At 33.9% G+C, this 57,671-nt stretch carries 50 protein-coding genes and 2 tRNA genes (2 of these 52 only partly in view); 25 read left to right on the plus strand and 27 right to left on the minus strand.

Translation table 11 applies throughout. The annotated features are described in order from the left end of the window. Positions 1-59, plus strand: the end of a protein-coding gene (locus QYS47_RS04190) for a DUF6503 family protein (RefSeq protein WP_322347828.1). 742 nt of this gene lie to the left of the window's left edge; only the last 59 of its 801 coding nucleotides appear in the window; the start codon falls outside the window, past its left edge; it ends in the stop codon at positions 57-59. On the opposite strand, the gene QYS47_RS04195 is transcribed toward QYS47_RS04190, so the two are convergent. After that, on the minus strand, positions 60-1,109 hold the full coding sequence (locus tag QYS47_RS04195; RefSeq protein ID WP_322347829.1) for a DUF4407 domain-containing protein: 1,050 nt from the start codon (positions 1,107-1,109) through the stop codon (positions 60-62). A gap of 346 nt (positions 1,110-1,455) precedes the next feature. On the opposite strand from QYS47_RS04195, the gene QYS47_RS04200 reads away from it, so the two are divergent. Both QYS47_RS04200 and QYS47_RS04205 read left to right on the plus strand, forming a co-directional pair. Continuing rightward, complete coding sequence (locus tag QYS47_RS04200) at positions 1,456-2,622, plus strand: MFS transporter (RefSeq protein WP_407660372.1); 1,167 nt, start codon at positions 1,456-1,458, stop codon at positions 2,620-2,622. A 75-nt stretch (positions 2,623-2,697) separates the two neighbouring features. Next, positions 2,698-3,486, plus strand: coding sequence for an Fpg/Nei family DNA glycosylase (locus QYS47_RS04205; RefSeq protein WP_322347830.1), 789 nt, complete (start codon positions 2,698-2,700; stop codon positions 3,484-3,486). Positions 3,487-3,725: 239 nt separating this feature from the next. Here QYS47_RS04205 and QYS47_RS04210 read toward each other — a convergent pair whose 3' ends face one another. The 3 genes from QYS47_RS04210 to QYS47_RS04220 form a co-directional block, all read right to left on the minus strand. Next, positions 3,726-4,028, minus strand: a complete 303-nt coding sequence (locus QYS47_RS04210) for a GIY-YIG nuclease family protein (RefSeq protein ID WP_302127697.1) — start codon at positions 4,026-4,028, stop codon at positions 3,726-3,728. A 400-nt stretch (positions 4,029-4,428) separates the two neighbouring features. Further along, the gene (locus QYS47_RS04215; RefSeq protein ID WP_322347831.1) at positions 4,429-5,112 is read right to left on the minus strand and encodes a response regulator transcription factor; all 684 of its coding nucleotides are present in this window, start codon (positions 5,110-5,112) and stop codon (positions 4,429-4,431) included. Next, positions 5,109-6,617, minus strand: a complete 1,509-nt coding sequence (locus tag QYS47_RS04220) for a sensor histidine kinase (protein ID WP_322347832.1) — start codon at positions 6,615-6,617, stop codon at positions 5,109-5,111. The genes QYS47_RS04215 and QYS47_RS04220 overlap by 4 nt, the downstream gene beginning before the upstream one ends. Before the next feature lie 116 nt (positions 6,618-6,733). On the opposite strand from QYS47_RS04220, the gene QYS47_RS04225 reads away from it, so the two are divergent. Both QYS47_RS04225 and QYS47_RS04230 read left to right on the plus strand, forming a co-directional pair. Beyond that, complete coding sequence (locus tag QYS47_RS04225) at positions 6,734-7,555, plus strand: GLPGLI family protein (protein ID WP_322347833.1); 822 nt, start codon at positions 6,734-6,736, stop codon at positions 7,553-7,555. 8 nt (positions 7,556-7,563) lie between these two features. Next, complete coding sequence (locus QYS47_RS04230) at positions 7,564-10,236, plus strand: TonB-dependent receptor (RefSeq protein ID WP_322347834.1); 2,673 nt, start codon at positions 7,564-7,566, stop codon at positions 10,234-10,236. Between the two features lie 78 nt (positions 10,237-10,314). Here the strand turns inward: QYS47_RS04230 and QYS47_RS04235 are convergent, their stop codons facing one another. The 4 genes from QYS47_RS04235 to QYS47_RS04250 all read right to left on the minus strand — a co-directional run bounded on the left by QYS47_RS04235 (position 10,315) and on the right by QYS47_RS04250 (position 15,034). Then, positions 10,315-11,157, minus strand: a complete 843-nt coding sequence (locus QYS47_RS04235) for a DUF4197 domain-containing protein (protein ID WP_322347835.1) — start codon at positions 11,155-11,157, stop codon at positions 10,315-10,317. A gap of 105 nt (positions 11,158-11,262) precedes the next feature. Next, the gene (locus tag QYS47_RS04240; protein WP_308357614.1) at positions 11,263-12,330 is read right to left on the minus strand and encodes an ABC transporter ATP-binding protein; all 1,068 of its coding nucleotides are present in this window, start codon (positions 12,328-12,330) and stop codon (positions 11,263-11,265) included. Beyond that, a complete protein-coding gene (locus tag QYS47_RS04245; RefSeq protein WP_322347836.1) occupies positions 12,311-13,978 on the minus strand; it encodes an ABC transporter permease in 1,668 nt (555 codons plus the stop codon). Before QYS47_RS04245 ends, QYS47_RS04240 begins: the two co-directional genes overlap by 20 nt. A gap of 3 nt (positions 13,979-13,981) precedes the next feature. Beyond that, positions 13,982-15,034, minus strand: a complete 1,053-nt coding sequence (locus QYS47_RS04250) for a Fe(3+) ABC transporter substrate-binding protein (RefSeq protein WP_308357612.1) — start codon at positions 15,032-15,034, stop codon at positions 13,982-13,984. Positions 15,035-15,169: 135 nt separating this feature from the next. Between QYS47_RS04250 and QYS47_RS04255 the strand changes: the two genes are divergently transcribed. Continuing rightward, positions 15,170-16,111: a hydrogen peroxide-inducible genes activator gene (locus tag QYS47_RS04255; protein ID WP_308357611.1), complete on the plus strand. Its 942-nt coding sequence runs from the start codon at positions 15,170-15,172 to the stop codon at positions 16,109-16,111. A gap of 57 nt (positions 16,112-16,168) precedes the next feature. Here QYS47_RS04255 and QYS47_RS04260 read toward each other — a convergent pair whose 3' ends face one another. Beyond that, positions 16,169-16,804: a hypothetical protein gene (locus QYS47_RS04260; RefSeq protein WP_322347837.1), complete on the minus strand. Its 636-nt coding sequence runs from the start codon at positions 16,802-16,804 to the stop codon at positions 16,169-16,171. 224 nt (positions 16,805-17,028) lie between these two features. Between QYS47_RS04260 and QYS47_RS04265 the strand changes: the two genes are divergently transcribed. From QYS47_RS04265 to QYS47_RS04305, 9 genes are all read left to right on the plus strand, one after another. Beyond that, positions 17,029-17,319, plus strand: a complete 291-nt coding sequence (locus tag QYS47_RS04265; RefSeq protein WP_302127679.1) for an SEC-C metal-binding domain-containing protein — start codon at positions 17,029-17,031, stop codon at positions 17,317-17,319. A gap of 65 nt (positions 17,320-17,384) precedes the next feature. After that, positions 17,385-18,194 carry a Cof-type HAD-IIB family hydrolase gene (locus QYS47_RS04270; protein WP_322347838.1) on the plus strand — a complete coding sequence of 270 codons (810 nt, stop codon included), beginning with the start codon at positions 17,385-17,387 and terminating at the stop codon, positions 18,192-18,194. 43 nt (positions 18,195-18,237) lie between these two features. Then, positions 18,238-19,764 (plus strand): GH3 family domain-containing protein, encoded by a 1,527-nt coding sequence (locus QYS47_RS04275; RefSeq protein WP_322347839.1) that lies wholly within the window; start codon positions 18,238-18,240, stop codon positions 19,762-19,764. Between the two features lie 54 nt (positions 19,765-19,818). After that, positions 19,819-20,781 (plus strand): SDR family oxidoreductase, encoded by a 963-nt coding sequence (locus tag QYS47_RS04280; protein ID WP_302127677.1) that lies wholly within the window; start codon positions 19,819-19,821, stop codon positions 20,779-20,781. 154 nt (positions 20,782-20,935) lie between these two features. After that, positions 20,936-21,175, plus strand: coding sequence for a hypothetical protein (locus QYS47_RS04285; RefSeq protein WP_322347840.1), 240 nt, complete (start codon positions 20,936-20,938; stop codon positions 21,173-21,175). Between the two features lie 171 nt (positions 21,176-21,346). Beyond that, positions 21,347-22,858, plus strand: coding sequence for an NADP-dependent isocitrate dehydrogenase (locus QYS47_RS04290; RefSeq protein WP_322347841.1), 1,512 nt, complete (start codon positions 21,347-21,349; stop codon positions 22,856-22,858). A 197-nt stretch (positions 22,859-23,055) separates the two neighbouring features. Continuing rightward, entirely contained in the window at positions 23,056-23,892 is an 837-nt protein-coding gene (locus QYS47_RS04295) for a hypothetical protein (protein ID WP_322347842.1), read from the plus strand. 64 nt (positions 23,893-23,956) lie between these two features. Continuing rightward, entirely contained in the window at positions 23,957-24,340 is a 384-nt protein-coding gene (locus QYS47_RS04300) for a DUF983 domain-containing protein (RefSeq protein ID WP_308357606.1), read from the plus strand. 104 nt (positions 24,341-24,444) lie between these two features. Further along, positions 24,445-24,969 (plus strand): fasciclin domain-containing protein, encoded by a 525-nt coding sequence (locus tag QYS47_RS04305; protein ID WP_322347843.1) that lies wholly within the window; start codon positions 24,445-24,447, stop codon positions 24,967-24,969. Between the two features lie 287 nt (positions 24,970-25,256). On the opposite strand, the gene QYS47_RS04310 is transcribed toward QYS47_RS04305, so the two are convergent. The 3 genes from QYS47_RS04310 to QYS47_RS04320 all read right to left on the minus strand — a co-directional run bounded on the left by QYS47_RS04310 (position 25,257) and on the right by QYS47_RS04320 (position 28,548). Next, a complete protein-coding gene (locus QYS47_RS04310) occupies positions 25,257-26,087 on the minus strand; it encodes a hypothetical protein (protein ID WP_322347844.1) in 831 nt (276 codons plus the stop codon). A 196-nt stretch (positions 26,088-26,283) separates the two neighbouring features. Next, positions 26,284-27,486 (minus strand): redoxin domain-containing protein, encoded by a 1,203-nt coding sequence (locus tag QYS47_RS04315; RefSeq protein ID WP_322347845.1) that lies wholly within the window; start codon positions 27,484-27,486, stop codon positions 26,284-26,286. A 345-nt stretch (positions 27,487-27,831) separates the two neighbouring features. Beyond that, the gene (locus tag QYS47_RS04320) at positions 27,832-28,548 is read right to left on the minus strand and encodes a YebC/PmpR family DNA-binding transcriptional regulator (RefSeq protein WP_302103560.1); all 717 of its coding nucleotides are present in this window, start codon (positions 28,546-28,548) and stop codon (positions 27,832-27,834) included. Positions 28,549-28,727: 179 nt separating this feature from the next. Between QYS47_RS04320 and hemN the strand changes: the two genes are divergently transcribed. Together hemN and QYS47_RS04330 are read left to right on the plus strand one after the other, a co-directional pair. Further along, positions 28,728-30,080, plus strand: a complete 1,353-nt coding sequence (hemN, locus tag QYS47_RS04325; protein WP_322347846.1) for an oxygen-independent coproporphyrinogen III oxidase — start codon at positions 28,728-28,730, stop codon at positions 30,078-30,080. A gap of 281 nt (positions 30,081-30,361) precedes the next feature. After that, positions 30,362-30,745, plus strand: a complete 384-nt coding sequence (locus QYS47_RS04330) for a group III truncated hemoglobin (protein ID WP_322347847.1) — start codon at positions 30,362-30,364, stop codon at positions 30,743-30,745. A 265-nt stretch (positions 30,746-31,010) separates the two neighbouring features. Here QYS47_RS04330 and QYS47_RS04335 read toward each other — a convergent pair whose 3' ends face one another. Continuing rightward, positions 31,011-31,763, minus strand: a complete 753-nt coding sequence (locus QYS47_RS04335; RefSeq protein ID WP_302127667.1) for a hypothetical protein — start codon at positions 31,761-31,763, stop codon at positions 31,011-31,013. Positions 31,764-32,037: 274 nt separating this feature from the next. On the opposite strand from QYS47_RS04335, the gene QYS47_RS04340 reads away from it, so the two are divergent. Next, complete coding sequence (locus QYS47_RS04340) at positions 32,038-32,922, plus strand: ABC transporter ATP-binding protein (RefSeq protein ID WP_322347848.1); 885 nt, start codon at positions 32,038-32,040, stop codon at positions 32,920-32,922. 11 nt (positions 32,923-32,933) lie between these two features. Beyond that, on the plus strand, positions 32,934-36,521 hold the full coding sequence (locus QYS47_RS04345) for an ABC transporter permease/M1 family aminopeptidase (protein WP_322347849.1): 3,588 nt from the start codon (positions 32,934-32,936) through the stop codon (positions 36,519-36,521). A 76-nt stretch (positions 36,522-36,597) separates the two neighbouring features. Here QYS47_RS04345 and QYS47_RS04350 read toward each other — a convergent pair whose 3' ends face one another. The 8 genes from QYS47_RS04350 to QYS47_RS04385 all read right to left on the minus strand — a co-directional run bounded on the left by QYS47_RS04350 (position 36,598) and on the right by QYS47_RS04385 (position 42,890). Beyond that, complete coding sequence (locus QYS47_RS04350; RefSeq protein WP_322347850.1) at positions 36,598-39,723, minus strand: WD40/YVTN/BNR-like repeat-containing protein; 3,126 nt, start codon at positions 39,721-39,723, stop codon at positions 36,598-36,600. 300 nt (positions 39,724-40,023) lie between these two features. Continuing rightward, positions 40,024-40,563, minus strand: coding sequence for a hypothetical protein (locus QYS47_RS04355; RefSeq protein ID WP_322347851.1), 540 nt, complete (start codon positions 40,561-40,563; stop codon positions 40,024-40,026). Between the two features lie 47 nt (positions 40,564-40,610). Beyond that, positions 40,611-40,886 (minus strand): hypothetical protein, encoded by a 276-nt coding sequence (locus tag QYS47_RS04360; RefSeq protein ID WP_302127658.1) that lies wholly within the window; start codon positions 40,884-40,886, stop codon positions 40,611-40,613. Positions 40,887-41,021: 135 nt separating this feature from the next. Beyond that, entirely contained in the window at positions 41,022-41,573 is a 552-nt protein-coding gene (locus QYS47_RS04365; RefSeq protein ID WP_322347852.1) for a hypothetical protein, read from the minus strand. 88 nt (positions 41,574-41,661) lie between these two features. Beyond that, positions 41,662-42,219, minus strand: a complete 558-nt coding sequence (locus QYS47_RS04370; protein ID WP_322347853.1) for a hypothetical protein — start codon at positions 42,217-42,219, stop codon at positions 41,662-41,664. A 68-nt stretch (positions 42,220-42,287) separates the two neighbouring features. Continuing rightward, complete coding sequence (locus QYS47_RS04375) at positions 42,288-42,536, minus strand: GIY-YIG nuclease family protein (protein WP_322347854.1); 249 nt, start codon at positions 42,534-42,536, stop codon at positions 42,288-42,290. 184 nt (positions 42,537-42,720) lie between these two features. Continuing rightward, positions 42,721-42,795, minus strand: a tRNA-Val gene (locus QYS47_RS04380). 20 nt (positions 42,796-42,815) lie between these two features. Beyond that, a tRNA-Trp gene (locus QYS47_RS04385) sits at positions 42,816-42,890 on the minus strand. Between the two features lie 215 nt (positions 42,891-43,105). Here QYS47_RS04385 and QYS47_RS04390 point away from each other — a divergent pair. Both QYS47_RS04390 and QYS47_RS04395 read left to right on the plus strand, forming a co-directional pair. Then, entirely contained in the window at positions 43,106-45,598 is a 2,493-nt protein-coding gene (locus QYS47_RS04390) for an AsmA-like C-terminal region-containing protein (protein WP_322347855.1), read from the plus strand. Next, positions 45,573-46,634 carry a WD40/YVTN/BNR-like repeat-containing protein gene (locus tag QYS47_RS04395; protein ID WP_322347856.1) on the plus strand — a complete coding sequence of 354 codons (1,062 nt, stop codon included), beginning with the start codon at positions 45,573-45,575 and terminating at the stop codon, positions 46,632-46,634. Before QYS47_RS04390 ends, QYS47_RS04395 begins: the two co-directional genes overlap by 26 nt. On the opposite strand, the gene QYS47_RS04400 is transcribed toward QYS47_RS04395, so the two are convergent. Further along, the gene (locus QYS47_RS04400) at positions 46,635-47,945 is read right to left on the minus strand and encodes a UDP-N-acetylmuramoyl-tripeptide--D-alanyl-D-alanine ligase (protein ID WP_322347857.1); all 1,311 of its coding nucleotides are present in this window, start codon (positions 47,943-47,945) and stop codon (positions 46,635-46,637) included. A gap of 89 nt (positions 47,946-48,034) precedes the next feature. Between QYS47_RS04400 and QYS47_RS04405 the strand changes: the two genes are divergently transcribed. Beyond that, a complete protein-coding gene (locus tag QYS47_RS04405; protein ID WP_322347858.1) occupies positions 48,035-50,212 on the plus strand; it encodes a T9SS type A sorting domain-containing protein in 2,178 nt (725 codons plus the stop codon). Positions 50,213-50,322: 110 nt separating this feature from the next. Here the strand turns inward: QYS47_RS04405 and QYS47_RS04410 are convergent, their stop codons facing one another. The 5 genes from QYS47_RS04410 to QYS47_RS04430 all read right to left on the minus strand — a co-directional run bounded on the left by QYS47_RS04410 (position 50,323) and on the right by QYS47_RS04430 (position 54,649). Next, complete coding sequence (locus QYS47_RS04410) at positions 50,323-50,886, minus strand: OmpW family outer membrane protein (protein WP_302127643.1); 564 nt, start codon at positions 50,884-50,886, stop codon at positions 50,323-50,325. Positions 50,887-51,058: 172 nt separating this feature from the next. Beyond that, entirely contained in the window at positions 51,059-51,850 is a 792-nt protein-coding gene (locus QYS47_RS04415) for an amidohydrolase (RefSeq protein ID WP_308357592.1), read from the minus strand. Next, positions 51,838-52,986, minus strand: coding sequence for a methionine aminotransferase (locus tag QYS47_RS04420; protein ID WP_302127642.1), 1,149 nt, complete (start codon positions 52,984-52,986; stop codon positions 51,838-51,840). Before QYS47_RS04420 ends, QYS47_RS04415 begins: the two co-directional genes overlap by 13 nt. Positions 52,987-53,119: 133 nt before the next feature. Next, positions 53,120-53,296, minus strand: a complete 177-nt coding sequence (locus tag QYS47_RS04425; RefSeq protein WP_302103588.1) for a histone H1 — start codon at positions 53,294-53,296, stop codon at positions 53,120-53,122. A gap of 102 nt (positions 53,297-53,398) precedes the next feature. Then, a complete protein-coding gene (locus tag QYS47_RS04430; protein WP_302127641.1) occupies positions 53,399-54,649 on the minus strand; it encodes an aminotransferase class I/II-fold pyridoxal phosphate-dependent enzyme in 1,251 nt (416 codons plus the stop codon). 173 nt (positions 54,650-54,822) lie between these two features. On the opposite strand from QYS47_RS04430, the gene accC reads away from it, so the two are divergent. The 3 genes in view from accC to QYS47_RS04445 are tightly spaced (at most 2 nt apart) and all read left to right on the plus strand, a layout consistent with a single transcriptional unit that may run on beyond the window. Further along, a complete protein-coding gene (accC, locus tag QYS47_RS04435) occupies positions 54,823-56,316 on the plus strand; it encodes an acetyl-CoA carboxylase biotin carboxylase subunit (RefSeq protein WP_322347859.1) in 1,494 nt (497 codons plus the stop codon). A 2-nt stretch (positions 56,317-56,318) separates the two neighbouring features. Beyond that, positions 56,319-57,623: a DUF1015 domain-containing protein gene (locus tag QYS47_RS04440; protein WP_322347860.1), complete on the plus strand. Its 1,305-nt coding sequence runs from the start codon at positions 56,319-56,321 to the stop codon at positions 57,621-57,623. After that, positions 57,589-57,671 carry the 5' end (the start) of a Maf family protein gene (locus tag QYS47_RS04445; protein ID WP_322347861.1) on the plus strand. 508 nt of this gene lie beyond the right edge of the window, so only the first 83 of its 591 coding nucleotides appear in the window; it begins with the start codon at positions 57,589-57,591; the stop codon falls past the right edge of the window. Before QYS47_RS04440 ends, QYS47_RS04445 begins: the two co-directional genes overlap by 35 nt.

The following is a 57,671-nucleotide window of genomic DNA, read 5'->3' on the forward strand; positions in this document are numbered from 1 at the left end:
TCACGGATGATCATTCAGTTTTTAATAAATCAAAAGAAGCAGCTCCAGTCCCGAAATAATTAGGAATCTTCTAAATCAATATCTAAACGGCTTTTAAGGTATTTCTTTTCTTTATCAGCTAAGTTACTAGCAGCCTTCTTGATTGAATCATGAGTGGAGGCTCTATATTGATAGGCTTCTGTTTTGAACTTATACTCCTCATTAAATAGCAGGTAGTCGTAGGGCCCTTTTTTGCTGATAAGCTTTACAAAAATGGGACTCGTTTCTATGGCTATAAATAGGAATACGATAAAGGCATTAGCCCACCAAATAGCAGTGCTTTTGTCTGCCAGTCGGTCAAGCGCCTCCAGGCGAGCAGCAGGCCCGCCAATATCTTTAATGTTTAAAGCCGAAATTTCTGCAGCCTGTAAAGAATCTAATTGATTTAGTTGGGAGATTTTATTTTGAATGATCGGGTTATTTTGAGCTAACAACTGCTGAAGCTCTTTTTCGGATTGATCAGCATTCGCTTTTTTTATTTGATAGATAGGCCCGGGGTTCCTTTTCATAGTGCCTCCTGTACCATCAGCCTCTCTTCGGGCGAGTTCTCTTAATTCATTGCGTTCTTTTTCTTTTAGAGCGATTTCATTTTTGATCGAGTTTAACTCCTTACTGACTGATTCTTTCTGTTGATTAATTTGAGTAATGATTTTTTCTTTTTCAGCTGCTACCATTTCGGCTTGCATTACGCCAAGTTCAGCGTTGATTTCTTTTTCAAATATTTTAAGTTCCAGCGGTTTTGCGATAACGATTGAAATGAGAAGGGCTAATACTAATCTGGGAATAGCCATTAAAAACTCTTCTTTTAGCTTGCTTTTACGCATGCTGGAGACAATGAATCTGTCCAAATTAAAGATCATCAAGCCCCAGAGGAGACCAAGGCCAATTGCAATGAAATAGTGGTCAAATACAGTAAAGAATGCATAAGCTGCTGACAATGCAGCAAATAATCCAGTAAAAATGATAGTCACTCCTATGCCTACGTATTTACTTGAATCGGTAGGACATTGAGTTAACAGATTGATATCGGCACCGGAGCAATACCAGAAGAAATTCCTTATTTTATTCATTTGCAATTTTTTGTCTATTCAAAATTGCAAGTCTATCAATAGTAATGCCATCAGCTTATGCAGACATTAGGTGCGCTTTAGACTTTTTTAATTGTCCAAAATTGAACAATTAGCTTGTCCGAAATTAGTACGGATTGTTACGATAGTTGAGCTTCTACGTAGAAAATATAAAGGAATACTAGGACTATTCATCTTAGTAAAGTTATTTTAGGATAATACACTCATTTTTTGCAAAGACTCCTTACAAATGAGGACTAGCGGATATTATGCTTTAGGCTACAGCAATATTGATTTTCTTTTCATCTTTTTTCGTGCTTCATAAGTTGATTTTGCCTTATTTCGCATGATGAAGCAAGAGCGATTGATAAACCGTCCTTTTATAGCACTTGGGTTTAGTGCTTTTTTATTTTTCGCCAGCTTTAATATGATCATTCCTATGCTGCCCGACTTTCTTACTTCATTGGGTGGTGGAGAATATAAAGGTCTTATTATTTCATTGTTTACGATTACAGCAGGTCTTTCAAGACCTTTTAGTGGAAAGCTAGCCGATAAGATAGGTCGTTTGCCTGTAATGATTTTTGGGGCTACAGTATGCTTTGTAGCAGGCCTTGCTTATCCATTTGTAACAGGAATCATCGCATTTTTTGCCTTACGTTTACTTCATGGTTTTTCTACAGGGTTTACCCCTACAGGTAATGCAGCTTATGTAGCGGACATTGTTCCCATCCATAGAAGAGGGGAGGCAATGGGAATCATTGGTGTTGCTATTAGTATTGGGACTGCATCAGGTAATGCAATTGGGGGCTATATTGGAAGTGCTTTCCCAATAGATTATGTTTTCTACGCTTCTGCTATCACAGCGATTTTAAGTGTGATCATCTTATCGGGTATGAATGAAACTTTAGCAGATAAGGTCCAATTTAATTTTGGCCTGCTTAAATTAAAGCGACACGAGATTATTGAAAAAAGAGTCTTAGTTCCTGCTATTTATATGGCGTTGTCTGTTTTCTCTTTTGGTTTAGTATTAACGATTATGCCTGATTATAGTGCTCATTTAGGTATTAGCAATAAAGGCTTGTTTTTTGCCGTATTTGTATTGGCTTCTTTGGGGGTAAGAATATTTGCAGGTAAAATTTCCGATAAAGTGGGGCGTGTAAAGGTGCTGAAAGTTTCTTCCTTTTTACTAGCAGTAGCTATGGTGTTAATTGCTTTTTCATATTCATTATTAACATTAATTGGAGCTGGAATTATTTTCGGTTTAGCGGTAGGAATGAATTCGCCTACAGTTTTTGCCTGGGCTATTGATTTAGCAGAAGATCATAAAAGAGGAAAAGCTCTAGCAACTCTGTATATATTCTTAGAAATCGGAATCGGAATGGGAGCCTTTATATCGGGTTGGGTATACAGTAATGATGTGGAATTCTTTCCTCGTACTTTTTATACAGGAGCTGGAGTTGCGCTAGCAGGCTTTATTTATTTGAATATTGCTACTCGAATTAAGAAGATGAAGTAAGGATTATTTCCTATTAGTAAAAACAAATTATTTTATTTTCTACCAAACATATTTCCTTTCAGAGGTTATTAAAATATGCCCGAGTTACCAGAAGTAGAAAATTATAAGCGATATTTTGATGGCACTTCTATAGACCAAAAGATAGTGGGTTTTAGTTGTGCTGATGATCGTTTGTTGAAACAAGCTAAGGATGATTTTATCAGCCAATTAGTTGATAAGAAATTCACATCTTCAAAACGAATAGGGAAGTATTTTTTTGTTCAAACTGATGGGAAATCCACCCTAGTCATGCACTTTGGGATGACTGGTAAATTAACTTATTTTAAAGACATAGAAGATAGACCTAAATTTGCTCATATCATTTTTGAATTTGAGAATGGTTTTCATTTGGGCTTTGAAAATAAGCGAAAGTTTGGCTGGATGGATTTAGCTGATTCGGTTGAATCTTATCAAAAGGAAAAAAAGTTAAGTGAAGATGCAAGAGATTTATCTTGGGATGATTTTTATGCAGCTTTAAAGAATAGAAAAACCTTCATAAAACCTGTTTTATTAGATCAAAGCGTAGCCGCAGGTATTGGCAATTGGATGGCTGATGAAATTCTGTATCAAGCTAAGATTCACCCTGAGAGTAAGCTTGAAGCACTAAAAGAAGATCATCTGAAAACGGTTTTTGAATCGATGAAAAAAGTCATCGAAACAGCTATTGAAAAAGAAGCAGTTTATACTGACTTTCCTGAGGATTTCTTAATGCATAATCGGAATGAAGGGGGTAAATGTTATCATACTGGTGATGAAATAATAAAAACTAAAGTGGGAGGACGCGCCACCTACATTAGCCCTACATGGCAGGAAAAGATTCAATAGTAGATTTGAATTGTTTCAAGTAAGATTCCTGCATTGGCAGGAATGACGCTAGGAAAAACTTTCAAGAAAATTCTGTTAGAGTAAACTTAACCTTAATAATTTATTATTGTATTGAAACTAGTTTTAAATAGAAGCAATCACGGGAAAATGATTTAAAAGGTAATAAATGAAGTCAGCAAAGAACGTCATCCCTGCGGAGGCAGGGATCTATTGACCATGTTTATGTGATATAATCTGTGCTATTTAAAATCAGCTACTTCATCATACAAATCTTTAAAAGAAGGATTTTGTTCTTTAATAAGTTTTATTTTCCAATCTCTTTTCCATTTTTTAATTTGTTTTTCCCTGATAATAGCTTCTTCTATGGATTCGAAAAACTGAAAAAATATCAGGTCGGTGCATTTGTATTTCTTTGTGAACTCTGAACCTTCTCCAAATTTATGTTGATAACTCCTTCTAGCTAAATTTGCTGTAACTCCTGTGTAGAGTACAGTTCTGTTGTAATTGCTCACTATATATACGTAGCCACCTTTAGCGGTCATAGGTTGAAATTTTATGAACTAAGATAGAAAGTTTTATCAAAAAGATTCCTGCCTTCACAGGAATGACGCACGGTAAATGCATTGAATAGTAATCAAACTTTTAAGTCGATGTAATTACTATAAGCAATGGATTTAGGTGGTAAACAAAAGATAATGAGGTTCTTGTCTTTACAATAGATCTGGACATCTCACGTAGGAAAGGCACCATGAAATAGCTTTTCCAAAACCTTCACAAAAGTTCTTCTAAAATAAACTTAACTTCAATAGTTTATTCTGAGATCAATTCTATCCTATGTCTTAAAAAAAGTAGACATAGAAAATTATTCGGAGGTCTACAGACAGTGATCGCAAAGAACGTCATCCCTGCGGAGGCAGGGATCTAATTCGCTCGGTTATACTGTTACCCGCACACCAATTTATATCCGTAACCTCTGATATTCAATATCTGTAAATCAGGGTCTTTTTCAAGTTTTTTACGCAGCTTGCTGATGTATACATCCATGCTTCTCGCATTGAAAAAGTCTGCTGATCCCCATAATTTTTCAAGTATAAGCGAGCGATCTGTTAATTCATTTTGATGAAGAATTAACTCTTTTAAAACTTCCGATTCTTTACTGGTTAAATAAAGTTCTTCATGTTCAAATTTTAAAAGCTGCTTACCCGGATGGAAATTATACTTTCCTACTGGAGTCCATTCTTGATGAATAGGATTACTTTTACGTTCTAATAGTGCCTTAACTCTCACTATTAGTTCTTCCATGCTGAAAGGTTTTTTAACGTAATCATTGCCTCCTTTTTCGAAGCCTTCAATTACATCTTCTGTTGTTGATTTTGCTGTTAGGAATATGATAGGGATATAGGTATCTGAATTACGGACCTTTTTTGCCAAACTGAAACCATCCAATTTTGGCATCATTATGTCTAAAATGAGTAAATCATAATCATTTTGCTGATAGCTAAGCCAGGCTTTTTCACCATCTTCACAATGATCTACTTGAAAACCTCTGCTCTCAATGCTTTCTTTTAAAATTAAACCTAATGAAGGCTCATCCTCTGCTAATAAAAGTCTATAGTTTTTCTTCATGGTAAGCAAGCTTCAAAATGCGTAAGATTTTTGGAGATGTGTAACTCTAATTTTCCATCATGTTTTTCAATAACCTTTTTACTATAATAAAGTCCGATACCAAAACCTTTTACATTATGGATATTGCCATGAGGAATTCTATAAAATTTGTCGAATACCTTTTTAGATTGTGATTTGGATAGATTACCACCATTATCCATCACACTGAAACAATGATGATTTTCTTTAAATTGGTAAGTAAATTGAATTTCATTTCCTCCATATTTTAATGCATTATCAATAAGGTTAGAAAGGGCATTTTCTAAGTGAAACTTATCGGCTTCTAAAATATGCCTACTGTCGGCAAAATCACATATTATTTTTTTATCAGTATTATGATTTTGATATCGCTCGATTAATTCTTGGCAGAAAGTTGAAACTTGAATTGCTTCTTTTTTAATCATTAGCTTTTCGCTATCAAGAGTAGCGGTTTCTAATAATTTTTCTACCATAGCATTCATTTTATTGACTTGCTGCTGACCAATGTGAAGATACTTTTTAGTCTTCTCAGGATCATTCTCAGGATTGAAGTTTTGTAATGCCTCCACCGAGGTAGAAATGGTGGCTAAAGGTGTTTTGAATTCGTGGGTTATGTTGTTGATTAAATCATTCTTAATCTCGGCTAGATCTTTCTGATTTTTAATCGTTTTGTACAGAAAGCCTAAAACAAAAATTATCAATAGAAAGAAGGCTAAGGAGAAGCTACTATTGATAAATCCCTCTTGTAAAATTGCTAATGAAGCATTTTCATATGCAAGATTTACTTTTTCACTTGGAGGTAATAAGTCTTCATCAGCTGTGTAAAGTAGTGGCATGGCTTTAACAAGATCTTCATTATAGCTGCCGATAACAGAATCTTTTTTCAGATGCTGTATACCATAAGTAATATCTAAATTATTTTCTCTTAGTTCATCATTAAAGTAATTACTCAGTAATTCGAAATCTAGGGTATCTCTGCTAACAGAAATCACAAGTTTATTAGAAATGCTTTTCAATGAGAAAACGCTATCTGCGGCTTTTCTACCCGCCATCATCACGATATCATTCTTTTTATCAAGAAATACCTCTTCTTCCTTAAAGTCCCCTTCAATTACAATTTGGGTAATGTTTAATCCATCTAATTCTTTTACCTTTTTCTCCAGTATTTGACTTCCTTTTTCGGAGAATGGACTTTCGCTAAACCTTTGAAAGAAATCTCGAGTGATGGCATGACTTAATTCTGAGCTGTCAGTTTTAACTTTCTTTTTATTTCCTTCTTGGATATCAGTAATGACAATCACATCGGATTTTGATAATTCATCAAAATAATTTTTAAGAGCAGTATCAAATGCCAAGGTCACATCCTGAGTGAAATTATAATAGGCCTCCTTATAATTTTTGATAAAATAAAAACCATGAAATAATATAGCAGCAGTAAAAACTGTGATTATTAATATTCCGATCGCTTTGAATTTTCTTGAATTCATACTGCAAGATAAAGAAAAGCAATTAGCCAAATTCTGATTTAACACTCTTTAACATTCATTAACATTGTTTGAAAGCCAGCTTTAGTTGATTTGTATCAAACAAAAACACAATGATCATGAAATATCTAATTCTTACCCTATGTGGCCTATTCTTTTATAATGTATCAAATGCACAGCAATTTAGCGGGACTGCTACTTTTAAAAGTAGCAGTCAGATAGAACTTTCTTTAGATTCTACGGCAATGTCACCACAGCAAATGCAGGCTTTAAAACAGCAGTTGATTAAAAAGATGCAGAAGACCTATAAATTAAAATTCAATGCAAAAGAGTCTCTATGGGAACAGGAAGAGAGTGTAGATTCTGGCCCTGCAAAGGCTTCTTCAGGTGGAATGGAGCTAGCAATAATGGATGGCAGTTCCAAGGATAAAATGTACAGGAATTTAGAAGCTAAAGAATATAGAAATAGCCAGGAGATAATGGGTAAAAGATTTCTAATTGTAGATAGCCTACCGAATTATGAGTGGGAGATTACTGATGAAAGCAAAAAAATTGGTGATTATAACTGTCAAAAAGCCATTTACACCAGAATTTCAGATGCTAAAAGATTTGCTTCAGGAATGGATGAGATGGAAGTAATTAAAGATACTACAAAAGTTGAAGCCTGGTTTACCATGGATATTCCAGTAGCTCACGGACCAGTTCAATATTTTGGTTTACCAGGTTTAATTCTTGAATTGAAATCTAATGGCAGACATTTTATATGCACAGAAGTAAGTATGAATTATAAGGAAGTTGAAGAAATTAAAGTGCCTGATCAAGGAAAAGTGGTGACGAATGATGAATTTGAGAGTATTTCTGAAGAGAAGATGAAAGAGATGATGCAGCGATATAGAGGGAATGGGAATGATTCGAATATTGAAATTGTAATTGGCGGATAATCCTTGCTATGAAGACTTTTATACATCTCATTTTAATTACAGGCTTGCTCATATTCTCATTTAGCATTTCAGCCCAGGAAAAGGACTATTATCAGTTGAAAGGTAGAGTGATAGATTCGCTCAATCAATCAATTCCCTATGCTAATGTTCTGTTAAAGGATACTACAACTAATTCTATTAAAGCTTTTGCAGTAACCGATGAAGAAGGACGTTTTAAAATGACTATTGAAACTGATCAGCAATATGAACTTAGAGCAAGTTTTGTAGGCTTTGTTCCTTTTGTTCGAAATATTACTACAAATCCAAATCAAGTTCAGGATATTCTAATTCAATTATCACAGGATCAAGGATTGCTGAATGAGGTACAAGTGGTGAAAGAGATGCCTGTTACCATGTCTGGAGATACATTGATTTATAAAACTGAAGCTTTTACTACTGGAAAAGAAAGAAAGTTAGAGGATGTTCTAAAGGAATTACCAGGTGTTGAAGTTGAGGAGGATGGGAGTGTAAAAGTTCAAGGTAAAAGAGTGGATAAATTACTGGTGGAAGGGAAGCAGTTTTTTGATGGCGATAGTAAAATGGCGGTAAAGAACCTACCTGCTAAGGCTATCGATAGAGTGCAGGTGCTTAAAAATTATCAAGATAACTCCACTTTGAGAAATGTTAATACTAATGAAAATTTGGCTATGAACATCACGCTCAAAGAAGATCAAAAATCTTTAGTTTTTGGTGATGTTAGTTTGGGTGGAGGTCCTAAAAATAGCTATGCAGGCCATGCAAATGCATTTTACTACAGTGATGATTTAAGTGTGAATGCAATTTTGGACGCAAATAATATAGGGGAGCAAGCCTTCAATTATAATGACTTTCAAAGAATGCGTCAGGCTCAAAATCCTTGTGGAATTCAATCAGGAGCTTTGAAAATTGAAGATCAAAATAATGGAAATGCAATTCCTCAAAAAGATAGAACTCAAGTACAATCTTTGAGAAGTGCTTTTACAGGCTTAAATATTGCTTTTCAACCTTCAAAAAAGTGGCAGCATCAAGCATATCTAATTGCAAATAATGCGGAGGTTGATGAAAAACAAATTCAACAAAGACGCTTTTTAAGTGAGCAGGCTCCTGAACCAGAAAATAGTGAAAGTAATCAAATACAGAATTATGGAAATGTGCTGGGACAATACCAATTAGATTATGTGCCTTCCCCATTTAGTAATTGGCAATATAAAAGTCAATGGCTTGGCAATAGACTATCAGCAAATCAGAATATAAAATCCAGCTGGGCGGACGGACAACTTAGCGATATAGTGAACGATAGTGATGAATGGAGCTGGAACCAACAATTAAATTTTTATACTCAAATCAGTCCGGATCACATATTTTCAATAGAAAACCAATTTTTATGGCGCAATGAAAATGGTCAAAATGAGTGGGATTTACTATATGGATTGAATTCTGAGCAAGACTCTTCCATTTTCAGAGAGGAATTCTCACAAAAAAATACGAAAACACTGCAGTCAGAGCTCCATTATTATTGGATATGGAACAATAAAAATCATTTAGATTTATCAATGTCCTATCAATATCAGAATACTGATTTTAATCAAAATTTATTTAATGAGGCAAACTTGGATTTAGTGGATTATAAAATTGATAATTCAAGAGTCTGGTCAAATTCTGCAGTTGGTGCTCAATGGAAATCTAGAGTAGGTAGCTTTTTGTTCTTACCAGGGGTTAGTTACTTCTATTTAAATGATCAGAGGGATGCATTGAATAATGGTGAAAATAATGATAGGATTAGCAATCATTATGTGCTACCTAATTTTAGAGTAAAGTATGACATCAATAGTGTTCAGGGATTAAATTTAGTGTACAAACAAAATGTAAGAAGTCCACAAATAGAATGGTTGAGTAATGCATTACAATTAAGGTCATACCAAAATATATTCAGTGGAGATACAAATTTGCAGCCAGCGTTTTATAATATGCTTGAATTGAATTATCATTTCTTCAATTTATTTAATGGGATGAATGCTTTTTTCAGAGCTTCATATAACCAGGTTCAATATTCATTTCAGGAGGCCACTGATTTTAATGGACTCATAAATAATTCTTCCTTAATTAATAGTGGGGAACCGCAAAATGATGCACAATACAGTGGAAGATTGGATAAGAGGTTCAAATCATTTCGATTGACTTATGAATCGAATGGTATGTATCAAGAATATGCGAATAAGGTAAATGGTGAATTGTTAGACAATGAACAGTGGAGTTTGAACAATAGTCTTGCATTTCAAACCAATCTTGGTAAACACATTACCAGCAGTATAAAGTACTCGCTTCAAAATAATGAGTATACTAATGGGAATTCACAAAATGAATTCAATCTTCAAAGGTTTACTAACAAATGGGAGTCTAAATGGAGTGATAATTTTGAATTTGATTTCGAAATAGAATATCAAATATATGCCGGCACTAATACGAATAGTGACTGGTGGATAGCGAACTCCGAATTGAGTTATGAAATACCAAATTCAGCATTTCGATTTGATGCTCAAGTGTATAACTTATTCGATACAAAATCGGTGAATCGTGATTATTTATCAGAATATTTTGTGAGTACTTATCAAAATTTTATTCAAGGTAGAAGGATGATGTTTAGTGTGAATTATAATTTTTAACTAAAAAAAGTCATTAAAAATAAAAAAAGCCTGCAAAATCAATTTGCTGGCTTTCCTTTTAGCTAACAATTATTTGTTCTAATCTAACAATCCAAATACCTCTCTGAGAATATCATTAACTCTTGCACTTACATTATTTCTAATGTTCGCCTCTTCATCTTGTACTTTTAAGAATAGCCCATCTAATCCTCTGGTGGTGGCATAGGCTGAAATATCCGCTTCTTCAATTGAATTTATGCCTGCAATAGACCCTAATGTTTGTTGTTCAAATAAACTTAAAGGGATTGAGGTATTTAAAATTCCATTGTATTCATTAACAAAATTCGCATAAATAGCTTCAACTGTTTGATCACCAATCGTAACTTGATTTACAGCATTATTAACCTTTGGTTCAAATGTATTGAATAATGATTCATAAGTATTGTCAATTAAATAAGCGGTTGCCGCAGTATCTGATCCGTACAAAATGCTTTCCGCATCAGCGATTGTAATTCCTCTGATAGCATCAAAAAAGATTGGTCCTGCTTCCTTTGCAGCTTCCTCTGCTGCTCTATTTAAGCCTAATATTAATTCTTCTTCTTTTTCTGCTAGGCTAGGAATGTCTAAAAGCGGAATCCCTGTATTGTATAATTGTTCCCCTGTGATTGTGCCTATACCAAAGGCATTAATTTCAATTGCTTTAAGCGATGCGATTTGTGATTCTAACTCATCAGGGAGTAAAATTTTAACAGCTTCATCTTTTAAATAACCATCAACAATTGCCAGTTTAGAAGTAGCAGTATCAGTTCCAACCCGTAAGGCTTCTTTCAGTCCTTCAGCGATGTTAATATTCGCGGGTTCTTCTAGGGCTTCATTTAGTAAATCACATGAGGATACCAAAAGGATTGAAAGTATTAGGCTAAGTGAGAATAGATTTTTCATAACTCGAATATTTATTGAATATAAATATCACAAATATTTAGCCAAAAAATAGAATTGAGATGGTTGAATTTTACGCTCAAGTAATAAATGGAAGGATATTACATATTAACTTACCAAGCCAGGATACCAGCATGTATCCAATACATGAATTTTGGAAGGATTAAATCTTAGGAAGATTTCATCTCCTTTTTCAAAAAGAATTTTTTCATGGGCATGAATCACAACATGTGTTTCAGCTCCGATATCGGCATGCACTTGTTGATGATCTCCGAAGTATTGTGCTAAGACTACTTTTGCGGGAAAAGTTCCTTCTTTATGGTCAGTACATATATCAATATTTTCGGGTCTGATGGCAATTAATACTTGCCCTGTCTTATCCGTTTTACTTCCTGCAATCGGCCCTGCTTTTAATTTATAAATCCCATCTTCAGCAGTAGCGTTCATGGCGTTTATTTTACCAAAAAAGCTTGCTACATATAGGTTTTTAGGGGTTTCATATAATTCACGAGGAGTTCCTACTTGCTGAATTTTACCGTCCTTTAAAATGGCAATCCTATCAGCAGAAGAAAGTGCATCCCGCATGTCATGAGTTACAAAAAGTGCAGTAGCTCCTGCTTTTTTAATGATGTTTCTAACTTCTTCCCGAACTTGATCTTTTAATACAGCATCAAGATTACTAAATGGCTCATCTAATAAAATCAAACCTGGATTTGGGGCTAGTGCTCTTGCTAAAGCTACTCTTTGCTGCTGTCCGCCAGATAAGTGATGAGGAAACCTATTAGCGTAACTACTTAATCCCACCATATCAGTTACTTCTCTTACCCTCTCTTTTAAGTTTGGGAATTGTTTTTTAGAAAGTCCGAATTTAATATTTTCAGCAACTGTAAGATGAGGAAATAAAGCATAGTCTTGAAAAACCATCCCTATTTTTCGCTTTTCAGGTTTCATGCTGAAATTATCATCCACCACCTTGTCACCATTTATCAATATTTGGCCTTTGTCTGCTTCTTCAAATCCAGCGATAAGTCTTAGCAAGGTAGTTTTCCCACTTCCGCTTTCACCAACTAGTGCTAATAACTCCCCTTTATTCACTGTTAAATTTGCATCATTAACAGCGTATTGGAGTTTCTTACCAAATCTCTTATGTAAATTTTTAATTGATAATACTTCCATCAGCTTTCGTTGATTTCATTAAACGGTTAAGTATGATAATAGGTATGGTACCAATTATAATAATAATTAATGATGGTGTTGCTGATTCAGCAATTAATTCATCACTAGCCAATTCATAGGCTTTAGTGGCTAAAGTATGGAAATTAAAAGGTCTTAGAATTAAGGTTAAGGGTAATTCTTTTAAAATATCTACAAAAATTAAGATACCTCCTGATATTAAGGCTCCTTTGATCAAGGGAAGGTTTACTTTCATTAAGGTTTTGAATGATCCTGCACCTAATGAATAAGAAGCCTCATCAATACTACTTCCAGTCTTTTTAAATGCAGCCTCTATTGGATTTAAAGAAACTGTTAAGAAGCGAACGATATAGGCAAAAGTTAGAGCGAAAATAGTCCCGCTAAATATCAAACCTATTTTCATATCGAAGCTTTCTTCCCAGGTGTTAATTAAGAATTTATCTAAACCTAATAAAGGAATCATAATGCCAATGGCAATTACTGCGCCCGGAATTGAATAGCCCATTGCAGCGAACTTCGCTAAAAAGCTGAAAAATCTATTTTTATTTACTTTAACAGCAAATAAAATAATGACTGAGATACTAACACAAAGTATTGCTGCAATTATAGCTAGCCCAAAGCTATTAGCCATTAAAATAAGGAAGTCAAAATCTAATATTTTTTTAATGGTTTGGAATGACCACAGAATTAATTGAAAAACAGGAGCCAGGAATCCCAGGAATAGTGGAATGAAACAAACCATCCAGGCAAAAAACTTTTTCCATCCTTTTAGCTGGTATCTTTTTAATTGCCTTCCAATTCTTGCTCCTTCATCAAACTTTACTCTTCCACGCTGAAATCTTTCAGCCATTATCATAATGAAAATAAAGCCCATTAAAATGCCGGAAAGATTAATGGCTGAATTAGGATCCCCAAAAGAAAACCAGGCTCTAAAGATACCGGTTGTAAAGGTGTTGATGCCGTAATATTTTACTGCCCCATAATCATTTAAAACTTCCATCATAACCAATGAAAGTCCTCCAATGATAGCCGGTCTACTAATGGGTAAGGCTATTCTAAAAAAGGTAGTCCATGAAGAGCTTCCTAAAATTCTGGAAGCTTCTAATAAAGTAGCAGATTGACTGATAAAGCTTGACCGCGCTACTACGTATACATAAGGGAATAATACTAATGACATTACGATGGCCACTCCCCAGAAATTCATTATATCAATATAGATTACTTCTGAGAGACCAATATCTCTCAAAAACACTTGAATTGGGCCTGTATAATCGAATATGCCAGCATAAGTATAAGCGGCTATGTAAGTAGGAATTGCAAGTGGTAATATTAGCATCCATTCAAAATGTCTCCTTAAAGGAATTCTGCAAGTGCTCACTATCCACGCTGAAGATACACCTAATAATAAGGTGAGAAAACTAACCACGATAACAAGCCCAATAGAATTAATGATGTAATTGGTTAATACTGTGTCAACCAAATGAGACCATACACTATCTGTCGTTTCATCAAATAGCTTAAAAAAAAGGGTATAAATAGGTAAGCCAATAATCAGAACCAATGCAATTAATGCAAAGGCCCAACCATTGGCATACTTTTTATATTTTGAAATGGATTTTAGCTTACTCACAAATTACTTCCAACCCGCTCTGTCAAATATTTTAACTGCTAAATCATTCTTTTCACCCAAAACTGATAAGTTAAGGCTGTCTTGTTTGAATTCACCCCAAGCCTTTAAAGTAGGTGCCCATTCAACTTTTTGGTTTACAGGATATTCATAATTCACACCAGCAAAAACTTTTTGAGCTTCTTCAGAAACTAAGAATTCAATAAATTTGATCGCGTTTTCTTTATTTGGAGCATATTTAGCAACTCCGGCACCACTTACATTAATGTGAGCACCTCTTCCATCCTGATTTGGAAACAAGATTTCAACTGCTTCAGCTACTTTTACTTCTTCTTCACTTGAAGAGTTTAACATTTTACCTAAGTAATAAGTGTTTGATACAGCAACATCTCCTTCTCCGGCAAAAACAGCTTTTATTTGATCTCTATCTCCACCTTTAGGGTCTCTTGCCATATTTTCAACTACACCTTCTGCCCATGCAGTTGCAGCTTCTTCTCCATTATGAGCAATTATAGAGGCCATTAATGATTGATTATAGATATTAGATGAAGAACGGATTAATAATCTTCCTTTAATTTCAGGATTAGCGAGTGCTTCGTAAGTCGAAATTTTCTCTGGAGAGATGTTTTCTGGATTGTAAACAATTACTCTTCCTCTCACTGTAAGTCCAAACCAATTATTGTCTACATCTCTAAGATTAGCAGGAATAGTAGTATTTAAATTTTCAGATTCAACTGATTGTAATAATCCTGCTTCTTTGGCTCTATGTAACCTACCTGCATCCACAGTAATCAAAACATCAGCTGGAGAATTTTCTCCTTCTAATTTCATTTTCTGAATTAATTCATCTGCATTGGCATTTACAACATTTACTTTAATGCCTGTTTTTTCTTCAAAATCTTTGAAAAGTTGCTGATCAGCTTCGTAATGCCTATGTGTATAAACATTTACTTCTTGGTTTTCATTTTCTGATGCTGACTCACCTTCCTTGTTTGAAGTCGATTGGCTACATGACCAAATTGTAGCTAAGGCAAAAATTGTTATTAAAATATGTCTCATTATTATAGGAGCGTTTAAAATTCGAGTGCAAATTTAATCATAATTGGATTAATTCTAAATAATAGCGGTATTATTTTAGATCAATTAATTAAATTGCAACCGTAAATATTTCATACCCAAAAATAGTTTGAATACATGAAAGCGACCATTTCTCAATTAGAGTACATTATTGCTTTAGATACTTATCGTCATTTTGGAAAGGCAGCCGAAAACTGCTTCATCACACAACCTACTTTGAGTATGCAAATCAATAAGTTAGAGGATAACTTGGGTGTGAAGATATTTGACAGAAGCCGTCAGCCTGTAGTGCCCACTGAATTAGGTGCAATGATACTAGAGCAAGCAAGGAAAGTTGTGACGGAGGCTAAAAAGATGGAGGAGATCATTGAAGATCAAAAATTGGAAGTGTCAGGAACCCTGAAAATAGGCGTAATTCCAACCATCGCACCTTATTTATTACCATTGTTTGCCAAAAGCTTTATGGATAAATATCCTTCTATTCAAATTCAGGTAGAAGAACTCATTACAGAAGATACTTTAGCTAAAATTAAATCTGAAGCATTAGATGTAGGAATAGTAGTTGGGCCATTAAATGATAAAGCGCTTCGTGAAATACCGATCTACTATGAAAAGTTTTTTGGTTATGCGAATAAGACTGATCTCGAGCCTCAGGATAAACTTATAACAGGAGAAGATTTACAAAATAATGAATTGTGGTTACTGAATGAGGGCCATTGCTTTAGAGAGCAGGTTTTAAATATTTGTCAAAATAGAAATTTTGATAATGTATTAAACTATCAAAGTGGTTCTTTGGAAGCTTTGAAAAGAATGGTGGATAAACAAGGCGGGGTAACGCTATTGCCTGAATTGGCTACTTTAGATTTGACAGATGAAGACAAAAAGAAATTAAGGTACTTTAAAAAGCCTACTCCTTTTAGAGAAGTAAGCTTGGTGATGAAAAGAGATTATTTGAAAAGAAGAATAATAGAAGCCCTTCAAAAAGAAATAATTGATCACCTTCCAATTGAAATGAAACAAAGGGAAGAAAATGAATTACAGGTGATTAATTGGAGGTGAGATAATTTAAGTATATTTATCTCATCCCTGATCTTAACTAGTTTTTGTCCTTTTGAATTATGGTAACGGATTTTTGCTAATAAATACTAAAGCTGGTGAATTTCTGTCTCCTGAGTTAATTTTACCATCATCTTTTATAGTTCCGTAGGATGCTGCAACATATAATCTATTTTCTTCATCTAGATATAGATTATTTAAAATATATTCAAAAGGAATGTCAAGTATTTCTGTGTAATTATTAACTGTTTTTTCAATTTTTGATGCCGTTAAGTAATTTGAAACACTCCCATCGATTGTAAGATAATTCCATTCGGTTTTATAGCTGACACCATTTTCAGTTTCAACATATTTAATCGGCACTTTTAAGTCAGGAAAATAAGTATTATTAGTCTCTTGCCAAGAAAAGCCTTTATCAGTAGAAAAGCCCGAAACAGAACTTGCAAAATCAAAATCATCACCTTGTCCGTAGACACCAAAAATAAATAAGCTGTCATTTCTTTTCAATAAACCAGGCATTGGCCCGGAAAAATCAGCAACCTCATCCCAGGTTTCTCCTGAATTATCACTTGCATAAACTTTAGTCTCTGTAGTAACTACTAATACATCATCAATACTTCCGTTGATTGCGTATGCTGCTTCTCCATTAGGGATTTGTAGTACTGTCCATTCTTCATATCTTTCTTGAACTATCATAGGTTTGGAATTGAATGGTTCGCAGGATACGCAAGCTAGAGAAACTAACGCGAAAGCTATTTTTGCAATTTGGTTCATTGAATTTATTTTTGGTTAAATGTATATGTCAAAAGTATAAGTTTTTATTTATGATAGCAATACGTATCTTTATAAAGAAGAAAAGCAAAAAAATCGATAATATCTAAATTTTTCGTAAATTAAGTTCCGAGATAATAGTAGTTTATATGAAAAAAGATATAGGAAGAAATGATCCTTGTTATTGTGGAAGTGGTAAGAAGTATAAAAACTGCCATATGGGTAAAGAATCCTCAGGAATCAATAACAATAAGAACTTAATGTATATTACTATCATGATAGTGATAGTGGCGATCGCTGGCTTTTCAATTTATTATAATGCGCAGCAAACTCCTGTTCAGAATACAAATTCACAAAGCACTCCAGTTCCACCGCCACCTGGTGAAGCACCTCCTGGTAAAGTATGGTCATCTGCTCACGGCCATTGGCACGACAAATAAAAGGTCTCATTGCTTTGAACTTCCATAAAAGCATTAGTTTTGTGTCGTAAAATTCTAATAGCCTTATGTTCAAAGCAATTTGTACTGATATCGATGGTACTTTACTAAATCCAGACAGAAAGCTTTCACAGCGAACAATCGATATCATTAAAAGTATAAAAGATGATGTGCATATCATTTTAGCATCTAGTAGGATGCCGGCTGCAATGCGTCATCTTCAACAAACTTTAGAGATTATGGATCAGCCTTTAATTTGTTATAATGGCGGGTTTATCATTTCTCAGAAAGAAGGAGTTAAAGTTTTGGACTCTGTTAGCATTCCATTTGATCTAACAAATTATATCGCAAATTGGAGCCACGGTAAAAATTTGCATGCTAGTTTTTATGTTGAAGACGAATGGTATGCACCTTCTGAAGATCAGTGGACAAAAAGAGAGGTAAACAATACTCAAGTTCAAGCTAGCATATTGCCGGGCCTTGAACTCATGAAAAGTTGGGAAGCCTCTCAAATAGGCGCTCATAAAATAATGTGCATGGGAGAGCCAGCCCTTATAGATGCTTTGATTGAGGATTTAAAAAGTCAAAAAGCACCCCTTCACTTATACAGATCAAAAGATACCTATCTTGAAATAGCTCCTTTAGCAATATCAAAAGCAAGTGCATTAAATCAATTATTGGACAAAGAACTCAATTTCGAGATGAAGGATGTGATTGCTTTTGGTGATAATTATAATGACATAGAAATGTTAACGGCTGTTGGATGTGGCGTAGCAGTAGGGAATGCCAAAGAGGAAGTGAAAAGTATTGCCAATGAAATTACGCTGCCAGGTAAAGAAGATGGAGTAGCAGTAACTCTTGAGAAGTATTTTAGTTAAAAGAAGAATAGATTTTTATTCATCATTTTTCTCAAACTTTTTTATGGAAATCATTAGTAATATTATTAAAGCAGCAATTGAGGTAGGAAGTAAACTTAAGCGCCATGAAACTCCAGTTGAATCGCAAAAGGAAACCTTAAAGGAGCTACTTCAAAAATCAAAAAATACTGCCTTTGGTAAATATTACGGATTTGAATCTTTATTAAACACTAAAAACTTTCAGCAAGAATTTGCGAAGGAGATTCCCTATCATGATTATGATGATATGGAATTCTGGTGGAGAAAATCATATGAGGGGAAGCCTGATATTTGTTGGCCAGAAAAAGTAGATAATTTTGCAGTAAGCTCAGGCACTACGGGCCATAGTAAACATATACCCGTGACAGATGAAATGTTGGAAAGCATTCGTAATGCTGGTTTGCAGCAGGTATTGAGTTTATCTAATTTTAAAGATCTCCCTGAAAGCTTTTATACTAAGCAAATTCTAATGCTAGGCTCTAGCACTAATCTAGATGAAAAAGCGGGACATCTTGAAGGTGAAATAAGTGGGATAAGCGCTGCAAATATACCAAATTGGTTTCATGCTTTCTATAAACCAGGTCAAGAAATAAGCAGTATCGATGATTGGGATAGCAGAGTTGAAGCCATTGCAAAAGAAGCCAAAAATTGGGATATAGGATCTATTTCAGGAATTCCTTCCTGGATTGAACTAATGCTCCAGCGTGTGATGGAATATCATAAGGTTGATTCTATCCATGATATTTGGCCGAATCTTGCGGTTTATACTTCTGGTGGTGTAGCACTTGATCCCTACAAAAAAAGCTTTGAGAAGCTATTCAGTAAACCAGTACAATACATCGATACTTATCTAGCCTCTGAGGGTTATTTGGCTACTCAGGTAAGGCCTGAAACAGATGCTATGCAATTGATCTATGATAATGGTGTCTATTTTGAATTTGTGCCCTTTGATGAAGATAGCATATTAGAATCAGGAAAGATAAATCCAGAGAAAAAAGCACTCAACATTTCTCAGGTTGAAGAAGGTAAAGAGTACATTTTATTGATATCAACGGTAAGTGGAACCTGGCGCTATATGATTGGGGATACTATAAAATTTACTGATGTAGGTCGATCAGAAATAAAAATCACAGGTAGAACAAAATTCTTTCTTAACGTTGTGGGTTCTCAACTTTCAGTCAATAAAATGGATGATGCTATTGAAAGTTTAAATGAAGAATTTCCTATTAATATTAAAGAATTTACTGTGGCTGCAGTTAAAGAAAATGATGAATACATTCACCATTGGTATTTAGGAGTGGAGGATTTGAATAAAGGTTTTGATCATTCAGAAATAAAAGATCATTTAGACCAAAAACTTAAGAACAATAATAAAAATTATAAAGTTGCTCGAGATAAGGCATTAAAAGATGTTAAAGTTGATATTGTTTCTGTAGATCAATTTATTGCTTGGAATGATCAGAATAAGAAAAAGGGCGGACAAGTAAAGATGGCTAAAGTTATGAAAGAGGAGGCCTTTAGAGAATGGCAGGAATTTATAGCCAATCAATAAGTCCGAATAGAATAGAGTTTATATCTTTGCCTTCAATTCAAATAAGCTTTAAGGATGTCAAAAAAGAATATCATAATTACTGGCGGTGCAGGTTTTATAGGCTCTAATTTAGTTGCTAAATACCTAGAAGATGACAGAGTAGGCAAAGTAAGAGTAATTGACAACCTCTCAAATGGATATTATAGTAATATCAAAGAATTTGAAGGACATCCGAAATTTGAGTTTTTTGAAGAGGATATCTGTGATTATGATAAGATGTTGGAATTGACCAAAGGCTTTGATTTAATTAGTCATCAAGCTGCATTAGGATCAGTTCCGCGTTCTATAGAAAACCCAATGTTAAGTACTAAGGTGAATATTGATGGAACCGTCAATATTTTGCACGCTGCTGTACAGAATAAAATTGATAGAGTAGTTCTAGCTTGTTCTTCCAGTACTTATGGAGATAGCCCTAACTTACCTAAGCAAGAAGATATTATCGGAAAGCCCTTAAGTCCGTATGCAGTTACTAAATATGCAGTAGAATTATATGCTGAAGTATTTCAGAAAACCTATGGATTAGATTTTATTGGCTTACGGTATTTCAACATTTTTGGCCCCAGGCAAAATCCGGACAACCCTTATGCTGCGGTAATACCGATCTTTTGTAAAGCTTTTATTCACGATAATACACCAACCATAAATGGTGATGGTCATACCAGTAGAGACTTTACTTTTGTTGAAAATGCATTGCATGCAAATGATTTGGCCTTATTTACTGAAAACAAGGAAGCTTTAAATCAAATTTACAATGTAGCTTGTGGTGACCAGATGAGCCTAAATGATATGATTTCTTTATTGAATGAAATTAGTGGCAAATCAATTGAGCCAAATTATGGACCAGAACGACCAGGAGATGTAAAACACTCAAAAGCGGACATTTCTAAAATTGCAAATCTTTTAGGTTATACGCCACAAGTTCGTTTTAAAGAAGGTTTGGCGAGAGTATATGATTGGTATAAAGAAATGGGCTTTTAAAGGGAATGCTATCTTAATCCTTCAGGACTTGTAAAACATCATCAATAATTAATCTTTTTTAATCTTCGGAAATTTATAGTCGAATCATTTAACAATTTGATTATAAATTGATTATATTTTGAATGCTTTCGTTCTATACTTTGTATTAATAGAAATGCTAGAGACATTCATCAATTATATCGTTGAGCATCCTGATTACCTTGTGCTAACCGCTAGCTGTGCATTTCTTGTGTCTTATTTTATAAGATGGATGTTTAAAAATGGTAACAATTCTGATGATGATGAAGGAGGAGGAGGTGGAGGTTCTAATGAAAATGATGATGATCCTGTTTTAGATTTACCGCCTGGTGTTTGCTTACCTAAGGACAAACCAGAACCTGAATTGATGTCTTGATATTTAATACTTCATCTTAAAACTTACAAGCACTTTGATTCCAAAGCCTTGTACACTATTTTTGCAATAATTTTAATGGGGAATCAACTATATAAAGAAAATTTAGTTTATATAACCCTAAGAGTACCCATCGTTGTGAAATAATATTTTATAGAACATAAAAATCCAGTCATGAAAGATTCTGTTAATGCAGATTATTTAAAGAAAAGCACCAAGCCGCTGCCGATAGTGGTCGCAAAAGGTGATGGAATTGGTCCTGAAATCATGGATGCAACCCTTAGAATTTTAGATGCCGCTAATGTTACTTTAGATGCAGATCATATCGAAATAGGAGAGCAAGCCTATTTATCAGGTAATACATCAGGAATTCCAGAAAGTGCTTGGGAAGCTATTCATAAAAAGAAAGTGATTTTAAAAGCCCCAATCACCACACCTCAAGGTTCAGGTTACAAAAGTTTAAACGTAACCATCAGAAAATCTTTAGGTTTATTTTCTAATGTGCGTCCAGCAGTATCTTATCATCCGATTGTAGAAAGTAAGCATCCGGTGATGGATTTAGTAGTAGTAAGAGAAAATGAGGAGGATTTATATGCAGGGATTGAGCACCAGCAAACTGATGAAGTAGCGCAATGCTTGAAGTTAATTAGCAGACCTGGTTCTGAGAAAATTTGTCGTTATGCCTTCGAGTATGCAAAAAAGTATAATCGTAAAAAAGTAACTTGTTTGGTGAAAGATAACATCATGAAGGTTACGGATGGCTTATTCCATAGCGTATTTAAAGAAGTAGCAAAAGAATATCCAGATATTCAGGCAGAAAGTCAAATAATTGATATTGCTACAGCCAGAATTGCAAACCGACCTGAAGAATATGATGTAATTGTTACCTTAAACCTCTATGGTGATATCGTTTCAGATGTAACAGCTGAAATTTCTGGTTCTGTTGGTTTAGCAGGATCTTCTAACATAGGAAAAGATTATGCCATGTTTGAAGCCATACATGGTTCTGCTCCTGATATTGCAGGTAAAGGAATTGCAAACCCGTCAGGCTTATTACACGGGGCTATCCAAATGTTGCAGTACTTTGGTGAAGTAGAAAAGGCTGCTTTAATCCACAATGCATGGTTAACCACTATGGAAGATGGTATTCACACTGGCGAGATTTACAAAGAAGGACACAGTAAACAAAAAGTAGGTACTAAAGAGTTTGCTGATGCTGTAATAGAAAGATTAGGTCAGGTTCCCGAACAGTTCAAGAAAATTGAAGTAAAAGAAGGCGAAGACTTTAGAATTAATATCGATATAAAATCACCAGCTCCAAAAGAGAAAAAATTAGTTGGGGTTGATATTTTTATTGACTCAAGAGATAGAGATGCTAATAAGTTTGGGGATTTATTAACAAAAAACTCTAAAGATATCTTAAAACTTAAAATGGTAACGAATAGGGGAGTTAAAGTATATCCAAATGGTATGGATTCAACTTTCTGTACGGATCATTGGAGATGCAGATTTATTTCTAAAAATGCTGAGATAGTGGAAGGTAAACCAGATTATAAAACTATAGATTATAAAGAGGTATTAGAATTGATGAACAAGCTAAACCAAGATGGTTATGACATCATCAAAACTGAAAACCTATATACTTTCGATGGTAAATTAGGCTTCTCTTTAGGACAAGGAGAATAAAAATTATAATTCAAGCGAAGGCGTTTTAAGCCTTCGCTTTTTTTATTTTAACCAAAACCCATTCCTATCTTCAAATTCTACACTCAAGAATTGAATCTTTCAATTTTTCAATTTGTTGCTTTAAACCTGATAATGTATTTATATCTGTATTGAAAATGATATATTTGCAACTTACTTGCTTATAACCCATTAAAACCATGAGACTTGCCCAGGCTGCGAGAAAGCTTTCGATGACCACTGAAGAAATAGTGGATTTTTTACAATTGCGAGGGATTGAAATTGAAAAAGATTCTAATACAAAATTGAGTGCGGAATCTATTCAAGTACTTTATAAATATTTTGAGATAGAGGAAGAAGAACTTGTAGAAAAAGTTGAAGTACAACCGGATGAAATTCAAGATGAGCAAGCAGATGAGAATATTCCTACTGAAGAGGAGGCTGAAGTAAATGAGGAAATAGTTTCTGAAAAGTTAGGGCAAGAGGAATCAAATGAAATTGCTGAGCCTCAACAAGAAGAAAAGGTAGAGGAAGTTCAAGCATCTGAAAAGAAATCATTCAAAACAGTAGGAGAGTTATTGGAGTCTGAAGACGAAACTACAGATGAAGATTTAGTGATTAAAGCTCCTAAGGTGGAATTGAAAGGCTTAAATGTAGTGGGGAAAATAGATCTTCCCGAGCCAAAGCCTAAGGAAGAAAAGCAAGAAGATAAACCTGATAAACTTAAACCAAGGGTAAAGAAAAACTACCAGAAAGGGAATAATAAAAAGTCTAGAAGAAATCGTAAAGAATTAACACCTACCCAAATTAGGCAAAAAGAAGAAGAAAGAGAGGAACGTAAAAGGAAAAGGATAGAAAAGGAAAAGAAGAAGAAACGAGAAGAATTCTATAAAGAAAACATCCTTAAGCCAAAGCAGGAGGAACAAAAGAAAAAGACTAAGAAAAAGAAGATAAAGGTAGTTGAGCAAAAAATTCAGCCAAACCAACCAAAACCAAAAACCGTATTAGGCAAATTCTGGAGATGGCTTAATACTTGATAATATATTTAATATAACCGTAGAAATATTTAATACTTACCACAAAAAATAAGAATTACACGTAATGAAAAAAGGCAATAAATTATATAGTATTTTTAAATATAAATGCCCCAGATGTCATGAGGGAGATTTATTTGAATCAGGAACTTATGATTTAAAGAACTTCCAGAAAATGCCCAAAAATTGTTCTCATTGCGGTTTACGATATATGTCTGAGCCTTCATTTTTTGATGGTGCCATGTATATCAGTTATGCAATGCAGGTAGCTTTAATAATCACCGTGTTTGTCGCACTCAATGTATTAGGATTCGCAGAACTTTGGTTAATTATTACCTTATCCGTATCTCTTTCCCTTATCATGGTTCCTGTAACTTTCAGGTTGTCCAGATCAGCTTACATTAATCTTTTTGTAAAATATGACCCAGATAAAAGGTCAGAATTCGAATAAATTCACTTTTGTTTAATTAATATTAAAAATAGTTAAACAAAGTATCATATTCTGTGTTAATACATCAGTTAAATTTTTTAATCAGAATATAAATACTTAGTGAGATGAAAAGAAGAGACGTAATATTGTTTATAGGAATTATAGTAGCTTCAATTATAGGAACCAAAACCTTTGCTAATCATGCAACTTTAGCTACCAATGAAATTGGTGATGAAGAAGCCAGAAGAATAATTAAAAAGATAAAGAATAATCCTGAGTTTTCACTGTTTTATGAAGCCCTGGAACAAGCTGATTTAAAATCAGAAATTGCGGCACTGGAAGAGTTAACTTTAATGATTCCTACTAACAAAGCATTCAGATTATTACCAAAAGATGTTTTGGAAAACTTTATGGATGAGGAGAATAAAGATGCTTTAATAGAATTACTTAACTATCATATTTTGCCTCAGAAAATAAATTATGAAGAATTAGGGGAGAGTAGTACTTTAAATGCTTTGGATAAACAGCAAATAAGCGTAAAATCTGGAGCCATAATACAAGTAGAAAATGCAGAAGTACAAGCCAAATATGAAGAAACCAATGATCTTATTATTTACAAAATAGATCGATTGATAATGCCTTTAAATTAGGTGATTAATTTAGTTTTCTAATCAAAGCTGATAGCGAAAGTTATCAGCTTTTTTTATGTCAATATTATAAAGTAATTTTTAGGCGATATCCCCTTCCTGATTTTCATTATCAGGCGTGGTGTTTATCTTAAAGTATTAGTATACTCCAACCATTCAAAGCATGTCGGGAACGGGCTAGTAAAAAAAAGAAAATATGTCAATACCTATAAAATCTCAATATTTTTAGCTGATGTTAGGCATAAATTTTTGATTAAAGTTCTTTTCTCCTGTATAAGTGCTCAAAACTTTCAGTTGAAAATATTTTCGTTAAGTTGGTAAATTTCAATGCTTGTGGCAGAATTATAGGTCTCAATTACCGAGTATGGAGAAGAATATGAGAAATAAGGCAATAAGCCATTTTTTGTCCAAGTTCTTCCATAGAGATTGAAGCATGCGTGTATAGGGTTTCCAGACTCATTTCTAAAAAGTATAATGATCTGATTCTTCCACAAATTTTTCGATTTTTTCAATGTCTGTACCTGCAAATTTTGAAGAGTTTCGATATGTATAAACATTTGCTTCAAAATAGTATTTGTATCCGTAAAGTCTGGAATAACGGAACGTCTAAAAAAATAGGGTTCAGGGTCAATCCCATGAGAACGAAAGATACTCTCCAAAGAATATGATATACAGGTTTGATAAGCATTACGCAGTACGATTGTGTCATACCTTTTCTCGTTTAATGCCTGGGCAACTGATCTTAATTCAGTACTATTCAAATTAGTGATATCATAATTCCACAGTTGATAGGGGGAAAACTTGCTTTCTTGGTAGAGGTTGCGTTTGTTTCCGAATTCCGAAATAGTTGAATCTCGATGTATCTTAATAGCAAACGAAAACAATAACCCTTCAATCTTCAACACATCGATCTTATTGTTAATTAAATCAATAGTATCTGTGATCTGTAAGTAATCTTTAAGGGATTTATTCAAAGGGGTAGTGATATCAATTTTACCGACCGCAAAGTTTTCCTTTTGAATTTCTTTTTTAGGAACCACTAAAATTTCGGAATTTAATTGGCTTTGCGCTGAGTTAACCAAAAATATGTAAAGGCAAATTACAAATATCTCTTTCCTCATTTTTTGGCACGAATTAAAAATTTCACCAAAGATTTTAACTTTTTTAGCTTGAAATTATGCCTAACGCTAGGAATATGGCTTGGTGGCGGTTTCGAAGTGCTTCCTTGTATGCCCGCAACAAAGCTGATTAAATGTACAAAAATTTTCGTTTACTGCTTCTCCCGCCATAAGCTATATTTGATGCTGGCAACAGTATTTATTGTTTTTTATAAATTTCCATTATTTCGACTGGTAATTTTTCTTCTGCTCTGGCTAATTCTAGTCCATATTTCTTCAATTCAGTATGTATTGTTTTTGGGTCTTCAGCCCGCCATTCCAAAACAATGTCATATTCACCATTTAAGTTTGTTTTGTCTAAAACAGGTATTGGTGTGAAATTTTCTAAATACTCTGCCAATCTTGCTATTTTAATTTTCTTGGTTTTTAGAATTGTACCCATAAACATAAATTCGGTCGAATCGGATTGGGACTTTTTAATTTTCTTGTCCACATCTCTTAGAACATAACACTCTAAAGAATCAATTCCCATTTTGGCATTTGTATCAAAGTTTTCATTTAGAAATTCAATCCCTATTTCCCTCCATTTTTCTTGATACTTGTCTGAAACCTGAATCATAAAATTATACTGATGTTCTTTTTCGTAAGGAAAATCATCTACACTTAAACTGTCTTTAAAAATCATTCTACTTGGTGAAGCTACATTATATAAAGTCTGATAAATTCTTGGAATTGTACTATTCCACATTTCAATGCCATTTATATTACCCTCGACATTTTTTAAAGGTCTAAATCCACCTCTTTTTTCTTGGTCATAACTTTTTAGTTCGATTGTATAATTAGAATTAGCAACAGTTTTTATTGTTTCAACTTCTGAGATTGGGTCTCTGTAGAAATCATCCTTTAATTCTAAATCGATTTTATTATTGGTTATGAGATTTTCAATGACTTCTTTGTTTATTTTTTCTGGACTTGTAATTGCTCTAACGACTCCGTCCTTATCTATAATAATAGAATGAGGAATGACTTTGTATTCAAAGATTTTAGTATGAGTTGTATCTGAAACAACTCTTAATGATGTTTTTGAGCTTTTTATAAACTTTTCTAAACGCTCTTGATTTTCAGACGAAATAGTAATAATCTCAATTTTATCGCCAAATACATTTTGTAAGCTGTCCAATTTTTTCATTGCCGGTATGCAAGGTCCACACCAAGTTGCCCAAAATTCCAAAATGACAGGTTTTCCTTTTAAATCGTTTATTGATATTTGGCTTTGTTTGCTATTTAAAATATTACTGAATTCGTAGTTTGGTGCTGGTTTTCCTAATACAGCTATTTTATTTTCTTCTTTGCAAGATGTTATGCAAATGATTAAAATCAGTATTAGAAAGTTTCTTTTCATTTTTCAGTTTTATATTGTTGACAACAATTGGCTAGTGGCATAAAAGTTGTCACTATACCTTTTATATTTTTAGCAATCTACTAAGAATTTAATTGGAAACAAAAGTGCTTTAAAGCCTTATAAAGGCTAATTTTTTGCTGTATCTGTAGAGCTAAACGTTTATTATACGTTTAAATCTACCTTTATAAAGTACAAACCCTCAGTAAGCAGAATACTCTGGAGTTTAGATTACAGTAGTTAAAGGACTTGAAGTTAATGCTAAGACTAAAACAGTTGAGAAAATGAGCATAAAAAAAGCTGATAGTTTTAAACTATCAGCTTTTGTAGGAAGTGATGGAAATTGATTTAAGCAATATTGGTATATACGGCTTGTACATCATCATCCTCTTCAATTTTATCAATTAGCTTCTCAATATCCGCCATTTGTTCTTCTGAAAATTCAACAGAATCATTGGCAAATCTCTTTAGAGAAGCATTTTTAACGTCTATATTCAGCTCTTCTAGCTTTTTAGATAAGTTACCAAATTCAGTGTAGTCACCATAAACGTATAACTTCCCGTCATTTTCTTCAATCTCTTCCATTCCGGCATCAATCAGTTCCAGCTCTAATTCTTCAATATCCATATCCTCTGTTTTTTCAAATTCAAAAACAGCTGTTCTGGAAAACATGAATTCTAATGAACCATTAGGAACTAAATTGGCCCCCACTTTATCCTTATTGAAATAAGACTTAATATTCGCTACCGTACGGTTGTTATTGTCAGTGGCACATTCAATGAAAATCAATACCCCATGAGGTCCTTTTCCTTCGAAAGTAACTTCCACGTAGTTCTCTGCTTCAGAACCCGATGCCCTTTTAATAGCAGCCTCAATATTATCTTTAGGCATGTTTTGTGCCTTCGCATTTTGAATGGCAGTACGCAATGACGCATTCATTTCAGGGTCAGGTCCACCCTCTTTAGCTGCCATTGTAATCGTTTTGGCTAGTCTTGGAAATAAACGGGACATCTTATCCCATCTTTTTTCTTTCGCTGCTCTTCGGTATTCAAATGCTCTTCCCATTTCTAATTATTTTCATTTAGTGCAAAAATAAAAATAAGCCGCAAACTAACAGCAAATTGCTTTGATTTTGTTATAGCTAAAAAAAATAAGTGAGATGAAACTCATACTATGAGCTGATTTTAATCATGTTTTTCAAATGCTGGAGCTTTTAATTTTGGCACAGATTAAATTGAGAGTTTATGGAGAAACTTAGCGAAAAGTATAATAAAGCAATTCCAAGATATACCAGTTATCCAACAGTTCCGCATTGGGAATTAAAAGAACCTGAATCTAATAAATGGTTAGAAGAGGTGAAAGAAGTTTATTTCAGTCAATCGGATAAAAGTTTAAGTCTTTACATTCACTTGCCCTTCTGCGAGAGCCTTTGTACTTATTGTGGTTGCAATAAACGCATTACCAAAAATCATAGTGTCGAGGATGTATATATCGAATCTGTCTTAAAGGAATGGAATATTTATGTAAAGAATTTTGGAGAGAAGCCCGTGATAAGAAACATCCACTTGGGTGGTGGTACGCCCACTTTTTTCTCAGCTGTGAACCTTCAGAAATTAATTTTTACCATTAAAGATTCTGCCATTATTCACCCTGCCTTTGCTTTTAGCTTTGAAGGCCACCCGAATAATACGACTTACGAGCAATTAAAAGTATTATCAGAACTCGGTTTCGATAGAGTTTCTTATGGAGTGCAGGATTTCAATTTGAAAGTTCAGCAAGCGATTCATAGAATTCAACCTATTGAAAATGTGGAGAAAGTTACGAGCTGGTCAAGAGAACTAGGATATGGCTCTGTCAACTTTGATTTAATATATGGGCTTCCTTTTCAGACCCTTGAAAACATAAAAACCAATATTGAAAAGATTGAACAGTTTAAACCTGAAAGAATTGCTTTATACAGCTATGCACATGTGCCATGGAAAAGTAAAGGGCAAAGAGGTTATAAAGATGAAGATCTCCCAACACCTTCAGAGAAATTAAAAATGTACCAATTAGCCAAGGAAGAATTAAATGCTCTGGGCTATAAAAGTATTGGCATGGATCATTTTGCCTTAGCAGATGATGAACTCTATTTGGCAAAAGAAGAAGGATATCTTAATCGTAATTTTATGGGCTACACTACCGGTCAGAATCAACTCATGATTGGTTTGGGATGCAGTGCTATAAGTTCCACCGGTACTGCTTTTGTACAAAATGAGAAAACAGTAGAGAAATATCAAGACTCTATTTTAAATCAAGAATTACCACTGATAATAGGTCATTATTTATCACATGAAGAAATGGTGGTTAGCAAGGTGATTAATCAAATCATTTGTAATGGGGTTGCTGAATTTATGACTTCTGAATTTACCATAAAACTATGGGAAGATGCGTATGAGGAATTGCTAGAAATGCATGCTGATGAATTGATTGAAATGGGTATTTATAGCTTTAAGGTTACAAAAAAAGGAATGCTCTTTGTTCGAAATATATGCTCTTTATTTGACCCTAAATTGAAAAACAGCATTAATCAGCGGCAATTTAGTCAGAGTATTTGAAAAATCTGATGAATTCAGGCTTAACATTCCTGCGCAGGCAGGAATGACGGTTTTTAAAAGTATTGTTTGCTACAGAAACTATCAAGTTTAATAATTTTCAGTTGTTAGAATGGTGATGTAATTTTTTAATACGCTATAACATCTAGGCCTCATGCCTCCGATGGCAGGGATCTAAGATTAAAGTCCTGAAAGAATTAGCTGCTAGAAACATATAATTCTATATTTGAAATAGCTCTAAGTGCAAAATTGTATTTGATCTTACAAAGTATTTAAAGAAAAATATGTCAAAAAAAGATATTAGCAATAAAGAAGATGTGCAACTACTGGTAGATAGCTTTTATGCTAAAGTATTAAAGGATGATATCATTGCTTATATTTTCACTGATGTTGCAAAATTGAATGTACCGGAACATATGCCTATAATGTATAATTTTTGGGCCACTATTTTGTTAAGTAAAGGAACATATGTGGGGAATCCCATGGATAAGCATTTTGCATTAAATGAAAAGGAAGCACTCAAAAAAGAACATTTCGATAGGTGGTTGAAGTTATGGTTTGATACAGTAGATGAGCTTTTTACAGGTTCGAAAGCAGAGGAAGCCAAAACCAGAGCGTCTACTATTGGTCGATTGATGTTGTTTAAAATGGAAGAAGCAAATCATTAAACATTATAGATGATTTATCAGTTTTATAAACATGGAAAAGCTGATATTCCCTTTAAGTTTAGTGAGTTTTATAGGTTTTTTTTATGTCATTGCTATAAGCTTAAATTTTCCTTATCCGTTAATTTCGCTATTGTTCGGATTACTCCCATTTTTTATAATTTGGATGGTGATAAGGGTTTTGAAAGATGGAGAGCACAGTGGGAAAACATTCGAAGATGATTTCTACGAATTTAAATAAGCATGAAAAAATGTTATTACCTACATTCTACTTACTGGTCTTAATATACTCCTTATACTTTTCTTTAATTTTCTCAGCGACTTCATAAGCTGAGGATGTATTGAGGAATTCTATACTCAATTTCATGTAGTTGATAAAATCGGTTAAATCATCTCCCTTTAAGTCAGTTAAGGAAGCCACTAATTCACGGTTAAATTTTTTATTTCTGATATAGGAATCATCTAAATCTGCCTGTATATCCCAGTACTTCACTTTTTCTCGAAATTTGGGATTTATTTTGGAGGCAGCAAATCGGAGAGGGTTTCGAATGGCATAGCCTGCAGTGTTAATTTCTTTAGAGTTATATATGACTGGGATTTTAGGAATAGGCTTACCAGGAGTTACCCCATAGGGAACGAATTTCCCATTATCTTGCATAGGCATATTTATTAGTTTTTTACGAAAGTCAGCTTCTGTTTTAGGGAGATTACTAACCACCACTTCATCAAGTTGAATTACATTGGGATCTAATAATATTGATACACGCTTTTTAGTGTAAATGATGAATTGTTTCTTTTTGTAATTAATAGAGCTAATAATGAGGGTGTCTCCCACATTAGCCTCTAAATAGAAATTTCCTAATTCTGAAGAAATTGCAAGTTTTCGAGAGCTGATATTCAAGATGTGTGCTCCTTCTATACTTAATCCGTCTTTTGAGGATTGAATAATGCCTTCAATTTTTTGACCAAAAGAAGAATAGGTGCTAAGTGAGATCAAAAAAATAAATAAAAAGAGCTTCATTAATGTCTGAGTATTTTCAATACCCCTGACTAACTAATAGATCAAAAATATATTATGTAATTTATTTACTATTTGATTATAATTTCATGTTTAAATAAAGAGGTGTAACCATTATAAATGCATTTTAGCTTTTTCTCCGATTATCATTTAGATGATCCGTTTAAATTTTACACGGATGGTTAATGTAAGTTTCATAATAAATATTAATTTTCGTGTTACAATTGAGTGCATTTGTGCATCTAAAAAATGAAAACTAAAATTTAATCTTTAAATCATGAGTAAACTTACTATCAGCCAGCTTTCAAAAACCTATCCCAATGGTGTGAAAGCATTAGATAACATCAATATTGAAATTCACAATGGCATGTTTGGTTTATTAGGGCCAAATGGTGCTGGCAAATCATCCTTAATGAGAACGCTAGCTACGCTACAGGAAGCGGATACTGGTTCTGCTTTATTAGACGATATAGATATCTTAAACCAACCCGATGAATTGCGAAAAGTATTAGGCTATTTGCCTCAAGAGTTTGGCGTTTATCCTAGAATTACCGCTGAGCAGCTATTAGACCATATGGCTATTTTGAAGGGAATCACCAATAAGTCCGAACGTAAAGAGATGGTAAAATATCTGCTAGACAAGGTGAACCTTTACGATAAAAGAAAAAAAGCAATAAAAGGCTTCTCTGGCGGTATGAAACAAAGAGTAGGAATTGCGCAGGCATTAATTGGAAGTCCTAAATTAATTATAGTGGATGAGCCAACTGCCGGTTTAGATCCTAGTGAAAGAAACCGTTTTTACAATTTGCTAGCTGACGTTGGTGAAAAAGTGGTAGTGATTTTATCTACTCATATTGTGGATGATGTAAGAGAATTATGTACCAATATGGCCATTATGAATCTAGGTGAAATTGTTTATAAGGGAGCTCCTCAGACTGCTATTGAAGAATTATCAGGTAAGGTGTATCAAAAAATTGTTAGTCGTGAAGACTTAGATCAATACGCTAAAGAATATTCTATCATTTCCAATAAGATGGTAGGAGGGAAGCCATTAATTCATGTGTTCAGCGATGCAAATCCTGGTGATGGCTTCGAGCAAGTACAACCAAATCTGGAAGATGTATTCTTCTCGAAAATTAATACCTCTAATGTTTTAGTATAAATTGATCGGATATGTTTAAACACTTCTTTACAACAGAATTAAAATATACATTTAAGCAACCGATGATTTATATTTTCACCGGGCTTATTGGCTTATTAGTCTTTTTTGCAGTAGTGAGCGACAATGTAATAATTGGCGGTGCGGTAGGAAATGTATATAGAAATGCGCCTCATATTATAGCCGTCTATACCGGAGTGATGACCATTTTTGGGCTTATCATAGCAACTGCTTTTTTTAATAATGCAGCACTAAGAGATCATCAGAATCAATTCAATGAAATCTTGTTCAGTACGCCAATCAAAAAATCTGGCTACTTCTTTGGGAGGTTCTTTGGGGCACTAATTTTGGCTACGATCCCAATGTTGGGTGTATTTATAGGGATGTTAATTGGTTCAGCATTAGCTCCAGTCTTTGGCTGGATAGAAGCAGATCGTTTTGGTGCTTTTTACCTTTCTTCCTTTATCAATAATTACTTTTTTATAATCCTGCCTAATATGTTTTTTGCAGGGGCTATCATTTACGCTTTTGCTAATATTTGGAAGAATACTGTGATCTCTTTCGTAGGTGCACTTGCAGTAATTGTGGCCTTCTTTATTTCAGGGACTTTAATGTCTGATATTGAGAATGAGTCTATAGCTGCCATTCTGGATATTTTTGGTATTAGGACCTATTCTTTCATGTCGAAGTATTATACGCCTGTTGAGAAAAATACCTTAGGGCTACAAATCACTCCTATTTTAATTTATAATCGATTATTATGGGGCGGATTGGGACTTATCATTCTTTTAACTTCTTATTTTACATTTAGCTTTAAAGCAAAAAGTAAAAAAGTTAAAGCTGAGAAAAAGCAGGAAGATTCTAAAAGGACACCTTTTGTATTGCCTAAGGTTAGCATCAATTTTTCTTCCGCTACATCATGGAAACAGTTTAAAAGCTTTTTCTACATTAATTTCCTTAGTATCATAAAAAGTACAACTTTCAAAATCCTAATCATATTCAGCTTATTAATGCTGATATCTAATTTATCAGGAGGGTTTGAATATTTCGGGCTTCAGTCGTATCCGGTTACTTATAAAATGCTTGATATAATTTCGAGCGTTTCAGGTCTCTTTACGATTATTATTGTGGTCTTTTTTAGCGGTGAATTAATCTGGAGAGATAAAGACAACCATATTAATGAGGTGATTGATGCTACACCTCATCAGTCCTTTGTTTCTTTAATTGCAAAAGTGAGCAGTTTAGTGATGATCACGATTGTGCTGTATGTATTTTTCGTAATAAGCGCAGTGATTTATCAGTTGGGTACAGGTTATACCAGAATAGAGCTTGGCCTATACTTCAGTGACTTTTTCGTGAGCTATCTGGGCTATTATATTATCTATAGCATGGTCATGGTACTCATTCATGCCCTAGTAAGTAATAAGTACATTGGATATTTTATTTCCATCATTCTAATATTCGCTTTGGATATTATTTTACTGATAGCGGATATTCAATCCAATATGGTTGCCTTGGGTGAAACCCCTCGAATTATCTATTCTGATATGAATTCCTTTGGACCAGCCTTAATCAGTAGCTTGTGGTTTAATTTCTACTGGATCAGTTTTGCATTGATCTGTTTATTCTTAGCCACCCTCATGTGGAAAAGAGGAACTCAAGCTAATATTAAAGAGAAGTTAAGCTTAATCCGTAAAGGAATGCCGAATTCTTTCAAAATCAGCTTTTTTATAATATTAGCAGCTTGGTTTACCTTATCTGGATTTGTGTTTTACAACACACAGGTTTTAAATGAATATACTACCTCCGATGAGAGAGAATTGCAGGCGGTGGAATATGAAAAGACCTACAAGAAATATGAAGATATAGCATTACCTAAAATTGCTGCTATTGATTACTTCATTGATATTTTTCCATATCAAAGGGATGTAAAAGTGAAAGCGGAAGTAACTATGATTAATGCTAATAAAGTTGCCATTGATTCCCTTCATTTTGATTGTAATTCAAGTTGGGAAACAGAAATTAAAATCCCAGGAGCTGAATTAGTTTTTGAAGATGAGGATTTTGATTATCGTATTTATAAGCTGGCAAAACCTTTTCAACCAGGTGATACGCTTGAAGCAGTGATCAACACATCTTATATCACCAAAGGATTTGAAAATGAAGTCTCTAATTCCTCAATAGTTGAGAATGGCACATTCTTAAATAATTTTCAGGTATTACCATCCTTAGGCTATAATGAAGGGGCTGAAATAAGTGATAATAATACTCGGAAAAAATACGATTTGCCTAAAAAGGAGCGTATGCCTGAGTTGGAAGAGGATTGTGGGCCTGCTTGTGATAAGAATTATTTGACCGGTGGCTTATCTGATTTTATAAATGTTGAAACGGTGATCTCTACCGCTTCTGACCAAATCGCAATTGCACCTGGTTCATTAATTAAAGAGTGGGAAGAGGAAGGAAGAAAATACTTTCATTATAAAGTAGACCATCCTTCTATGAACTTTTATTCTTTTATATCAGCTCGATTTGAAGTAGCAAGAGAGAAATGGAATGGGATTGATGTTGAAATCTATTATGATGCTAAGCATGATGTAAATATTCCTAAAATGACTGCTGCAGTTAAGAAGTCATTGAAATACTATACTGAGAATTTTGGCCCTTATTACCATAAACAGTGTAGGATTATTGAGTTTCCGAGATACTCTACTTTTGCTCAAGCATTTCCAGGAACTATGCCATATTCTGAATCTTTCGGTTTTATTGTAAATCTGGAAGATGAAGATGAGAATAATGTGATTGATGCGGTGGTGGCGCATGAAATTGCGCATCAATATTGGGCACATCAGGTGATAGGTGCTGAAATGCAAGGAAGTACCATGTTTAGTGAAGGCTTTTCAGAATATTCCTCTTTGATGACGATGAAGAATGAATCGAATGATCCGATGAAAATGCGCGAATTTCTTAAATATGATCATAATCGATACTTAAGAGGTAGAAGTGGAGAATTGGAAAAAGAAATGCCTTTATATAAAGTAGAAAATCAAGGCTATATTCATTATGGTAAAGGGAGTGTGATTTTATATGCTTTGCAGGATTATATAGGCGAGGAAAATGTCAACAAAGCAATGCGAGGATTTTTGGAAGAATACCGCTATAAAGGTCCTCCATATCCTACTTCTTTAGATTTCTTAGAATATTTAGAACCTGAGGTTCCTGATTCATTGAAATATTTAATCGATGACTGGTTTAAAGAGATCACTTTATATGACAACCGAATGACTGAAGCCTCTTATAAAAAGTTAGAGGAGGGGATTTATGAGGTAAACCTCACGGTAGAAAGCAAGAAGATCAAAGCAGATAGTTTGGGTAATGAAACTGAAGTTCCAATCAATGATTGGATTGATATCGGAATGTTTGCCGATGATGATGAGTCTGATTTATTATTCCAAAGACGAGTGAAAATCGATCAAGAGAAGATGGATTTCACTTTTGTGGTGGATACTATTCCTGCAAAAGCTGGGATTGATCCTAGACACTTACTAATTGATAGAGTATTCAAGGATAATATCAAAAGTGTAAGTGAGGAATTGACGGATTAAGTTTAATTGTTGAATCCATAAAAAAGCCAGTTTGAGTATCTCAAACTGGCCTTTTTCTATTTTTGGGACTTATGCTTTAATCAAGTTTCACTGCTTTTACTTGATTTGCCTCTACTAAATCGTTGAAAGCGGCAACATCTTCATTCAATATTTTATTGAGGGCATCAAGTTGCTCATCAATTCTAGCTGTGATTTCTTTTTTAAATTCAATAGCAGAATCAGTGGGTCTATTATCGCCCATACCCATTAAACTGTTTAAATGCCCTAATTTATTATTTAATCTTATAGGGTAGTTTAAAGGATCTTGTCTACTTCTGTTTTTAGTCTGGTAAAGTGTTTCTTCAATGTCTTTCATGTTTTTAAGAATACTTTTACCCATGCTTTTTACAGTATCTGCATCTGCTTTTTTGATTACATCTTCAATTTGAACTCTCGCTCTTCGGATATCTTTAATTGCTAAATTCGTTTCAGATAATTTCGCGATTACATCCTGTTGAAAATCAAATTGTGCTTTTAAATCATCATATGAAGCAGAAGATCTTGGGTCTTTTTTAATAGTGGCGACCTGAGTACCTTGACCTTTACCGTTTACAACTAAGCTTACTTCATAGTCACCCGGTAAGGCTGTTGGTCCGCTTAAAGATGACCACCAAAGAATCATACCGTCAAAGCTCTCTGCACCCGGATACTGCATGTTCCAAATATGTTGGTTACTACCCGGTTTTACTTCTAACTTTTTCTCATTCTTCTTTTTATCGGGATGAGTACTGAATACTTGGATGGTATCACCGCCCATTTCATTGTAAATCAATTTTACAGTATCAGCAGCAGCTGTATCTTTTGCATAAAAGTAAGTGATTACACCAGATGGCATATTAGTACCTGCTGTTTTACTTTCCCTTGATCTACCTCCAATTCTATAAGTGATTTTTGGATTGAAAATATGGTAATCCATATTCATTTTATCCATGATTGCTTTTGCTGCACCCAACTGATGTAATACTGTTAAATCATCAATCAACCAAAATCCTCTACCCTGAGTAGCGGCAATTAAATGATTGTCCTTAATGGTTAAATCGGTAATAGGAACGATTGGGAGGTTCAACTGAAAATCCTGCCAGCTAGCACCATCATCAAAAGAAATGTACATTTTGGTTTCAGTTCCTGCATATAAAATACCTGGACTTTTCGGGTCGGCTCTTAAAACTCTTGTGAAGTGATCATTAGCTATTCCATTTACAATTTTAGTCCATGTTTTACCGTAATCCTTTGTCTTATATAAATAAGGACGGTAATCACCGTTTTTATAAGAGGTAGCGGCTATATAAGCGCCCCCCTTAGTAAATGGACTTGCCTCAATGCTATTGATCATAATCCATTTCGGCATATCAGGTGGGGTTACATTTTCCCAGTTTTCGCCTCCATCTTTACTCACATGAACTAAACCATCATCAGAACCTGTCCATAACAAACCTTCTTCATAAGGAGATTCAATGGCTGCGAAAATAGTACAGTAATACTCCACGCTTGTGTTATCTTTTGTAATCGGACCACCGGAAGGACCTAATTTACTAGGATCATTTCTTGTTAAATCAGGGCTTATGGTTTCCCATGTTTGACCCTCATTGGTAGTTACATGTAAATGATTTGAAGCCGTATAAAGTTTATTTGGATCATGAGGAGAAGTGAAAATAGGGAAATTCCACTGGAACCTGTATTTCATTTCTTCTGCTCCGTGTCCCATAGGGTTGTCTGGCCATACGTTTATCGCTCTTATTTCTTCAGAGCTATGATTGTAACGAGTTAAAAAGCCATCATAGCTACCACCATAAACTACTTCATTATTTTCCTCATCAATCGCTAAGTGCGCACTTTCACCCCCTGCGGTTGATTCCCAATCTTGTTCGCCAACAACAGATCCTGTGGTTCTATGTGCAATTCTTACCGTAGAGTTATCTTGCTGTGCACCATATATCCTGAATGGAAAATGATCATCTGTTGTAACGCGGTAAAATTGTGCAGTATTCTGGTTCATATAAGTACTCCAGTTTTCTCCGCCATCAAAACTTACTTGAGCACCACCATCATCAGCCATGATCATGCGCTGATTATCGTTAGGGTCAATCCACATATCATGGTGGTCTCCGTGTGGAGCTCTAAAAGCTTCAAAAGATTTTCCTCCATCTTTTGATTTGTGATAATCCACATTTACAACATATACCATATCCTCATCCTGAGTATCAGCGTAAATTCTGGTATAATACCAAGCTCTTTGTCTTAATGCTCTATCGTCATTTGTTTTCTTCCATGTTTTTCCTGCATCATCAGATCTGAAAACACCACCATTATCATTCTCAATGATAGCCCAAACCCGATTTGAATTTTGCGGGGAAACGGTTATTCCTGAAATACCCCAAGTGCCTTTCGGTAAACCTTCATTTTCTGAAAGTTTTGTCCAGTTTTCTCCGCTATCCGTTGATTTCCAAATGTCAGAGCCAGGCCCGCCACTTGAAAAACTATAAGGCGTTCTTCTCACATTCCAGGTAGAAGCATACATAATTCTTGGGTTATTAGGATCTAAGATCAGGTCCACTGCGCCAGCTCTGCTATTCGCAAATAATTTTCTGTCCCAAGTTTTACCTCCATCAGTAGATTTATAAACACCTCTTTCAGGAGAATCTTTAAAAATATCACCCATTACGGCTGCATAGACTATATCTGGGTTTTGAGGATGAATTCTGATTCTACTGATGTGGCGACTATTGTCAAGTCCCATGTGTTCCCAGTTTTTACCAGCATCTACTGATTTGTAAACTCCATAGCCGTATGACATATTTCCTCGTAGAGTCTTTTCACCACCGCCAACATAAATAACATTAGGATCACTTTCCGCAACCGCTACGGCTCCAATAGAGCCTCCAAAATGGCCATCAGAAATACTTTCCCAAGTATTTCCACCATCTTTGGTGCGCCATACACCTCCACCAGTGGATCCCATGTAATATAGGTTAGGTTGACCAGTAACTCCGGTTACCGCAGCAGACCTACCGCCTCTGTAGGGTCCAATACCTCTCCATTGGAGAGCGTCATAAAGTTTCTCGTCATATTGAGTGGTAGAAGCACTTTTGCGATTTCGCTGAGCTTCTACTGTTTGTATTTGGAATAGGAAGATTATTCCAACTAAAAAGTATAGTTTCTTCATATTTAAAATGGATTTTTCTTCAATCTATTTTAAATACTTTAGAGTTGCCACTAAATTTTTATAAGTGGTGTGTGGAATTAATGATAAATTTTAATCATCATATTGGGTAGAAATTAAAAAAGGGTTACAAACTTAAGTCTGTAACCCCTTTTTATAATTGTGGGATTAGTAGGATTCGAAACTATGACCCTCTGCTTATAAGGATTTAGTAAGGATCTGTATATGAGAGTGTTATAAAATTACGCAATTAATTAGTTTCTCTTTATTTCATAATTAACGCTTTTACGCTAGTTATGTGATTCAATCAGATGCCGTTGCAATTTCATATTCACCAGTTGCTTCATCTGAATCAACCGTTTCTTTAAACCTATTAATTATTTCAACTCTTATAGTTCCATAACCATTATCTATTTGTGCGGATATATAATAAAAGTCATCTTCAAATGGTTCATCATATTCAATTGTGTAAGGCAAGTCAACAGTACTTTGACCTGTACCGCCAGAGCTTGTTTCCCAGGTTAAACTAGCACGTTCAGCTCCATTAGATCCTATTATATTATATTGGAGGTAAAAGTCATAGATTGCAAAAATGAATTCACCATCATTACTATATTCAAAATAAACAAACTTCTCTTCATCAGATGGTAATTCAAATTTATAATTATCGGTGATGCTGCCATATTCTTTTAATGGCATACTTTCGCCTGGTTCAACTAATATTTCCTCACGATTGCTTTTCTCAATGACCAATATAGTTTCTGAAGTCCTATTGTAAATACTGATAGGTTCTGGCCCAGAGTTGTCTGTGTTATTAAGATCACTACAAGAATAAAACCACATAGTCACTGAACATAGAAATAATATTTTTTTAGGCAGCTTCTTCATCTTTAACTTTTATCATTAAAATAAGTAATGCATTTATTAAGAATAGCTTCAAATCTATTTAATGTAGACATGAAACTGGTATTTTCTTTAGGTACTGGAAGTAATTTTTCCAAATCTTTGCTTAGAGTAAGTAGATATTCCTCTGAATTAATTGTATAGTGCGTAGCTTTGATTAGAAGTGTCAATTCATTTGCAGAATAATTGGATTGAAATGGCACTCCAATATTATCCAGCTTGGCATTGATACTGTTTAACGTACTTATTTTCTGATCATCCATTGTCTTCTCTTCTTAGTTATGATTTTCTTATTTGTACTTTATACTTGTTAGTATTTTCTGAAATCTTCCCCATCTCATACCCAGAATAAAAGCAAGCTGCTCCAAAAATCAAGGTAAATCTACTGGTTCTTTTAGTCATTGGTTTTGGTTTAAATTATTTATTGAATCTTCTTTTACAGTTTTATTAAAAATGAGAAATAAAGAATCAATGATATCTTGAGAGTCATCAGAATTCTTATTAGTTACATATTTATGCTCTATCTTCTGGATTTGATTTTCTAGGTCAATAATTTTAGATGTAGTCTTTGCATTATTACTGATAACATTGATTACTGAAATTGCACTTATTATAATAGCTAAAATTGATACCCATAAATTATTTTGAGTTGACTTCAATTCCATTATAAACTTATATCCATCATGAGATATACGATATAATGCAACGTCATAAGTGTTAAAGGGAGGCTCACTGTTTATTATCTGAGACTGCTCTCGTACCACAAGTCCATCATCGACCAACCATTCAAGACAATTTAAAAAGTATGCGTAATTTTTTAATTTTAATTTCTTAAGAAGTAGGTCAGCTTGGAATCTATCACCAGAGTTATAGTACAAGTATTTCAGAACTCTGATAAAGTAGTTTTTCTTCCTTAAGAATGGGAACCGAATAAACTGTGGTACTTTCATAACTCCAACTTTTTTTCTACGCGCTGAAAGCTTTTATCTCAATAATGTCTTCTAGTATGTAATTGATTCTTTTAATATTATAATTCACCTACTTACCAATTGATTCTTTATGAAAGCCTTTATTAGACGAATTATTTACTACAGAGTCATGGAGTCTCAACAAAAGAGAATCAATGATGGCTTTTGGATCACTCAGATCTGCATTAAGCTTTTGCTCCATCTGATTTATTCTACCTTCTAGATCAGAATAGGAATCATCGGTTAAATCTGAAGTGATCACATAAATTACTGATAAAGCACTAATTACAATGGCTATTATTGGTAAACGATTTGAAAGAATAATATTCTTGTTTTTTTCCTTTCCTATTTTATCCCGTTCATTAAGCCAATTTTGATAACCTTGACTTATGACTTGATACCCAAAGTCAGTAAGTTCAAAATAGTAAGCAGGTTCTCCATGTGATCGAATAATATTTTGGTCTTTTAATATAGTTAGAATATGCAAACTATCTTGATAAGCCTCGTCATAGAAATCATATCCATTATTTTCAATAGCGGATGATATTTGGTCAGAGTTACACTTTCCGCTATTCTTATGAAGGATTTCTAAAATTATTTCAATAATTTTCTTTTGCTTATCATTCATGATTTTCAGGTTTTGGTTTTAACTCTATGAATAAATATAAAGGATTAAGATGTATTAAACCAACAGGGCTATTTATTTTTGATTAGAGATTCAATTCTTTTTCTACTTTTCCAGCTTTTGATCTGTCTTTCTCTGGCATAGGCGAGTTCTTTTGAAGAAAAAACTTCAGTGTAAACTATTTTCCAATCCTTAGCTTTTCCAGTATATCCTTTATGATTTGAGTTGTGTTTTCTTAATCTTTCTAAAAGCTTATCACAGGTATAGCCAGTATAATATTTATCTAAAGTGGGGGAGTATACGATATAGAAGTGACACATGAATTGGTTGAAATTAAAATTCTAACCAAAATAAGTAAAAATTTAGTTATTAGGCATTCGAACTTCCGACCCTCCCGACTAACTAGTCGGGATGCTCAAAACTAAACTAATAGAGCTATAATGCTAGATTTTTTAATCATAAAAAAAGGCTTACAAATATTATTTGTAAGCCTTTCGTAGAATGTGGGATTAGTAGGATTCGAACCTACGACCCCCTGCTTGTAAGGCAGGTGCTCTAAACCAACTGAGCTATAATCCCATTAATTATTTTGTATCAATTGATTAGTAGGTTTGAACCTACGACCCTCCCGACTGTTTGGTCGGGATGCTCTAAACCAACTGAACTATAACCCCATTATTTTTTCCTTTTTTACAACCGTTTGTTGTTGTTTGGGAATGCAAATGTAGTACTGCTTTTTATATTTACAAATTGATTTTATAAAATAATTCAAAAAAAAAATCAAGCTATATTTTATTGATTTGAAAATCAGGTCATTACGGTTATAAAAATTTTATTTGGATTTATATCTCTTATTCGCAAATTTCGTTCTTAAATTAAAAATACCATATTGAAGTACCTGAGGAAGTTTATTTTATATTTTACTCTATTTTTTATTCTGCTTTTTGCGAGTGGTTCGGCTTATCTGTACTACCATCAGGATGATTTAATTGATCAAATTCTAACAGAAATTAATAAATCGGTTCAAACGCCTGTGCAGGTTAGTAAGATTGATATTAACTGGTGGACTGATTTCCCCAATATATCGTTAAGATTTCAGGATGTTTTTATTCAAGAATCTTTACCCAATAGTAAGAAACCGCTTGCCCAGTTAGAGGAATTAGCGCTTTCATTTAATGCTTTAAATTTTATAAAGGAAGATTACTCCTTTGAAAAAATTATTCTTAAAAAAGGAAAGCTGAATATTCGACTGACAAAATCAGGTAAACGGAATTATGATATTTTAAAAAATGACACCAATTCATCAAAGAATAATGGGGTTAATTTCAATTTAAAGAATATTGATATTCAATCTGTTGATGTGGTTTATGCTGATGATGGCCTGGATCAAAATTACCATATTTATGCTGAGGCTTTAATGGCGAGTTTGAATAAGGTTGAAAATAACTTTAAAATTAAAGCTAATGGAAAGTTAAAAACTAGAGCCATCCAACTGGGCGATCTTCGCTATTTTGAAAACAAAAATTTGAAAATAAATGCAGACCTAAATTATATACAAGGAAATGAAATTGTAGAAATAGGGCCTTCTCAATTGTTTTTGTCTAATAATGAATTTCAGCTTGCTGGCGATTACAAAATTAATACAAGCGAAATGAACTTGCTGGTAAAAGGAATAGAGTCTGATTTTTCAACCATCATATCTTTACTGCCCGAGAAATACAGGAATTATATTTCAGAATATGAAAGTAAAGGGAATGCAGAGTTTGAAGGTAGTATTAAAGGAAAACTCACTGCCAATCAATCTCCCAAAGTAAACTTTAATTTTAACGTTAATCAGGCTTCTTTATACCATGCTGATTATGATACTCGATTTGAAGATTTAAGTTTCCATGGAAATTTTAATAACGGAAAATATCATAATTTGAGAAGTTCTCAATTAGTGTTAAAAGATATTTCAGGAACGCTTAAAGGCAAATCCTTTACTGCCGATTTAGGAGTTAAAGATTTTGAGAACTATTTGATTAATCTATCCACAGAAGGACAAATATCTACCCCTGACTTGATCAGCTTTTTCCCAAACCGTGAAAAGTATTCAGAACTAGAAGGAGCTATAGATTTTAATATAAGCTTAGCCGGTTATTTGGATGATTTTAAACAAGCATCTACCGCTTCAAGAATAAATAATTCAGGAGAAATTATATTACATAATCTATCAGGTGTTTATCAAGATTATCCTTTGCCTATAAAAAATGTGAATGGAAGATTGATGTTTAATAAGAATGATATTGCCATTAATCATTTACAAGGTGATATAGGAGAATCGGATATTGAATTGAGTGGTTTTTTCTTAAATATATTTCCATATTTCCTGAAAGAAAATCAAGCCTTATTAATTGAGGCTGAAACGATCAGTCAAAATATTAACCTGAATGAGCTTTTATCAGGCTTGTCGAACGAAGAGAATACAATAGAAAAGCAGGAGGAATCATTCAAATTTGCTTTGAGTCCTAAGTTGCAATTGGACTTCACTTCTCATATTGAACATTTAGAATTTAAGCGCTTTAAAGCCAGAAATATTTCTGGAGAAATAGAGCTTTCCGATCAAATATTGAAGGCATCTGATCTAGAATTAGGAAGCTGTGGAGGTGAAATGACATTAATCGCAACAGTGAATGCCAAAAAAGAGAATGAAATTTTAGTCAATACATCTGCTGATTTTAATGGCTTAAATGTGGATAGCATTTTCTACACCTTTGAGAACTTTCGCCAGGATTTCCTTACCGACCAGCACCTTAAAGGTAAAATCGATGCCAAAGTTAAAGCATTCATCATGTTGGATCAGAAGCTTAATTTTCAATCAGATGTATTCAAAGCTACTATTGATGCTAAAATTGAGAATGGTGAGCTTAATAATTTCGAGCCTATGCTGAGCTTGTCTGATTATGTAAGAGAAGATGAATTGACCAATTTGAGTTTTGGGGAGATGAGGAATACAATTGAGATCAAGAATGAAGTAATTTACTTGCCCGAGATGTCTATTCAGTCAAATGTTTCTAACATATTGATTCAGGGAACGCACACATTCGATCAGGAAATTAATTATAGATTATTAGTACCTTTAAAAAACTATAAAAGAAAAGATAAAGACGAAGCTTTTGGTGCTATTGAAGAAGAAAAGGATTATTCAAGCCTATATTTAAAAATTGAAGGTACAACGGATGACTTTGAAGTAAGCTGGGATAAAAAGCGATCTTTGAAATCTATAGCAGATAGGATAAAAGAAGAAGGTAAAACCCTCAAGAAAATAATTAAAGGAGAAAAGCTTCCTGAAGATGAAAATGAAGAACTTGAACTTAATGAAGATGAATATTTCGATTGGTGATTTTTTTAAAAGTATAGTTAGTCTATTTTTCTTATCAGTCATTATTGTAGGCTGCAGCCCAAAGTCGATTCAACCTAAACTAGAAGTGCTTAATACCAATATGAATTCTTTAATCATAGGATTAGAGAAGTTTAATGATTCTACTGCTTGGGCCAGTGGAACTGCTGCCACTATATTAAAAACGACTGACGCTGGTGAAAACTGGACGTCATTTAATTATGCTAAAATTGATAGTTTACAGTTTCGAGATATTCAACCGATAAGTGATAAGGAAGCGATAGTATTAAGTGCTGGAGAAGGAGAGTTAAGTAAAATATTTTATTTTCATGAGCAATCAGGCTGGAATCAGGTTTTTCAAATGCAAAATGAAGAGGGCTTTATTGATGCCGTTCAGTTCTGGGGAAATGGTCAAGGATTAGTCTATGGAGATGCAATCGATTCATTAGCCTATATTTTAAAAACCACCAATTTTGGAAGAAGCTGGGAAAGAATTCCTACTGCTCCAATGGCAAATGAAGGAGAAGGTGGCTTTGCCTCAAGTGGAAGCAATATTTTAATAGAAGAAGGAGGAGAAGCATGGATTGCTACCGGAGCAAACGGCAGTGCCAGAGTTTTTTATACGCAAGATTATGGAAGAAGCTGGGAAGTAAAAAGTACTCCCATGATTATAGGTGAATTTGCAGGATTGACAGCCATAAAGAAAACTTCAGGAAAATTATGGATCACAGGTGGTGATTTAGCAATTGCTGATCAAGTGTTAGATAATGTATTCTTTTCGGAAGATAATGGCGAAAACTGGACAGCACTACCTGAACATAATATAAAAGGATCTTTTTATGGATTAGCAGTCACCAATTATCTGGAAAATGATTTTGTGATTGCTTGTGGTCCAAATGGTGCTGAAATATGGCTAGGAGAACAACAAAAATGGCAGGTCCTTTCAGAGGAAGATATTTGGACCGCTAAATTTATTGATGCTCGTACAGCTCTTATGGCTGGTAGAGATGGAAAGATGTTTAAAGTCGTTTTAGAGTAATTATTTGAGTTCAAATTTTGTTAAGAAAGGCACTATATCTTCTAACGCATTTTTTCTAGAGCCTTTTATTAAAATTGTACTTCCTTTTTTCAAGGGTTTTTCTTTAAGGTATTCAATTAAATCATCTTTTGATTTAAAGTATTTTCCAAAATTGTCCATTTTTGAAGCGGACTGAATATGAGTGCCACAATAATAACGTTTACTGATTCCTAAATCCACTGTCAATTCACCCAATTTTTCATGTTCTAATTCTGTAGTGTCACCTAATTCAAGCATATCTCCTAAAATCACTACTGTTTCAGTATTTTCAATAGCTCCTAAGCTTTTGATAGCCAATTCCATTGAATCAGGATTCGCATTATAGGCATCTAAAATAATGGTGTAATAATCAGTCTTGATCATTTGAGAGCGCATATTCTCAGGTAAATATTCCTGAGTAGCCTTAACTCCATCTTCAAGGGGTACTTCGAAATATTGTCCAATGCATAATGCAGCAGCTACATTTAAGTAGTTAAACTGACCAACCAGATTCGTTTCAATATTTTTGAATTCGTTTACAGAATACTTGAGGAAAGTCCCACCCTTTTCAACTTTCACCTCTAAATCATCTCCTTCATTTGGGAAGCTTAACGCGTTGGAAAAGCGTTTTTGCATATTTTTCAGAACTTTATCCTGAGTATTAATAAAAGGGACTCCATCATGCTTTTTCAAATAATCAAACAATTCACTTTTACCAATAATGATATTTTCAAATCCTCCAAACTCTCCAATATGAGCTCTTCCGATGTTTGTAATTAAACCATGTGTAGGTTGTGCCATTTTACAATAGGAAGCAATTTCACCAATGTGATTAGCCCCCATCTCAATAATAGCAATCTCATATTCATCATTAATGGATAATAAGCTGAGTGGAACTCCAATGTGATTATTAAGATTACCCTCTGTGGCAAAAACCTTATATTTTTTAGCTAATACATGATGTATAATTTCTTTGCTAGTTGTTTTTCCATTAGAACCGGTAATTCCTAAAACTGGAATATCTAAGCTTTCTCGATGGACTGTGGCAACTAGCTGAAGCGTTTTCAAAACATCATCAACCAGTATATACTTTCCATTATCTTTATAAAAATCTTTTTCATCTACAATGGCAATAGAAGCGCCATCATTCAAAGCTTGTTCTGCAAATTTATTACCGTTGAAATTCGGACCTTTAAGAGCAAAGAACATATTACCTTCCTGAATTTTACGGGTATCGGTACAAACTCCTGTACTCTTTAAAAATAATTCGTAAAGCCTTTCTATTTGTGTCATCCTTAAAATGATTTATACAAATCTAAAAAATTAAAAAAGCTTCTTAACGTTTATAGCAAGAAAAATATATTCCTCTTTATTTTTGTGAAATGCGAGTCTTACTCTTTATAACGTTTATTTTTTATTCATTTTTGACCGAAGCCCAGTATCGGTTTATTCCCTATCAGGATGTTCCACTTTCTAACTCTAGTGAAATGGAATTCCCTTGGGCAGGTGGTTTAAATGGAGTACAATGGGGGAAGATTGATTTAAATAATGATGGGTTCCTCGACTTAGCAGGATTTGACCGAAGTTCAGGAAGGATTTTGTGCTTTCTAAATATTGATGGTGAATATGAATATGCTCCAGAGTATGAAATGTTTTTTCCTTCCGAAATTCAAAATTTCTTTATATTGAAAGACTATAATCAAGATGGAAAAATGGATGTTTTTACGGCTGGAAATTTAGGAATTACAGCCTATGAAAATATTTCAACTGGAGGATTACCACAATGGAGTAAAACGCTTGATTTTATTCGATATACTAGTTTATCGGGCAATGATGTTAATTTACAGGTTAATTTCAATGATTATCCATTCATTGGTGATTTAGATGATGACGGAGATCTTGATATACTAAATTTTAATTTTTCAGGTATAGAAAGTAGAATTCTATTCTATCAAAATAATTCTATTGAAACTAACGGGACTGCTAGCTTAAATTCATTTGAGTTAGTCGATAATTATTGGGGAACGGTTGAAGATTGTGATTGTGGTGTATTTGCATTTAATGGTCAAGATTGCCAGGATATTTTAGGTCGAGTACTAAATAATAAAGCAAGACATGCAGGAGGTAAGAGTATATCGGTTTTTGATTTTGATAAAGATGGTGTTTTAGAATTAGTAACCAGCCACGAGGAATGCAATGAGCTTTATTATTTTAATAATTCAGCTTTATCCAATCTGGATCCAAATTTTGAAGGCTTTACCAGCTCATATCCATCATCAAATAATCCCGCTCAATTTAATTTTTATCCCAATACTATGGTGATGGATTTAACTGGAGATGCCTCAGAGGATCTTATTATATCTCCAAATATTGAGGGGAACATTGGTAGTCCAGTAAATTTTTCGAGTTCTAACTGGTTATATCAAAATGTAGGCAATGGCTATGAATTAGTAAGTAAAAAGTTTTTGCAAGAGGACATGATTGATTGGGGAGCTCAAGCAAGTCCTGCTTTTTTGGATTATGATGAAGACAGGGATTTGGATTTATTCATTGCCTATACAGATATTAATTCTAATGAAGTTTTAGAGAGTGCAATTGCTTTTTACGAAAATGTTGGAGATACTCAAAACCCGAGCTTTGAATTACAAGATTCCGACTTTTTAAATATTTCTCAAGAAGGTTTTGCCAATATGTTTATTCAGTGGCAGGATGTTGATGTAGATGGACAAAAAGACTTAATCATCCAAGCGACCTCTGGGAACAGCAATCAATTACGTATTCTATTTCAAGAGAATAATGAATTTGATATTAATTCATCTGTTATAATTGATAATGTATTCATAGGTTTTGGATACTCCATCCATCTGGCAGATGTAATAGGTGACAGTCATCCTGATTTATTAGTAGGGAAATCTTCTGGTGGGTTAATTTTATACGAAAATATTGGTCAGGGGAGAAACCCTTCTTTTCAGCAGCGTTCACAAAATTATTTAAATATTGGAGATGATTTCTTTAGATCTTCCCTTCGTGTTAATGTAATGGATATTGATAATGATAATCAACAAGATTTAATTACTTCAGATTTCAGTGGTAATATTAGGGTGTTTCCGAATTTGCAAAATAATACGGGGCAATTTGATACGCTTTATTCCTATAATGAATTAATTCAAAATTTTGACCAGATATTTTTCGGCAAAAGGAATAATCCCGTTTTTGCTCCCATCTTTAACGATGATTACCCAACTCTGATATTAGGCACTGTTTCAGGAGGTCTACGAGTTTTTAGGAATAATGCAGAATATGAGGTAGAAAGTGGTGAGGAATTAGTATTTCAGATCTATCCCAATCCAAATGAAAATAACCTTCTATTTATTAAAGCTAATCAAGATATTTCGATTTCTATCGCTACGCTAAATGGACAAACAATCTTGTCGAATCTGGAATATTCTGCTTTTGGAAGAGAGGCTATTGATGTTTCACAGCTACAATCTGGACTCTACATTGTAAGTGCTTTATTTGCAAATGGTAAAAATATCACCAGAAAATTGGTGATTCCTTAATTCAGTTTTTTAATTTCAACTATTAAGGGGATGTGGTGATTCAGTTTAATTGTATAAAAAAAAGCAAGCACTAATCTGCTTGCCTTTGAAATATAATTTTTATCAGGTGCTTATTTTTTACCACCAAATATAAATGCTCCTAATCTTATACCTAAGTAACTGTTGGCAACATCAAATGTAGCTGCATTTCCATTAACATCAACTCCTTCAACAGAAGAGCTTGGAATGAAGTTGTAATCAATATTGATATTGAAGTGTCCCCAGTCAAAACCAATTCTAGGATAGAATCCAATTTTAGTTTCTGCGCCAGCACCAGCACCTGTAGAGCTAACGGATACTGAAGCAAGGCTAAAGGCACCAACACCAGCACCTACATATGGTCTAAAACCTTCAGAAGTTAAATAGTACTTACCGTTTAAAGTATAAGAGGCAGTTCCAGAAATACTAGCTTCCTCATTACCTACAACTCTTGCCATAGCAGCAGATTCCCATCTTAAACCTACAGCAATATCATCATTAATTCTATAAGCTGGTTCAACATCAAAAAGGATACCACCACCACCTTCAGGTACAGTATAGCCTAATCCTAAATATAATTGAAAAGACTTGTAATCCTGAGCATTTACTATGCTAACTGAAACAGCCATGATGGCTACTAATAATAGTTTTTTCATAAAAATTAAAAATTTAGTTTATATAGGCTGCAAATCTATAAGTGATTTTTACTTTTACAAAACGAATTGAAAATTGTTTTTTACTAATTTTATTTTGAATTAAATCTATAGTATAAAATATTTATTTATCAAAGTATTTTTGTAATATTTTTAAACCGTTAAATAATTATATTTAGTTAATAAGAAAATTATCTGCATCTAACTGAGCAGGAAATTTTTGTCTAAATTTCATTAATTCCTCAGCAGATAAACTAATTGTTTTTATTACTTCCCTGTCATCTGCAAAGTAAACAGCATTTCCTTTTGGATCGTATATGGCTGAATGCCCATTATGCGGGATTTCATTACCATCATTTCCTATTCTGTTTACGCCAATACTATAACTCACATTTTCAATTGCTCTTGCAGTTAGTAAGCTATCCCAGGCATTAACCCTTACGGCAGGCCAATTGGCTACAAATAAAATAATATCATAGGCCAATTCATTTTCATTATTTGATTTATTTCTACACCAAACTGGAAAGCGAAGATCATAACATACCAAAGGTTTAATTTTCCATCCTTTTAATTCAACGATCAATTCTTTTTCTCCAGGAGTATAATGTTCATCCTCATTCGCCATTCTAAATAGATGCCTTTTATCATAAACAGAATAGTCTCCATCAGGCTTCATCCAAATTAGCCTATTAAAGTAATCTCCATTATCATTTACAATAAATGATCCCGTTATTACAGCTTTCTTTTGACTGGCCATTTGCTTCATCCATTTGAAAGTATGCAAATTCATAGGTTCAGCCATTTTCTCAGCCTCCATGCTAAAGCCAGTATTGAACATTTCTGGCAATATTATCAGGTCAGTTTCTTCTTCGATTTCCCATAGCTTTTCTTCAAACATGGATAGATTAGCTTGCTTTTCTTGCCAGTATAATGGTGTCTGAATTAAAGTTACTTTTAAATCTTGCATAATATATCAGCTGCTTTTTGTAGGGTTTCTTCTCCTTTTGCGAAACAGAATCTTAATAAATGATGATCTTGATTTTCTGAATAAAATGCTGAAACTGGAATTGAAGCTAATCCTTTTTCTTTGATAAGATATTGAGCAAATTCCATATCAGGCATATCGGTAACTTCTGAAAAATCTAACAATTGGAAGTAGGTACCATAAGATGAAATCACTTTAAATTTTGAATCCTTTATAGCTTGTTGAAAGAAATTCCTTTTCTTTTCATACATACCACTAACTCCTAAGTAATTTTTTTCATCCTGAAGGTATTCTGCCATGGCATACTGGCTAGGCGTATGTACAGAAAAGCAATTATACTGATGAACTTTTCTAATTTCTTTCATGATTGCTTCAGGAGCTACCATATAACCAATTTTCCAACCCGTTGCGTGGAATGTTTTTCCAAATGATGATACAGCTATGCTTCTACTTGCTAAAAACTCATCTTTCAATACGCTTAAATGCGTTTCTTTATCGAATATGATATGTTCGTACACTTCATCACTTAATACTATAAGCTTTGGATTTCCTTCTAATATTTCCTTGAGTGTTGCAATATCATCATCTCGCAATATTGCCCCAGATGGATTATGAGGGAAGTTTATAATCAGCATTCTAGTTTTATCTGTTATGCTATTTTTTACTTTTTCCCAATCTGGTGTAAAGTTTTCAGGGTTTAGTGAAACAGGAATTGGTTTACCGCCTGCTAATTCAATTGCAGGAATATAGCAGTCATAAGCAGGTTCTAATACTATAACCTCATCACCTGAATGAACAGTTGCTAATATGCTTGAAAAAATAGCTTCTGTTGCACCAGCAGTAACTGTTATTTCGGTTTCTATATTTAAATCTACCCCACCCGTATTAGAAACTTTTTTTGCTATTGCTTCTCTTAATTTGGGTAATCCTGGCATAGGAGCATACTGATTATGGCCTATCTGCATATTCTGATACACAAGGTCAATTAATTTTTCAGATACTGGAAAGTCAGGGAATCCTTGTGATAAATTAATAGCATCAAAATCAATTGCCATTTTAGACATAACCGTGAAAATAGTAGTGCCTACTTTAGGGAGTTTAGATTGGATGTCGTTCATATATGTAATTTGTCTTTATAATTAACAATATAAAGTTTTACCGATTGTAAAGTCATTTTGTTGACTTTAAAAACAATTCAAAAAAAAAGGCTGACAAAAATGTCAGCCTCATTCGAAATCTTGTAAATTCTAATTAACCTTTGTTCTTGATATCTTGAACTTCAATTCTGATTTCTTGAGCTAGATTTTTTAACTCCTGCATTCCTTTTCTAACACGAGTACCAGCTGCCTGATTTTCTTTGTCATAGAATTTTTCAAAATCACTTTCTAGACTCATTACTAAGTCTCTTACTTGTTCGAATCTTTTCATTCTTATTTTAGTTTACGGTTGACTAAATAAATTAATTAATTGTAAGCAATATAGGTAAAAACATATAAAAACAACAATTAGAGCAACATTTTTGCAAAAAAATTACTCTTTAAACGCTTTTGCGAGCTCATTTTCTCTGTAATGACCCTCACTTAGCTTGCCTTTTATTGCTTCAAATGCTTTAATCGTACGATCTACATCTTCTAAACTATGAGATGCAGTAGGAATTAATCTTAATAAAATCGTGTCCTTAGGCACTACAGGGTATATTACAACTGAACAGAAAATTCCGAAGTTTTCTCTTAAATCATAGGCTAAAGCAGCAGCTTCACCCACTGTACCGTTCAACATTACGGGAGTTACTGGAGATTGTGTTGTACCTATGCTAAAGCCTTTGTCTTTCAATCCACTTTGAAGTGCATTAACAATTTTCCATAAGTTTTCTTTATGCTCTGGTTGGTCTCTTAATAATTCTAACCTTTTAAGAGCACCTTCCACCATTGGCATAGGTAATGACTTAGCGAAAATTTGAGAACGCATATTATAGCGTAAGAATTTGATGATATCAGGATCACCACCAACAAATGCACCGATAAGAGCCATTGACTTGGCGAAAGTACTGAAATATAAATCTATTTCATCCATCACGCCTTGTTGCTCACCAGTACCTGCACCAGTTTCACCCATAGTTCCGAATCCGTGTGCATCATCACACAATAAACGGAAGTTATATTTTTCTTTAAGAGCGATTACATCTTTTAAGTTACCCATCGCACCTGTCATACCGAAAACACCTTCGGTAATCACTAAAATACCACCTCCAGTTTCTTCTGTAAGTTTTGTTGCTCTTTGTAACTGTTTTTCTAAGCTTTCAATGTCGTTATGAGGATAAACAAATCTTTTCCCCATGTGTAAGCGAACACCATCCACAATACATGCATGACATTCCGCATCATATACAATGGCATCTTTTCTACCAACTACTGCGTCAATAATTGATAATACACCCTGATAACCATAGTTTAATAGCATTACTTCATCTTTTTTGATGAATTCTGCCAATTGTCTTTCTAATTCTTCGTGCTGAGATGTATTACCAGACATCATTCTAGCACCCATAGGATATGCCAATCCCCATTTCTCAGCAGACTCAGCATCAGCCTTTCTGATTTCGGGATGGTTACCTAAACCTAAATAGTTGTTTAAACTCCAGGTTAATACTTCTTTTCCTCTAAATTTCATATGAGGAGATAGTTCTCCTTCTAATTTAGGAAACATAAAATAACCTTCTTCTACGTTTGAATGCTTACCTAATGGTCCGCGATCCACCTTCAGTTTCTCAAATAAATCCACGTTTATCTATTTTATTATATCAATAACTATTCTAATCAAGCCCCAAAGGTAACAAAAAAGCTGCTACCTAAAAAATCCTATTTGTGCTTTAAAGGCTTATTTTTTAGTAAAAAAGACATAATTTACGTAGCATTGTACTTCAATTTTTATTTGATATAGAACTACAAATTGATATGCCAGATATTAAAAAAATCTTAGTTGCAAACAGAGGTGAAATTGCTTTGAGAGTAATGCGTTCAGCAAGAGAGCTAGGAATAAAAACAGTTGCTATATTTAGTGAGGCTGATAGAAATGCCTTGCATGTTCGTTATGCTGATGAAGCCGTTTGTGTTGGGCCTCCCGCCTCAGCAGATAGCTATTTAAGAATAGATAAAATAATTAAAACTTGTAAAGATTTACAGGTTGATGCAATTCACCCTGGATATGGGTTTTTGTCAGAAAATGCTGATTTCGCCAGAGAAGTAGAAAAAGAAGGTATAATATTCATTGGTCCATCTGCTGAGTCCATTGAAGTAATGGGGGATAAGCTTTCAGCAAAATCAGCGGTATTAAAAAGAGATGTTCCATTAGTACCTGGTTTAGATAAAGCCATTACGGATGTTGCGTTTGCTAAAAAGAAAGCAGATGAAATAGGTTATCCTATCTTGATTAAAGCAAGTGCTGGAGGTGGTGGTAAAGGAATGAGAATAGTGGAAGAACCAGCTGATTTCGAATCACAAATGGATAGAGCGGTAAGTGAGGCGAAAAATGCTTTCGGAAATGGAGCTGTTTTTATTGAGAAATTTGTGACTTCTCCACGGCATATAGAAATTCAAGTTTTAGGTGATCAGCATGGAAATGTGATTCATTTATTTGAAAGAGAATGTTCTATTCAAAGAAGACACCAAAAAGTGATTGAAGAGGCGCCTTCAAGCTGTTTAACTCCTGAAATTAGAGAGAAAATGGGACAAGCAGCTATTGATGTAGCTAAATCCTGTAATTATTATGGAGCTGGTACAGTAGAGTTTATAGTAGATGAGAAATTAAATTTTTACTTTCTTGAAATGAATACCAGACTACAGGTTGAACACCCTGTTTCTGAGCAAATTACAGGCGTAGATTTGGTAAAAGAACAAATTAGAATTGCAGAGGGGAAAGCGCTTTCTTACAAGCAAGAAGATTTATCAATAAAGGGGCATTCTGTTGAAGTAAGAGTTTACGCAGAAGATCCGCAAAATAACTTTTTACCTGATATAGGTAGGCTGAAAGTGTATAAAAGACCTCAAGGAACTGGTATAAGAGTAGATGACGGCTTTGAACAAGGAATGGAGATACCGATTCATTATGATCCTATGATTGCAAAATTGATAACCTATGCTGATAATCGTGAGGAAGCAATTAGTAGAATGATAAGAGCTATTGATGAATATGAAATAGTAGGGATCCAAACTACCTTGAGTTTTTGTAAATACGTATTACAACATGATGCTTTTACCAGCGGTGATTTTGATACTAAATTTATTGAGAAGCATTTTCAAGCAAGTGACCTGGATGAAAAGGTTACAGATATAGAAACTGAAATTGCTTCTGCTTTGGCTGTAAAATTATGGTCTGAAAGACAGAAAAAGCAAACAGCTCAAGAGGCGAATGGAGAAAAAGTATCATTGTGGAAAAAGAATAGATTATAAAAATGGCAGAAATCAAGCCTATTAAAGCTTGGCGCTATAATGATAAGCTGCAAAAGCAAATAGAAAATTTAACCAGCCCTTTGTTTGATGTAGTTTCACCCAAACAAAGGGAGGCTCTTTATAAAAACCCCTTAAATAGTATTCACCTTTCAGTTCCTTTAGGTGGTACTGAATCCGCTGATATGGCTGCCGAGCGACTATTGAAATGGAAAAAAGAAGGGGTTTTAGTTCAAGATCCTTTGCCAGGAATTTATGTCTATTATCAATATTTCACTTTACCGGGCTCATCTCGAGAAATGGTGAGGAAAGGATTCATAACTTTTATTAAAGCATACGATTGGGATGAAAAGATTATTCTTCGACATGAAAACACTATTCCTCAGTCAGTAAATGGTAGAATTGAAGTTTTAGATAAAACACAATTAAATGTAAGTGCAACTCATGGCTTGTATTCTGATCCTGATTTTGAATTGGAGGAATATATGGATGAGAGTATGAAATCACCCTTGGGAGAATTAGAAGATTATCAAGGGGTAAGAGAAGTAGTAAGCGTTATACATGACGCTAAAGTCATCAAAAAGTTTATTGATAAAATTGCGCCTCAGCAAATTATCTTAGCTGATGGTCATCATCGTTATGAGGGCTCTTTGCTTTATCGGAAAAAGATGATGGAGCAAAATCCTAATCATACAGGGCAAGAAGGTTATAATTATCATATGATGTATTTAACCAATGCCAATTCAGATGATCTTAGGATTTTACCTACTCATAGATTGATTAAGAATATTCCTGATTTTTCAGAGTCTGAAATATTAGAGAAGATTAAAGATGATTTTTTTATAAAAGAAGTTGAAAATCCAGAGGATATTCATGAAATCATATTAGGAAAACAATGGGCTTTTGGTTTGTTGTTTAAGGATAATAATTACAAAATTAGACTTAAGCCTGAGAAAATTAATGAACTGAAATGGAATTTTCCAGATGAAGTAAAAAGCTTAGATTTAACTGTTTTACATTATTTCTTTGTTGAAAAGGTTTTAGGAATTAAGGGGGAAGAACAGAGGAGTTCGGAGAATATTGAGTTTGAAAGAAACTTTACAGCTTGCACTCGAAAGTTATTCAGTAATGAGGTGCAATGCGCCTTGATTACCAAGGAAATAAGCATGGAACAAGTTTATAATGTTTGTAATACTGGATTTACCATGCCTCAAAAATCAACTTATTTTTACCCTAAAACAATTTGTGGATTTTTATTTGGATCAATACAGGAAGATGAATTTGAATTACCCACTTATTTTAGGCTCTAAATCGCCCAGAAGAAAAGAAATTTTAGAAAGAGCTGGATTTCATTTTAT

Source organism: Marivirga arenosa (assembly GCF_030503875.2).
In the GTDB taxonomy this organism is placed as follows: Bacteria; Bacteroidota; Bacteroidia; order Cytophagales; family Cyclobacteriaceae; genus Marivirga; species Marivirga arenosa.

What these genes read in the sequence shown, in the direction of transcription:
- QYS47_RS04195 (WP_322347829.1), bottom strand. Translation starts at nt 1,109, where the DNA reads ATGAATAAAATAAGGAATTTCTTCTGGTATTGCTCCGGTGCCGATATC.
- QYS47_RS04200 (WP_407660372.1), top strand. Translation starts at nt 1,456, where the DNA reads ATGAAGCAAGAGCGATTGATAAACCGTCCTTTTATAGCACTTGGGTTT.
- QYS47_RS04205 (WP_322347830.1), top strand. Translation starts at nt 2,698, where the DNA reads ATGCCCGAGTTACCAGAAGTAGAAAATTATAAGCGATATTTTGATGGC.
- QYS47_RS04210 (WP_302127697.1), bottom strand. Translation starts at nt 4,028, where the DNA reads ATGACCGCTAAAGGTGGCTACGTATATATAGTGAGCAATTACAACAGA.
- QYS47_RS04215 (WP_322347831.1), bottom strand. Translation starts at nt 5,112, where the DNA reads ATGAAGAAAAACTATAGACTTTTATTAGCAGAGGATGAGCCTTCATTA.
- QYS47_RS04220 (WP_322347832.1), bottom strand. Translation starts at nt 6,617, where the DNA reads ATGAATTCAAGAAAATTCAAAGCGATCGGAATATTAATAATCACAGTT.
- QYS47_RS04225 (WP_322347833.1), top strand. Translation starts at nt 6,734, where the DNA reads ATGAAATATCTAATTCTTACCCTATGTGGCCTATTCTTTTATAATGTA.
- QYS47_RS04230 (WP_322347834.1), top strand. Translation starts at nt 7,564, where the DNA reads ATGAAGACTTTTATACATCTCATTTTAATTACAGGCTTGCTCATATTC.
- QYS47_RS04235 (WP_322347835.1), bottom strand. Translation starts at nt 11,157, where the DNA reads ATGAAAAATCTATTCTCACTTAGCCTAATACTTTCAATCCTTTTGGTA.
- QYS47_RS04240 (WP_308357614.1), bottom strand. Translation starts at nt 12,330, where the DNA reads ATGGAAGTATTATCAATTAAAAATTTACATAAGAGATTTGGTAAGAAA.
- QYS47_RS04250 (WP_308357612.1), bottom strand. Translation starts at nt 15,034, where the DNA reads ATGAGACATATTTTAATAACAATTTTTGCCTTAGCTACAATTTGGTCA.
- QYS47_RS04255 (WP_308357611.1), top strand. Translation starts at nt 15,170, where the DNA reads ATGAAAGCGACCATTTCTCAATTAGAGTACATTATTGCTTTAGATACT.
- QYS47_RS04260 (WP_322347837.1), bottom strand. Translation starts at nt 16,804, where the DNA reads ATGATAGTTCAAGAAAGATATGAAGAATGGACAGTACTACAAATCCCT.
- QYS47_RS04265 (WP_302127679.1), top strand. Translation starts at nt 17,029, where the DNA reads ATGAAAAAAGATATAGGAAGAAATGATCCTTGTTATTGTGGAAGTGGT.
- QYS47_RS04270 (WP_322347838.1), top strand. Translation starts at nt 17,385, where the DNA reads ATGTTCAAAGCAATTTGTACTGATATCGATGGTACTTTACTAAATCCA.
- QYS47_RS04275 (WP_322347839.1), top strand. Translation starts at nt 18,238, where the DNA reads ATGGAAATCATTAGTAATATTATTAAAGCAGCAATTGAGGTAGGAAGT.
- QYS47_RS04280 (WP_302127677.1), top strand. Translation starts at nt 19,819, where the DNA reads ATGTCAAAAAAGAATATCATAATTACTGGCGGTGCAGGTTTTATAGGC.
- QYS47_RS04285 (WP_322347840.1), top strand. Translation starts at nt 20,936, where the DNA reads ATGCTAGAGACATTCATCAATTATATCGTTGAGCATCCTGATTACCTT.
- QYS47_RS04290 (WP_322347841.1), top strand. Translation starts at nt 21,347, where the DNA reads ATGAAAGATTCTGTTAATGCAGATTATTTAAAGAAAAGCACCAAGCCG.
- QYS47_RS04295 (WP_322347842.1), top strand. Translation starts at nt 23,056, where the DNA reads ATGAGACTTGCCCAGGCTGCGAGAAAGCTTTCGATGACCACTGAAGAA.
- QYS47_RS04300 (WP_308357606.1), top strand. Translation starts at nt 23,957, where the DNA reads ATGAAAAAAGGCAATAAATTATATAGTATTTTTAAATATAAATGCCCC.
- QYS47_RS04305 (WP_322347843.1), top strand. Translation starts at nt 24,445, where the DNA reads ATGAAAAGAAGAGACGTAATATTGTTTATAGGAATTATAGTAGCTTCA.
- QYS47_RS04310 (WP_322347844.1), bottom strand. Translation starts at nt 26,087, where the DNA reads ATGAGGAAAGAGATATTTGTAATTTGCCTTTACATATTTTTGGTTAAC.
- QYS47_RS04315 (WP_322347845.1), bottom strand. Translation starts at nt 27,486, where the DNA reads ATGAAAAGAAACTTTCTAATACTGATTTTAATCATTTGCATAACATCT.
- QYS47_RS04320 (WP_302103560.1), bottom strand. Translation starts at nt 28,548, where the DNA reads ATGGGAAGAGCATTTGAATACCGAAGAGCAGCGAAAGAAAAAAGATGG.
- hemN (WP_322347846.1), top strand. Translation starts at nt 28,728, where the DNA reads ATGGAGAAACTTAGCGAAAAGTATAATAAAGCAATTCCAAGATATACC.
- QYS47_RS04330 (WP_322347847.1), top strand. Translation starts at nt 30,362, where the DNA reads ATGTCAAAAAAAGATATTAGCAATAAAGAAGATGTGCAACTACTGGTA.
- QYS47_RS04335 (WP_302127667.1), bottom strand. Translation starts at nt 31,763, where the DNA reads ATGAAGCTCTTTTTATTTATTTTTTTGATCTCACTTAGCACCTATTCT.
- QYS47_RS04340 (WP_322347848.1), top strand. Translation starts at nt 32,038, where the DNA reads ATGAGTAAACTTACTATCAGCCAGCTTTCAAAAACCTATCCCAATGGT.
- QYS47_RS04345 (WP_322347849.1), top strand. Translation starts at nt 32,934, where the DNA reads ATGTTTAAACACTTCTTTACAACAGAATTAAAATATACATTTAAGCAA.
- QYS47_RS04350 (WP_322347850.1), bottom strand. Translation starts at nt 39,723, where the DNA reads ATGAAGAAACTATACTTTTTAGTTGGAATAATCTTCCTATTCCAAATA.
- QYS47_RS04355 (WP_322347851.1), bottom strand. Translation starts at nt 40,563, where the DNA reads ATGTGGTTTTATTCTTGTAGTGATCTTAATAACACAGACAACTCTGGG.
- QYS47_RS04360 (WP_302127658.1), bottom strand. Translation starts at nt 40,886, where the DNA reads ATGGATGATCAGAAAATAAGTACGTTAAACAGTATCAATGCCAAGCTG.
- QYS47_RS04365 (WP_322347852.1), bottom strand. Translation starts at nt 41,573, where the DNA reads ATGAAAGTACCACAGTTTATTCGGTTCCCATTCTTAAGGAAGAAAAAC.
- QYS47_RS04370 (WP_322347853.1), bottom strand. Translation starts at nt 42,219, where the DNA reads ATGAATGATAAGCAAAAGAAAATTATTGAAATAATTTTAGAAATCCTT.
- QYS47_RS04375 (WP_322347854.1), bottom strand. Translation starts at nt 42,536, where the DNA reads ATGTGTCACTTCTATATCGTATACTCCCCCACTTTAGATAAATATTAT.
- QYS47_RS04395 (WP_322347856.1), top strand. Translation starts at nt 45,573, where the DNA reads ATGAAGATGAATATTTCGATTGGTGATTTTTTTAAAAGTATAGTTAGT.
- QYS47_RS04400 (WP_322347857.1), bottom strand. Translation starts at nt 47,945, where the DNA reads ATGACACAAATAGAAAGGCTTTACGAATTATTTTTAAAGAGTACAGGA.
- QYS47_RS04405 (WP_322347858.1), top strand. Translation starts at nt 48,035, where the DNA reads ATGCGAGTCTTACTCTTTATAACGTTTATTTTTTATTCATTTTTGACC.
- QYS47_RS04410 (WP_302127643.1), bottom strand. Translation starts at nt 50,886, where the DNA reads ATGAAAAAACTATTATTAGTAGCCATCATGGCTGTTTCAGTTAGCATA.
- QYS47_RS04415 (WP_308357592.1), bottom strand. Translation starts at nt 51,850, where the DNA reads ATGCAAGATTTAAAAGTAACTTTAATTCAGACACCATTATACTGGCAA.
- QYS47_RS04420 (WP_302127642.1), bottom strand. Translation starts at nt 52,986, where the DNA reads ATGAACGACATCCAATCTAAACTCCCTAAAGTAGGCACTACTATTTTC.
- QYS47_RS04425 (WP_302103588.1), bottom strand. Translation starts at nt 53,296, where the DNA reads ATGAAAAGATTCGAACAAGTAAGAGACTTAGTAATGAGTCTAGAAAGT.
- accC (WP_322347859.1), top strand. Translation starts at nt 54,823, where the DNA reads ATGCCAGATATTAAAAAAATCTTAGTTGCAAACAGAGGTGAAATTGCT.
- QYS47_RS04440 (WP_322347860.1), top strand. Translation starts at nt 56,319, where the DNA reads ATGGCAGAAATCAAGCCTATTAAAGCTTGGCGCTATAATGATAAGCTG.